Below are 56,330 nucleotides of genomic sequence, written 5' to 3' on the forward strand. Positions count from 1 at the left end.
AAGATTTCCTCAACAACTTCAACCACTTGCGCTTCCGATCACTCGGTAGCGGGAGGCGAATTCTACAGCGTTACACGCTGCTGTCAACACCTCTTTTTCAACTCCTTTCGTGCTTCGATGAACTGAAGCAACCTGCTGCCGAAAACTTCGTAACTCATTGTTTACCAAGGAGTTTTCCGTTTCGACTGCGCCGGAAGTGGGGCGAATTATAGACATATAGAATCTGCCGTCAACTGCTAATTTGGTTTTTCTATCAATAACCCCAAAACAGCCCTTAATCCCAGCTCTCTATATAGAAGAGCAATGCCCCCCCCTTGAACAACCCCTCCTCCATCACTGCCTCAGGTCCTGCGGCCCCGCGCCATCACCGCCATCGATGTTCACCATCGACCCAATGAAATTCTCTTAAAAATCCTGACGCGTAACATTGGCTCCATACCCACCAAGACACCCCGGAGCACACTCTCATGAAACGCCACCTCATCCTCAGCCTTGCTCTCTCCTTACTGGCCGCCAATGCATTCGCCGCCGACCTCGCACAACCCGTCACCGCCATGCAGCAACCAGCCGTGATCGCCGAAGGTGGCTCCGACCGCTTGCAACAAAACCGCGTCGCCGAAGGTGGCTCTGACCGCCTGCAGCAAAACCGCGTCGCCGAAGGTGGCTCCGACCGCCTGCAACAGAACCGCGTCGCCGAAGGTGGCTCTGACCGCCTGCAACAGAACCGCGTCGCCGAAGGTGGCTCTGATCGCCTGACCCAGAACCGTGCATGAATTGCCGGTCGGCAATACTCAACAAAAAGCCCGGCACACTCTGCCGGGCTTTTTTTCGTCTACTTTCTGCACTAGCCCGCGGCTGCGCGCTTCATACACCGCTGATAACGCTCATCGACACGCTTGGCGAACCACGCGGTGGTGAGCTTGCGGGTGATTTTCGGACTCTGTAGCTCGATCCCCGGCAGCACCGCCCTGGGCAACGCCTTGCCTTGCGACTTTTCGGCCAGCGCGAATACCCGCTTGTAGAGTTTGCTGTCTTCGAAAGCCAGGCTGTCTCCCAGCTCCAGTTGATCGCGGATGGTGCTGTTGCGCATATCCAGGCGTTTACCCAGGCTGCGCACTGCAAGCTCAGTCGAGCCCGGCAGCAGCGAACCGTAGCGAATCAAGTCTCCATCCAGGGCCAGGGAGCCGCCGGTCGCGCGATTCAGCGCAGCCTGGAATGCCGCATTGCGGCTGGCGTACCAACCGGCATTGAAATCGGCGAAGCGGTACAGCGGCTGGCTGTAGTTCACCGGGTAGCCAAGCAGATGGGCGATGCCGAAGTACATGCCGCCCCGCCGGGTGAATACCTCGCGACGGATCGAGCCGTCCACCGGGTACGGATAGTTGCGCGCCTGTTTCTCGGCAAACGCAATGCTGACCTGCATCGGCCCACCGGTATGCACCGGGTTGAACCCGCCGAACAGGGTCTTGCCCATAGGCACCCGGCCAATGAAGTCATCGAAGATCGCGCTGAGCTCTTTTTCGCTACGCGCCGCATTCAACCGGTCGCTGTAACTCTTGCCATTGGTCGAGCTGACCTGCAAGGCCCCCCGCACCAGGAGACTGGGGATATGCGCCCTGGCAGCACGGCGGTCGATCTCGTCCCGGGCAATCTTGCCCAGCCCCGGTACTTTCGGGTCAGCCTGAAAGGTCGACTCCTGTTCGGTCACCGCCAGCACCGAGCAGAGGTTCTGCGAGGTGGCAGGAATCTCCTGCGCGGCAAACGCACTATAGATGTCGTTGGCCCAACCTTGCCGGTCCACCGTACTGGCGGGCAGCAAGCGCACGATCTGAGCTTTGACCTGTTCCGGCTTGGGCGCCGCATCGCGGCTACCCTGGCTCGCACACCCGGCCAGCAACAACAGTGTGGCGAGGCTGATGATCAATTGATTGGCTTGCATGGAGTGGCTCAAGGGTCCTTTTGACCGACCGGGCGAGTGACACGCACTACACTCCGGTGTTTTCCTATGGAAAAGCAAGCCGCGTTGCACTTCAATGAACGATTGCTTGCGGGTGCTCTGACACCCGATCACCGACTGGAGTTCGCTGGCATGCTGACAATGGATTTTCTGCTGACCTCACTGATCGTGGTGCTGATACCCGGCACTGGCGTGGTGTTTACCCTCTCCACTGCGCTGGCCGCCGGCAAACGAGCCAGCGTCTACGCGGCGCTGGGCTGCACGGGCGGGATCGTGCCGCACCTGATGGCCTCGATGCTAGGCCTGTCGGCGATCCTGCATACCAGCGCGCTGGCGTTCCAGGGATTGAAGTTTGCCGGAGTCGCCTACCTGCTGTACCTGGCCTACGCCACCTGGCGCGATCGCACGGCCTTTGCTATCAGTGATGCTCCGCTCAACCTGAGTGGCGGCACCATCATGCTGCGCGCTGGCCTGCTCAACCTGCTCAACCCCAAGCTGACGATATTTTTCCTGGCGTTTCTCCCGCAGTTCATCACACCCAACGGGCCGTCGGCCACAGTGCAGATGCTCACCTTAAGCACAGTGTTCATGTTGATGACCTTTGCGGTGTTTGTGATCTATGGCTTACTGGCGAACTTTTTTCGCACAGCCGTCATCGAGTCACCTACCGTCCAGAACTGGCTGCGCCGCGGATTTGCCGCGTCGTTTGCCGCACTGGGCCTGAACCTGGCGTTTGCCCAGCGCTGAGCCTCCCCTTGCATTGGGTGGGGATTTGCCGCCGATTCGGTTCCAGACTTTATTCACGCCCTGACGGCCGCGCGCCATCGTACATTCTAAAAACGTGATCAAGAGATCCACCATGACAAGAGTTTCGTTCGCGAGTTTGCCGCTGCTGGTTGTGCTGCTTACCGGCAGCCCTTCGGTGCTTGCCACCGAAGGCAGCGTCGGCAGGCCGATTACTGGCCAGATCGTCTACTCCAACGCCGGGATTATTCCCCCGGAACCCGGCTGGGTGATGTCGATGACCAGTATCTATTACGACGGCGAACTCAGCAGCAAGAAGGCGGCACCGGTGCGCGGCGAAGTCGGTGCTGGCCTGAAGATGAAAGTCTCCTACACCATGACCAACATCACGCGCATCTGGGACACTGGCAAAGGCCCGTGGAACTTCGCCTCGGCGGTCGGCCTGCCCCTGCAGTACACCGACGCCGAAGCCAAGTTTACCGGCCCCAGGGGCAACTCCGTCGGCGAGACCGACTACGCTACCCAGTTTGCCGATGCCCTGATCACCCCGATCGCCGCCGGCTACCACTTCAGCGCCACCGATCACATTGCCTTATCGTTGCCGATCTATGTACCGACCGGCGCCTACGACAAGGATCGCCTGGCCAACGCCGGGCAAAACACCTATACCTTCATGCCAACCCTGGCCTATACCCACCTGCTGGGTAATGGCGGCGAGTTGAGCCTGCTGGGCGCGTTCGAGTTCTATACCAAAAACGATGCCACGGATTACCAGAACGGCAGTATCGTTCGTCTGGATGGTCTCTGGACCTACGGCCTGGGCAACGGTTGGGCGGCTGGCGTGGTGGGCGGCGTGATCAAGCAGATGACCGACGACGACGGCCCAACGGCCGACCAGTTGAACGGCTTTCGTGGCCACTCGGCCGGGCTCGGCCCGTACCTGGGCTGGAGCGGCAAGTTTGCCGATGCCCAGGCAAGCGTCAATGCCCGCTGGGTGCCCGAGTTCGACTCCGTCAACCGGCCCGAAGGCGATGGCATCAGTGTCAACCTGACGTTGGCGTTCTTCTAGACCTGACGCCTGCGCGGGACTCTCCACCGAGGGTAACGCCATGCACCGCAGCGACGTACTGATCGTAGGCGCCGGCCCCACCGGGCTGGTGTTGGCACTTTGGCTGAGCAAACTGGGGATCCGTGTGCGCCTGCTCGACAAGACCAGCGCCCCCGGCACCACCTCTCGCGCCCTGGCAGTGCAGGCGCGAACCCTGGAACTGTATCGGCAACTGGACCTTGACCAGGCCGTGGTGCAACAGGGTCACCAGGTACCGGCCGTCAATCTGTGGGTCAAGGGCGAACCCACGGTACGCCTGCCATTCGCCGCCATCGGCAAGGACCTGACGCCCTACGCCTTCCTGGAAATCTACCCCCAGGATCAACATGAACGACTGTTGATCGAACGCCTCGAACAATTCGGCGTCGAGGTAGAACGGGACACCGAACTGCTGGGCTTCAGCGAGCATGACGGTGGCATCACCGCACAACTGCGCCTGCCCGACGGCCAGTTGCAGAGCTGTCAGAGCTGCTACCTGGCCGGTTGCGACGGCGCCCGCTCCAGGGTGCGCAAAACCCTCGACATCGGCTTTCCCGGCGGCACCTACCAACAAGTGTTTTATGTGGCCGACGTCGACGGCGCAGGCCCGGCCTTTAATGGCGAACTGCATGTGGACCTGGACGAAGCAGACTTTCTCGCCGTGTTCCCGCTGGCAGGCGCCGGCCGTGCGCGACTGATCGGCACGGTACGGGATGAACGTGCCGAGCAGGCCGAGACCCTGCGGTTTGAAGACGTCAGCAGCCGGGCCATCAGCCACCTGAAAGTCGAGGTCAAGCGCGTCAACTGGTTTTCCACCTACCGGGTTCATCATCGGGTCGCGGACGAGTTTCGCCGTGGCCGTGCATTCCTGCTCGGCGACGCCGCCCACGTACATAGCCCGGCCGGAGGCCAGGGCATGAATACCGGAATTGGCGACGCGATCAACCTGGCCTGGAAACTGGCAGCGGTACTCAACGGCGCCGCCAACCACAGCCTGCTCGACAGCTATGCCATCGAACGCATGGCCTTTGCCCGCAAACTGGTGAGCACCACCGATCGGGTGTTCAGCTTCGTCACAGCCGAAGGCGCCATCGCCGATCTGTTGCGCACCCGCGTGGCGCCGTTGCTGTTACCCAGAATGGCGGCACTGGAGCGGGCTCGCGAGTGGTTGTTTCGCACCGTGTCGCAAATCACCCTGAACTACCGGGCGATGCCGCTCAGTGCGGGGCATGCCGGCACAGTGTTCGGTGGCGATCGCCTGCCGTGGGTGCAGGACGCTGACGGCGACAACTTTGCCAGCCTCGCCCTCCCCGCCTGGCAGGTGCATGTGTACGGCGACACCAGCGGGGAAATGCGCGCCTGGTGCAACGAACATCACCTGGCGCTGCAGGTGTTCGCCTACTTACCCGCCCATGCCAACGCCGGTCTGGCGCGCAATGGGTTCTACCTGTTGCGGCCCGACAGCTACGTGGCGCTCGCTGACCCGGGCGCCGACCCGAAACTCATCGAGCGCTATTTTCACGGCCATGGGATCAAGCCGTTCCTGAGCTGAGCGCGCGCCCGTTGCGGGTCAGATTCCGCTAAGCGCCAGGTCCATGGCGAAATAGGTGAAGATCAGGTCCGCACCGGCACGCTTGATCGCGCCCAGGCTCTCGCGCACCACCCGCTCTTCATCGATCGCCCCGGCGGCCGCGCCGAACTTGATCATCGCGTACTCGCCACTGACCTGATACGCCGCCAGCGGCAACCGCGAGGCTTCGCGGATATCGCGGATGATGTCCAGGTAGGCACCGGCCGGTTTGACCATCAGCGCGTCGGCGCCTTCCTGCTCATCCAGCAATGATTCGCGCACGGCTTCGCGGCGATTCATCGGGTTCATCTGGTAGCTCTTGCGATCGCCCTTGAGCGCACTGCCACCTGCCTCGCGGAACGGGCCGTAGAGGGCCGAGGCAAACTTGGTCGAATAGGCCATGATCGACGTCTGGCTGAAGCCGGCTGCGTCCAGGGCGCGACGAATCGCCTGGACCTGCCCGTCCATGGCCGCCGAGGGGGCAATCACATCCGCCCCGGCACGCGCGGCGGCAACGGCTTGCTGGCCAAGGTTGAACAGGGTCAGGTCATTGTCGACCTCGGCGCCATGCATCACGCCACAGTGACCATGGTCGGTGTACTCGCAGAAGCAGGTGTCGGACATGACGATCATTTCCGGCACCGCGTCCTTGCAGATCCGCGCCATGCGCGACACCAGGCCGTTTTCCCGCCAGGTGTCACTGCCGTTGCCATCCAGGTGGTGCGACACGCCAAAGGTCATCACCGACTGAATACCGGCCCGGGCGTAGCGCTCGATTTCACCGGCCAGTTTCGACTCGGGAATCCGTCGCACTCCCGGCATGCTGGTGATCGGTACGAAATCGTCGATTTCTTCCTCGACGAAGATCGGCAGCACCAGGTCGTTGAGGCTGAACTCGGTTTCCTGGAACAGTTTGCGCAGTTGCGGGGTGCGCCGCAAACGGCGTGGACGGGCTTCGGGGAACTGGCTGGACATGAAATTTCCTGGCAGGAGGCCAATGGCCTGGACAAGACAAAAAGTGCTGGAAGCGCGAGCTTATGCCCCTCGCCCCTGCTGGCACAAATGCAGGTAACGCAAGAGTTTATTGCGAAAACGGTAACAATAGAACCCGAGCCCCGTCACCCCCTGACATTTATTCACCGCTCAACTAATCTGGCTAGCACACCCACCCGGGTGACAAACCCCGAAGGATACGGAGTGAGCCCTGATGTTTGAGATACACAACTACGGCAGTTTTATCGCGGCGATCGTGATTTTCCAACTGATCCCCGGCCCTGGCACATTTGCCATCCTCAATGCCACCGCCCGCAACGGCATCGGCGCCGGTTTTGGCGCGGTGCTGGGAACCCTGCTGGGGGACGCGGCCTACATGATTGCGGCTGCCGCCGGCCTGGCAGCGCTGATGACTGCCAACCCGCTGCTGTTCCAGGGCCTGCAGTGGTTCGGTGCAGCGTATCTGTGCTGGATGGGCGTGCAAATGTTGCGCAGCCCCGTGGCGCACAATGACGCGGGGCTGGAGCCACATCGTTCAGCACGCACCTATCTGCGCAACGCCCTGGTCATCAGCCTGACCAACCCGAAAGTCATGCTGTTTTTCGTGGCGTTCTTCCCGCTGTTCATCAGCCCAGGGTCGTCGAGTATGACCCTGGTGGCGATGATGCTCCACGTGACCGTGATTAGCCTGCTGTACCAGGGCGCCCTGGTGCTGATCGGCAACGCCGCGGCCATCCGCTTGAAGGCCCTGCCCCTGGCCCGAACGGTCGCCACTCGAGTGGCAGCCGTCGCACTGATCGGCTTTGGCCTCAAGCTCGCGGTCAATAACCGCTAGCCCAGCGCCCAGGTAAGCCACTGCGCCAGGCAGTGGCGTGCCGGTTCAGGGCTTGGGAATTTCCAGCCCACGCACTACCGCCGGACGCGCCAGGAAGCGCTCCAGTACCCGCAGCACATTGGGGAAGTTATTGATCCCCACCAGGTCGCCGGCCTCATAAAAACCGATCAGGTTGCGGACCCACGGGAAGATCGCGATATCGGCGATGGTGTAGCGCTCGCCCATGATCCAGTCGCGCCCTTGCAGGCGCTCGTCGAGCACCTTCAACAAGCGGCTACTCTCGGCGACATAACGGTCCCGCGGACGTTTGTCCTCGTACTCCTTGCCGGCGAATCTATTGAAAAAGCCCAACTGGCCGAACATCGGACCGATACCGCCCATCTGGAACATCAGCCACTGAATCGTCTCGTAACGTGCCGCTGATTCCTGGGCCAGCAGTTGCCCGCTCTTGTCGGCGAGATAGATCAGGATCGCGCCGGACTCGAACAGCGCCAACGGCTTGTCGTCAGGGCCGTGAGGGTCGAGGATCGCCGGAATCTTGTTGTTGGGGTTAAGCGAGAGGAACGCCGGGGACATCTGGTCGTTGCTCTCGAAACTCACGCGATGGGCCTCGTACGGCAAGCCGATCTCTTCGAGCATGATCGAGACTTTGACCCCGTTTGGCGTCGGCAAGGAGTAGAGTTGGAGCCACTCGGGGAACTGGGCAGGCCATTTTTCAGTAATCGGGAAGGCTGACAAATCGGTCATAGTGAACATCCAGTGACAATTTAACGGCTGAATTTTGGCCTAACCGGCGGCACACGGCCGGCCTGTACGCGGGCTAGCTTATAGCGAGCCTGCCGACGCCGGCATCTTAAATCGGAAACATTATGTCGCTAACCTTCCGCCACCCTCACCGCTACCCCGGATAAAGTGCGCGCCCGCAGATTCCAATCGAACCAATCGCCCTCAGCGGACTCTGAAGGCAGCGCGCGCGCAAGACGACTCGCCCAACGACATGGAAAACCATCCGAAGCCGGGAGCTTGCGGTGGAAAGGTTTGTCAGCCTTAACCTGAATGTGCTGAAGAACTACTACTTGATGAGAAACCCACTGCAGATCACCCAACGCCTGAAGCAACGCGCCTTCGTGTTCCTCCCTGCACTGCTGACTACCTGCGCCCTGCTCCTGTCGCTGGAGTCGAGCGAAAGTCGCGCCCAGCCGGTTGACGGCACCCAGACCCTGGTGTTTTTGCGCCATGCGGAAAAACCTGCCGGTGGTCTCGGACAACTCAATTGCCAGGGCCTGAACCGCGCCATTGACCTGGCGCAGCTGCTGCCAGAAAAATTCGGCAAGGCCGATTTCGTGTTTGCCGCCAACCCGACCCGCAATGTCGAGGAAGGCGAGCTCGACAACTCCTATAGCTACATCCGCCCCCTGATGACCATCAGCCCGAGCGCAATCAAGCTGGGCCTGCCGGTGAACATCGAGTTTTCCGCCAACGACACCAGTGAACTGGCGGACGAACTGCTCCACGACAAGTACCACAACTCGATCATCTACACCGCCTGGTCCCACGGCTACCTGCCGGAGTTGATCAACAAGGTGGCGCGCGAAGCGGTGGGCAGCAAACAGTCGATCACCGAGGACTGGGAGTCCGGCGACTTCGACTCGATGTACGTCCTGACGCTGACCTGGCACAACGGCAAGGCCACCTTGCAGAGCCAGCATTACAAGCAGGGCCTGGACAACGGCCAGGAGAGCTGCCCGACCTGACAGGGCGGCCGCACCAGTGCTGGGCCCAGGGTGAGGTATGATGCGCGACCTGTCTCCCTGGAACCCCTGTATGTCCAACTTCTTAACCACCCCCAACCGGGGCTGGTCGTTCTGGTGCAAGCCGGCCCTGTTCCTGTTGGTGGCCTGCATTGGCCTCTACTACGTCAAGTGGTCGCCGTACTACTTCAAGGCCTTTACCGCTGCCGACAGCCACAGCATTGGCGCCTCGATTCTCAACGACGCGCAAACCGCGCCCCTGGCCGCCGCATTGACGTACGCCAAGGTGTACTTCCTGGCGATCTGGAAGGCCGCCGTCCTGGCGGTGATCCTCGGTTCACTGTTGCAAGTACTGATCCCTCGGGACTGGTTGCTGCGGCTGTTCGGCCGCGCCGGTTTCGCCTCGACCCTGCGCGGCGGGCTGTTCGCCCTGCCCGGCATGATGTGCAGTTGTTGTGCGGCGCCGGTGGCCGCTGGCATGCGCCGGCAAAACGTGTCGGTGGGTGCGGCGCTGGCATTCTGGATCGGCAACCCGGTGCTGAACCCGGCCACCCTGGTGTTCATGGGCTTTGTCCTGGGTTGGGGCTTTACCGCCCTGCGACTAGTGGCCGGCATCGTGTTGGTGCTGGGGGTTTCGCTGGTGGCCCAGCGCATTTCGCGACCGGAGCAAGTGCCGCAAGCTGCGCTGCAAGCCGTGGCCAACGTCAGCGCCACGGATTCTCAACCCTTCCTCGGCCGCTGGATTCGCACCCTGTGGCAATTGTTCTGGAGCACCATTCCGGTCTATATCCTGGCAGTACTGGTGCTCGGCGCCGCGCGGGTCTGGCTGTTTCCCCACGTTGACGGGGCGATGGCCGACAGCTTGTGGTGGCTGGTACCGCTGGCCATCGTCGGCACCTTGTTCGTGATTCCCACTGCTGCGGAAATCCCCATCGTGCAGACCATGATTGCTCTGGGTATGGGCACCGGCCCAGCGGTTGCGTTGCTGATGACCCTGCCCAGCATCAGCCTGCCGTCGCTGCTGATGCTGCGCAAAGACTTCGACACCCGGGTGCTGGTGACCGTGGCCGTATTGACCATGTTGATTGGCATACTCAGCGGGTTGGTCGGCGCGGCATTACTGTAACGTCACGCTGACCGCTGGCTATCTTGGCGCGTTGCGTTCGCGCAAATACTCGAGCACCGCGCCCTGCTCCCCGGCAAACTCGATGCGCCCGCCTTTCTTCTCCCGTTGAAAGGCGTACATCGGGTCGTAATACTCGCTCAACAACAATTCGATCCAGTGACGAAACCCATCCACCTGGCCCGTGAGCGCCATTTGCGCGAGCGCCTCGTCCATCAGCGTCGCCATACGCTGATGACGTTCGCCCCCCAGGCGCCGGTGAATATTGTTCAGGCTCGATAACAGACGCTCGGAAAACAGGGCGAATCCCGCCTCTGCGTACTCGGTGACGAACTCGGCATGCAAGTCGATCACGTAATCCTGAAGGATGCGCTCGACCCGGTTGTCCATGTTGTCTTCGAGCCACACCATCGGCCATTGCTGCATGCCCTGATATAGCGGCAGCGGCAACGCGCAGCTTCCGACCATACGGCTTTCATCCTCGAGCACGAACTGCTCCATACCCTGGGCACGTTTTTTCAGCACATCCACCGCCAGGCCGTTTTCGAAATCGATGTTGCCGGGCTGTGACGTCGCACGTTTGCCAAAGCTGGAGCCCCGGTGGTTGGCATGCCCCTCCAGGTCCAGGCCATTGTTCAATTGCACCAGCACTTCGGTTTTGCCAGTGCCCGTCATACCGCCCAGCAGGATGAAGTCGCACTGCGTCACCGCCTGTTCAACCGTTTCCAGCAAAAAGGTACGCATCGCCTTGTAGCCGCCACCGACGCGTGGGTAATCGATGCCAGCTTCTTCCTTGAGCCACTGCTGGACGATCTGCGAACGCAAGCCGCCCCGAAAACAGTAGAGCGCGCCATTGGGATGGGCTTGGGCGAACTCGGTCCAGGCGCGAACACGCGCGTCCTTGACTGGACCGGACACCAGTTGTTGACCCAAGGCAATTGCCGCCTGCTGCCCTTGTTGCTTGTAACAGGTACCAATGCGCTGGCGTTCGATGTCGGTCATCAGCGGCAGGTTGACCACCCCGGGAAACGTGCCCTTGGTGAATTCGATCGGCGCCCGCGTGTCCATCATCGGCCGCTCGCTGAGAAAGATGTCGCGGTAATCGGTGATATCGACGGGCATCAAATCACCTCTACCGCGTTAGTCTGTCGCTCGACCAGTTCACCGATAGGCGCCAGGTCCAACCCCAACTCGGCGGCCACCGCCAGAAATTGCTCGTTGCCCTGCGGTGTCACGGCAACCAGCAAGCCGCCACTGGTCTGCGGGTCGCACAACACACGCTTGTGCAGCTCCTGGACGCGCCCGAGCTTACTGGCATAACTGTCGAAATTGCGCAGGGTGCCACCCGGCACACACCCTTGGTCCAGGTAGTACTCGACACCCGGCAGGCGCGGCACGCGGTCGTAGTAGATGCGAGCAGTCAGGGCACTGCCGTCGGCCATTTCCACCAGATGCCCGAGCAGGCCAAATCCGGTGACATCGGTCATGGCGGTCACGCCGTCGAGCTTGCCGAAGCGGCTCCCAGGCTTGTTCAAGGTGCACATCCAGTCGCGAGCCAGGCCCACGTCACTGTCACGCAGCTTGCCCTTCTTCTCTGCGGTGGTGAGGATGCCGATCCCCAACGGCTTGGTCAGGTACAGCAGGCAACCGGCGGTGGCGGTGTCGTTGCGCTTCATGTGGCGCTTTTGCACCAGCCCGGTGACGGCCAGGCCGAAGATCGGCTCCGGGGCATCGATCGAATGACCGCCCGCCAATGGAATACCCGCCTCGTCACACACCGCACGGCCGCCGCGAATCACTTCCCGGGCAATCTCCGGCGCCAGTACATTGACCGGCCAGCCGAGAATGGCAATCGCCATCAACGGATCGCCGCCCATGGCGTAGATATCGCTGATGGCATTGGTCGCGGCGATTCGGCCGAAGTCGTAGGGGTCATCGACAATCGGCATGAAGAAGTCGGTGGTCGAGACCACGCCGCGCTCTTCATCAATTGCATACACCGCCGCATCATCGCGCGAAGCGTTGCCCACCCAGAGTTTCGGGTCGAGGTTCTGGGCGCCGCTGCCGGCCAGGATCACTTCCAGCACCTGGGGTGAAATCTTGCAGCCACAGCCTGCGCCGTGACTGTATTGGGTCAGGCGAATGGGTTCATTCATGGGGGGCAACTCGTCAAGTCAAGTGGCCCGATTCTAGCAGAGCACAACGCGCCCGAGGCCATGGCCCGTTGCGGCTCCCACACGGCGAGCCAAAAAGCCCCCCGGCGGCAGCTCAGAATCCGAGGGTGAAACTGATCGTCATCGCTTGATCCTTGTTATCGTGGGACAACTGGCCGGAGTAACCAATCCCCAATTTGCCAGCCGAACTGAACTGGTAGTCCAGGCCTGCTTCTACCAACGCGCTGTCCTCGGCGATTGGAACGCCCTGGATGGTGAACGGCATGCCACCGTCAATGAAGGTCAGGTCGGCCTCCGGTTGAGTGTCACCATGGGCATGGCGCCAGCCCAGTGCGGCACGCGGGGTGATCTGCGAGCCGTTGCCCAGCGTAATGCGCTTGCCGGCACGCAAGCCGACCGTGGAGAACGTGATGTCCTGACTGGCATCGGCGCTCAAGCGAGCTTCACCGCCCTTCTCCTTGCCCGTGTCGCTGTCGTAATTGACGTAGGCCAGGCCGACGAAAGGTTCCAGGGCGATACCAGCAGTTTCGACGGTGTAACCGACTTCACCGAACACCTGGGCACTGTCCGCGTCGTAATCGGCTTTCAGGCGATCGTTGTAACTGCCGACACTGACATCGCGCTTGGTTTCGATCTTGTGCCAGCTGTACGCCGCCCCCAAACGCACCGCCAGTGCGTCGAACTGAGCGTTGGTGTAGGCCGCCAGGTGCGTGGTGTTGACCGTGGCGTCGGACCGGCGGTGACTGGCACTCAAGTCACTGCGGGTGTAACCCACAGCAGTACCGGCGCGCCATTGACTGTCGAGTTGCCGGTCGGTGCCCAGCATGAAGCCTGAGACGTTGCGATCCAGACTGGCCGTGTTGCTGTCGCCGTCCATCTCACCCCAACTGCCGAGTACCCGTAACCAGCCAACCATTTCCCCCTGGCAACCTTCGCCACTCAAGCTGTTTTCGCTCGGGGCCAGGCTATTGCGTGGGTCGTCCATGCCCAGGCAGGACGGTTGGCGCATTCGGTCGTTGACCGCGTCACGCACGTAGCGCGAGTCTTCAAGTAACGTACTGACGGTACTGGCGTGAATTTCCCCCGACAGACTGTCGAAGGCCGAGCTGGCGGATGCGCGATCCAGATTGAGGATCTGGTTGTGCAAGGCATTCCCTGCATCGTTGTCATCCCCGACGTAGGCATCCAGAGCAGCGGCCACGCTACGCTGGTTGGCGGTCACCGCGACATCGGCAAAGGACGTCTGGTTGCGTTTCAGCGCCAGGCTCACCTGATTGGCGCCATACAACAGTGCGGTGTCAATGAACGCCAGGGCCGGCAGATGGCTGCTGCTGAAGGTACCATTGACGCCACCCCCGGCGGTTATCAGCGAGTAGGTGGTATCACCGGTGTAGGGCGCAAGTTCGCTGACTTGCAAACCACCGCCGAGGGTCGCCGTGCCGTCAACCACCAAAGGCGTGTTGGTGGGTACCATCACACTCAGGTTCAGCGCACCATCGGCGGTGTTGCTGAAGTTGCCCGCGACGCTCAAGGTCCCGGCGCTACCACCAGACTGCACCAATCCGTGGTTGACCAGTGTACCGACGCTGCCGTTACCGCTCAGGCCCGCGCCATTGGCCACGGTGACCGGCCCGGCGAATGTGGTCGGACTGCTGCGATCACCAACTTGCAACTGCCCCTGCTGTACCGACGTGGTGCCGCTGAACGGATGATTGCCGGTGAGCAACACCGTACCGGTGCCCTGTTTGATCAAGTTGCCGATACCGGTCAGCACGCCATTGAACCGGCCATTGCTGGTTTGCATGAAAGCCAGCTGAGCATTGTTGAGGATGTTGCCCTGCAAGCTGGTGGTGTTGCCGGCCAGGGTACCGCCACCTACGGTGGTACCACCACGGTAGGTGTTGGCACCAGTCAGCAACAAGGTACCGGCATCGCGTTTTTCAATGCCGCCGCTGCCAATCAAGGGTGCGTCGATTACGGTCGTGACCCCGGCATTGACCCGCACCACTGGCAACGTTCCGTTGCTGACATGGATCGGGCTCAAGCTACCCCCAGCTCCAGCGACCAGCACGTAGCCCGGGTCGAGGAATTGCAAGCCGGTGAAGCCCTGATTGCCGACCACAGTGACCGTGCCGCCCTGCCCGCCAAACACCGCGAACTTGTTGCTCGATCCTTGGCTTTGAGTACCGCTGGGGTCAGTCCAATTGGTGCCCGTCCCCCAAACACCGCTACCGCCGCTGATAGTGCCGTCAGCATTGGTCTTGCCACCATTCCAGAACTGCACCTGAGCGGATGCCCCCTGCACCAGCAGGTTGACCTGATGGGCCAACGAAGTTTGCAGGATCAGGTCCGCGGCTGATACCGGCAGGCTGCCGAAGGTCAAACCGTTGTCTGCCAGGCTGCCACCATAGCGAAACAGTTGATAGACCCCGGCGCCGAAGCCGCCAGCGTCGGTAACGTTGAGCGTGCCGTCGAGGATCAGGTCTGCGTTGATGTCGACTACGGTGGTGGAGCTGGTGGCCGCGCCCAGGCTGAAGTCCAGATTGGTCCCCGACGATAATGCCAGGGTACCGATCGACAGCGGCGACGCTGCATCGCCACCGAACAGTGTCGCGCCACTGGCCAGTTGCACCGAACCGCCCAGTTGGCCACTACCCCCGATCTGCGCACCATTCGCGACGATGACATTGGCGCTGTTGAGTACACCGTCGACCCGCAAGCCACCGGCCTGGACATTGGTGTTGCCGGTGAACGTGTTGTTGCCCGCCAGCAGCAACTGACCGGTACCGGTCTTGCTCAAGGTGCCAACGCCGGTGAGTTGACCGCTATAGGTGCCGTTGCTGGTCTGCTCGAAGGTCAGCGCCGCGTTGTTGAGTATTGCCCCTTGCAGGCTGCGGGTGTCGCCAGAAGTGCTACCACCGTTCAGTGTGGTGCCGCCTTGGTAAGTGTTGGTACCGCTGAGCACCAGGCTGGCGTTGCCATTTTTTACCAGGCTGGCGCCGCGGGAAATCGTACCGCTGAGGGTCGTAGCCTGGTTGCCCGCCAAGGTCAGTTGCGCATCGAGGTGGATGGGGTTGGCCAATTGCAACGTCGAGGTGCTGTCAAGGGTGCCGCCATCACCTGCCACAAAGAGAATACCGCTGCCGATGGCAGCGTTGCTGCCAAGGATCAGCGTCCCGCCAGACAGATTCGAGGCGCCGTAACTGTTGCTGCCGTTGAGGGTCAGGCTGGCGGCGCCAGTCTTGATCAGGATGCCGTCGCCACTGATCACGCCATTGAGAGTCATGGGGTTGGAACCAGCGAAATACAGTGAACCGTTGAGCAGCATATTGTTATCGAGGCTGACGGCGGTGTTGCTATCCAGCGTGGCACCGTTGGCGGCGGTCAACATGCCAGTGCCAAGGGCCAAGTTGTTGCCCAACACCAGCTTTCCACCGTTGAAAACGGTACCGCCGGTGTAGCCGTTGGCGGCGTTGAGCACCAGGGTACCGAAGTCATACTTACCCAGAGTGCCAGCACCGTTTAGCGCTACACCAAGGGTCGCGGTGGCGTTGGCTTCGACGCGAACCAAGGCGTTACCCAGAGTGCCGTTGATGAGGTTGAGCGAACCCGCCGAGCCGTTCAGCACGCTATAGCCATCGGTGACGAACTGCAGACCGACGATATTTTGCGCGCCGTTGACGGTCACCGTCCCCGCCGCCCCCTGGAACACCGCGAGACCGTTGGCCCAAGTCTGGTTCAGCGTGCCGTCGACACTGGTCCAATTGGTGCTGCCACTGGCCCAGGTGCCGCTGCCGCCATCGATGACGCCGTTACTTACCAGTTGCCCACCGTCCCAGAACTGCACGGGGACGGTCGGTGTGCTGACCAACAGATTGACCTGATTACCGATAGCCGTTTGCAGTTGCAGATCCCCTGGCGTGACGCTGCCGGGTACGCTGCCAATGAGCATGCCGTGATCAGTTAGGCCGCCGGAGTAGTTAATCAGCCGATACACGCCGTTGCCAAAACCGCCGAAACCACTGACGTTGAGGGTGCCATCGAGCGTCAGGTTGCCGTTGACATTCAGCAACGCATTGCCGCCGCCGGCCTCCGGAGTACCTAGGCTCACGTCCAGGTTCGAGTTGGCACCCAATACCACAGAGCCCGTCAGTAAGCCCAAGCCGCTGCCCACGGCCAGGTGGCCGCCATCGAGCACATGCACGCTGCCGGCAATACCACCGACGGTGCCAAAGCCCGTCAGGGTAGCGCCGCTGTTAACGACCACGTTGGCACTGGCCAGCGAGCCGGTCAAATTCAGAGTGCCACTATCGATACGGGTATCGCCGGTTAAGTTGTTGTACCCAGTCAGGGTCAGGGTGCCACTGCCGAGTTTGCGCAGCTCGCCAGTGCCGGTAAGGATACCGTCGAAGGCGCTGCTCTGATTACCGCCACCGACGCTCAAGGTGTTGCCGGCGCTGATCAGCGCGTAGCCACTGCCAGTCAGGCTGGCGACGCTCGCCGAGCTGCCGAGATTGAGCCGACTCCCAGCTGCCAGATTAACGCCTGCGTTGCTGCCAAGTGCCGAACTGCCAAGCGTACTCAGGCTGCCGCCGAGCACATTGAACTGCCCAGTGAAGGTGTTGGCGCCGCTGAGGGTTAGGTCGGCCAGACCCTCCTTGTTCAAAGTCTCAGTACCGGCAACCACGCCAGACAGGGTCAGGTTATTACTCCCGGCCACCGTTAACGCGGCATTGAGGTTGAGGCCATTGGACAGGCTCAGTGCCGAGGTGCTGTCCAGGCTCGAGGTACCCTCGACCGTCAACACACCGGTACCCAAGGCATTGGCACTACCGAGAATCAGGTTGCCCACGTTCAGGGTGGTCCCACCATGGAAGGTGTTGATGCCATCGAGTGTCAGGTCGCCGTTACCGCTCTTGACCAGCGCTCCGGTACCCGCAATCACTCCGGACAGCGTGACACCATTGCCGCCTTGCAGAACGGCGCCATTGATACCCAGGGTGATCGGGTTACTCAGGTTCAGGCCAGGGCTACTGGCCTGCAAAATCCCGCCATTGACAGTCAAGGCACCGCTACCGAACGTTGCGTTGTTGTTGAACAGCGCCACTCCGCCATTCAGCGTCGAACTGCCACTGACCAACGGCCCCTCCAGCGTCCAGGTGCCACTGTCGAGCCGCAGATTATTGAAGTTGATGTAGTTGACGCTGGATGCGGTGCCGACTCCTGAGGCGCCGCCACCGCTCCCGATCGGGTTTTGCAGGATCAAATTGTTGTTGCCACCAGCACCACCGTCGACCTGGCCGGTTGGCGCATAGGTCAGGTTGATTCCGACCGGTGCGCCCAAGCTGAGCCCTGCTCCACCGCCGTTCGAGATGCTCGAGCCCGTGACCGCAGTGAAGGTGTTGGTGCTGTTCGCCCCCATCGAGACACCGCCGCTGATGGTACCTGTGTTGATGAAGGAGTTGCCGCCCACCGAAGATTCGAATGCCACCCGCCCGACAATGGAACCGGCGTTGCTCATGGAAACCTGCGAACCACCATAGACCGCCACCACCGGTGCATCGGATCCGGTCAGGGTCAACCCGAGCAACGCTGAGGAGTCGATGGTGCCACTGTTGCTGATACTCGTGCTGCCACCCGCACCGTTGTTGATGTTCAATGCCATGCCGTCGAGGGAGGTAAGTGCTTGGCCGAGGACACCAGCCGATCCTCGAAAGATACCGCTGCCTGCGTTACTAATATTGACTGTCGAAGCGGTTGCATTACCGACCACTACGCCGTTACTGAGCTGAGTAATCAAACCGGCGAATGCAGGATCGACCGTCCCGGCGTTATTAAGGGTGACGTTGTTGCCGGTCAGGCTCAACGCGGCGCCACCTAGGGTTGCATTGAGCCCGGCGCCACTGGTCACGTTGACGGTCAGGGCATCGACCGAACTGGAGAAGGTATTGAGTAAAAGTGGCAGCGTCGGCACACCGGTACAAGTGACCGTAGCCCCGGCAGAAGGACTGGTGGGTGAGCACGCTGCCGTAGCCTGAGGGCTGGCAAGGCCAAAAAACAGCCCGGCAAGCCCAAGGCGCACGGCCAACGACAACGGGGAAAGATTACAAACGACATACATGCGTTGACGTGCGTTCATGTTCAACTCCTTCTCAGGACAGCACTTCATCCATGAGTACGTGCTTTGCGCTAAACAACTCACTGAATCAACACGCACCAACATCAAGCGTCGGACCGTGGCAACGACCGGTTGATCAGTAACTTAGACGAGGCTGCGCGGAGCACAACCTTCAGCCACGGTAAATAGTATTAATACTTTCGTGGAGATAGTGGTCATCGTCCCTTGATCCAACGTTCATTCAAGGCATCAGGAGCACCTTGTCACCCAGACCGTTCGAGTCCCTCGTTCGACGCCGCAGGGCAATCCAAGTGAATTATTCCGACCGCAGGCGATCACTCTAAAATAACAGGGAGGAATAGCGGCACATGATCAACGCAAAATTGTTCGTCATCGAATACACCCTTCACGGTGTGCCCAAGTCTTTCATCATCCGCCAGGAAAAGATGGACAACGCCGAGGCCTGGCACTGGGCCAGTTGCGACGCTGGGGTTGGGCGCATTGGCCGCTTCGGCCGAGAGAAAGTGAAGAAGACCAGCAAGCCGGCGGCGGAGAAGTTCGGCATCGAAAACGTCACGTGGCGGCCCACCAGCTGAAGCGTGCACGACCTCGCCGCGGGCGCCGAGATGGCGCCCACGGTGAGGTCGTAGCCACTAGCCGTGAGTCCCTTTGGCACATTGGCAACCCGCCGTCGTGCAGGCTTCGCCGTGCTCATGATGCTTGGCGCAGCCCTCGCAACAGTAGTGCTTGCCATGCCGGACAATCGAATGCTCGCCCAGTTTGCACTTGCAGTTGGGACAGGCGCAGGTGTCTGCTTTCATCAGTCTGACTCCATGGGTGTGGTCGTCCAGAAGCGAACCCAATGTCGCCTCTCAAGCACTGACCGCACCCACCGACATGCCCTTGCGGCCCTCGCTCCTGATAGAGGGTAGTCGATAAACCTCAGGCGGCCTGCCGACTACTGCTGCGGTACATCAACACCAGCGCCAGCCCCAGGCAGACCATGGCCAGGAGCCGATTGGTGGACAACTCGATGGGCGGATTACCCAGCCAGCCGAAATTATCGATCAGCATGCCCATGCCCAACTGGCCGACGATCACTGCCACCGTCGCCACCGCCGTTCCGACCCGAGGCACGGCGCCGACCATCACCAGCATATACACCACGCCGAACAGCGCTCCGCTGAGCTGCCACTTCGGCACCTCCAGCAGGCTGACGGCATGGGCCGGCTCGAAGAACAGAATCAGCAAGGCGGTAGTGATGGCTCCCACCACAAAGGTCAACAGGCTACTGCGCAACACACCGACCGCCTGGCCCAGCCGGCCGTTGATCGCTGCCTGCACACTCAATACCGCACCGGCCGCGACGACCACCAGCAACAACCCAAACAGATTCATGTTCAACCCCGCGCAATCAGGACAAGAGCAACAACGATCAGCAGCAAGGCCAACCAGCGCTCCCGGTTGACCGGTTTGCGCGCGGCCCCGAACCAGCCGAAATGGTCGATCAGCACACTCTTGCCAACCTGGCCGGAGAGGATCGCAATCATCGTCATGGCAATCCCGATCACCGGGGTCGCCAAGGTGAGCACCACCACGTACATCGGCCCGAGCAATCCGCCGATCAACTGCCAGCGCGGCAAGCTGCAAAGTGCCGGCCCCGGTTGCGGACCGCTGAACAGCAACAACAGAAACAGGATGGCCGAGCCGACCCCGAAAATGCTCAGGGTCGCCCACAAATGCCCCACCTGGACGCCCAGCGGCCCCAGCAAACCCGCCTCCACCGACAGGCCCATGCCCGCGAGGATCACCAGCGGTAGCAGCAACAGGCGGGTGAGTGGGTTAGGCCGCGGGGTGACAGCGGCCCCGGAGGCCTCACTGATAGAACCTGAAGACATGACAACTCCTGCAAAGGGTGAAAAGAATGACGGGCATTATCAATTGCCCGACCTTTGCGATAAATGCGACTCTGTCGACAACACTTTTGCGCAACTCGCACAGCAGGCTGCTACATGCAAGGTCTCAACGAACTCAGTTTCAAGGCGCTACGGCTGTTCGTCGCGGTTCTCGATCACGGCAGTTTTTCCGAGGTCGCGCGCCGCGAAGGCCTGGCGCCTTCATCGATCTCGCGGCAGATCCAGTTGATGGAGCAGGCCCTCAGCCAGCAATTGCTTTACCGCCATACCCGGGCTGTGACCCCGACCGAAGCCGGGCGCCTGCTCCGCCAGCATGCCCGCGTGGTGCTGGTGCAACTGGAAGAAGCCGAACAAGCCTTGCAGGAACAGGCCAGCGAACCCAGTGGCCTGGTGCGTATCAACGCGCCAGTGGTGTTCGCCCAGTTGCACCTGTCGCCCTGGATCGCCGAGTTGTGCCAGCGATATCCCCGGCTGCAACTGGATATCCAGCAAACCGACCGCTACGTCGATCCGCTGCAGGAAGGCTGCGACCTGCTGTTTCGCATCGGCGCCCTGCACGACTCCAGCATGCAGGGCCGTGTGGTCGCGCCGCAGCGCTATCACGTCGCCGCCAGCCCAGCGTACCTGGCACGCCATGGCACCCCTCGGCATCCCGCGGAACTGGTGCGGCACCAATGCCTGGCCTACAAGGGTGACTCCGGTCTGCAACGCTGGTTCTTCCGCCAGGACCAGGGCGACTGGACCCCCTATTCGGTCAGGGGTCCACTTACCGGCAACCACGCCGACACCCTGACCCAGGCTGCCGAACAGGGTATGGGCCTGGTGATGTTTCCTTCCTGGCTGATCGGCGAGGCCCTGGGCCGGGGCAAGCTGGTGCAGGTGCTCGGTGACTTCCAGGCATCCAACAGCCTCGAACCCCAGCAGATCGCCATTCTCTGGCCTGGCAGTCGACGCTTGTCGGTGAAAGTGCGCGCGGTGATCGATTTTTTCGTCGAGCGTTTTGGCACGGTGCCCTACTGGGACCAGTAAGGCGCAGCGGGTTTATCGCAGCAGTTGCACGATCAGCCAACTGTTCGCCGCGCTGATCACCACAAACAACCCCCAGACCAACACTCGGGTCGGCAGTCGCCGCTGCCAGCTTGATCGCATCCCGCTTGCTGGCCAGGTCCTTGCCGACCAGCCGCGTCTGCACGATCGAGGTGTGCACAACGGTGATGTTGCAGCTTAGAGGCTTCAGGCGCCAGGGCGAAGCCTTGTATGCTGTGTGCCCCGCCATCGAACAAGGAACGCTCCGTGCTGCTGTTGAAACTCGTGCTGATCCCCGGTTTTCTCCTGCTGATTTCCCTGGCCGGCAAGCGCTGGGGACCGAGCGTCGCGGGATGGCTATCGGGGTTGCCGGTCGTGGTCGGGCCGATCCTGTTTTTCCTCGCGGTCGAGCAAGGTCCGGCATTTGCGACCCAGTCGGCGATTGCGGCGCTGTCGGCCATGGCGGCGATGATTACCTTCTGCGTGGTCTACGCCCAGGCCGCGCAACGCTGCAACTGGCCGGCGGCGCTGCTGATTGCCCTGTTGAGCTGGAGCCTGGTGGCGGCAGTGCTGTCAGTGCTGCCCGCGTCGCTGCTGTTGTCGACGATCGCTGCGGCCACCGCCTTGCTCGCGGCACCCCACCTGTTCCCCACCGTACAGCCCTTGCTCGCAGGCCCCGCGCCGAAGTCCGACAAACTGTTGCTGCGCATGCTGGCCGGGGCGTTGCTGACCCTGGCGGTGACCTGGTTCGCCAGCACCCTGGGTGAGCGCTGGAGCGGTTTGCTCGCGGTATTCCCGGTGCTTGGCAGCGTAATGGCGGTGTTCTCCCAGCAAACCCGGGGGCCGGCATTCACCGCCGCGCTGCTCCGCGCCACCGCTACCGGCATGTACGCCTTCGCGGCCTTTTGCCTGACCCTGGCCTTGACCTTGCCGCGCTGGGGCGGCTGGGCCTTTGTGCTCGCAGTGGCGGTGGCGCTGGTGATGCTACTGCTAACCAAGCGGCGGGCCGCGCCCTCACACCTGCGCAGCGGAACGGCGCCGTCGGTCAAACCCTGAGAACCGAGCCGCCGGCAAGTTCGTGCTGGAGTGAGTGAGGGACCCCGTGGGATGATCGTCACCTCGCGCGATCACACCCGGAGACTCGCATGTCGCTGCTGAAAAAAATTATCGTCAGTAAAGCCGCTGTTCTGTTGCTGACAGCGCTCACCACCTTCGGCGCCGCCAGCGTCTACGCCGCCAGCCAGCCGACGACCAAGACTGCAACCGCGGAAAAAGTCGCGGTGCTGGGCAACAAATTCACCTTCAGCCTGCCCAAGGGTTTTATTGCCAACCCATTGCCCGGAGGTGATGCGTCCAATGGCACGTCCGGCGCCAAGGGCACCATGTACACCAATCAGCAAAGCAAAACCGTGCTGATCATCGCCGAAAACACCCTGCCCGAAGGCCTCAGCGTCAAGGACAACGACGCGGTATTTCTCGACGAGTCCATCTCCGGTTTCGCCAGCCAGCAACGCGAAGCCCTGGCCGGTTTCAATAAACAAAGCGAAAAAAGCCTGACCATTAAAGGCCTCGGCCTGCGCCAGATCGACTTCACCGCCACCCAGGGCGGCGGCCCGACCCTCAACACCAGCCTGCTGGCCGGCTCCGGCACGCAGATGATGCTGATTCAGATCATCTCCCGCGCCGACGACCAAGCCGGACACGCGGCCCTGGTGAAGAGCATCCTCGGCGAAAAATAACCCGGCGAGTTACTGATTAAGTCGTAACAGCCAGGCGTTGAGGTCCTCGATCTCCCGCTCGCTGATACTGTGCCCGAGCCCCGGATACGCATGGAACTCGGGCACCAGGCCCAGCCCCGACAACAGGCTGTTGGCGTCACTGCCATCGGTGAAGGGCAAGCGCTGGTCATCCGTACCGTGTCCGATGAAAATCGCCAGCGAGGCCTGCGCCGGGTCGGCCTTGAGCTGACTGCGCAGCACCGGCAGCACCTTGCCACTCAACGCCGCTATCCCACGCACCGCCGTGGGATGACGCAGCGCGACCTCGTAAGACATGATCGCGCCCTGACTGAAGCCCACCAGGAATACCCGATCGGCCGTGGTGTGATACTTGTTCGCCGCCTTCGTGACAAAGTCCGCCAGCAACGCGGCACTGCGCTGCAAGTCATCGCTGTCGCCGTCGTACGCCCCGTCCCCCTTCTTGTGAAACCACTGATAACTGCCCTGCTCCAGCACCTGCGGCGCACGTACTGCCAAATAGGTATAGGACGCCGGCAATCCCTCCTTGAGACTAAACAGATCCGCCTCGTTGCTGCCGTAGCCATGAAGAAAAATCACCAGCGGCTGATTGGCCGAGCCGGGGGGCGATTGTTCGAGGTACTGCAGCGGCAGATCGTCGTGCAGCACCGATTGGGCCTGGACGACCGGGGATACCAGCAACAGAAATACGGCAAACAACTTGAGCATGGACCTTCCTTTAATCGGGCGGGTTCGCGGGGCAGCGTAGCATGCGAGCGGAAGTGGGGAATGGATGGAGGCCGGAGTGCGGCGACCTTGGTCAAGGGCGGCGAGGACTGCGTCCTCGAACGCAGCCTCGACAGCTGCTACGGGGGATGGGGGTATTGCCGAGATCTGTGGTTTTTGCTGGGCCGGCACTCCGGCGCTTGTAAAAAAGTGGCAACCGCGTCAATGGTGGCCACCTTTTCCAACGGTGAAATTACTCGCCGTAAACGTCGAAATTGAAGTACTTGTCCTGTACTTGCTTGTACTTGCCATTGGCGCGGATTTCAGTGATAGCGGTGTTGAACTTGTCCGCCAGCTCCTTATCGCCCTTGCGCACGGCAATGCCCGCACCGCCGCCGAAGTACTTCGCGTCTTCATAGGTCGGGCCAACAAACGCAAAACCTTTACCGGCGTCGGTTTTCAGGAAACCGTCGTCCAGGGTGACCGAGTCGGCCAGCATCGCGTCGAGGCGGCCGGAGACCATGTCCAAATTGACTTCCTGCTGTGAGCCGTAGCGCACCAGGACGATACCGGCCGGCTGCAGCACTTCGGTGGCGAAACGGTCGTGGGTACTGGCACGCAGAACCCCGACTTTCTTACCTTTGAGCTCGGTCAGCGGGTCCTTGATGTCGGATCCAGCCTTCATCACGAAACGTGCCGGGGTGTGGTAGTACTTGATGCTGAAGTCGACGTTCTTCTTGCGGTCGTCAGTGATGGTCATGGACGACAGGATCGCGTCGATTTTCTTGACCTTGAGCGCGGGAATCAGGCCGTCGAATTCCTGCTCGACCCAGGTGCACTTGACTTGCATCTGCGCGCACAGCGCGTCGCCGATGTCCACGTCGAAACCGGTCAGCTTGCCGTCAGGGGTTTTCATCGAGAACGGCGGGTAACCGGCTTCGATACCGATACGGATCGGCTTGGCGTCTGCGGCTACAGCCGAGAGGGACAACACGGACAGTGCCAGAGCACCGAACATCACTAGCTTCTTCATTTATAACTCCTGTGTGCGGAGACTCTTATTGGCAACTTCGACGGTAGCTTGTGGCTGGTATTTATCGAAGTGGCCGGCAGTCTAGAGCTGCACCCAGCGAGCAAATTGTGTATATGCGACAAATAGTTATAGAAAAGTGGCGAAGGTAGAGCGTAAATGCCCCCCTGCGCCGACGCGCTGAAATGGCCTACAGACGCGCGACGCTTTGCGTCATGATGCCTGCGCAGTCCGACATTCACCTGCGACGGTTTCCAGCCCATGTCCGCACCTTCAAATACATTGCAGTTGATTCAGCACCACCCTGCCGAAGGCCCGGGAGCCATTGCCACCTGGGCGCAATCCCGGGGCCTGACCCTGGAGATATTCCGCGCTGACCTCGGGCACCTGCCTGCAGCGAGTGCGACGCCGGTGATTATCCTGGGCGGGCCTTACGAATCCAACGCCGGTCCCGCGTGGCTGGCGCAAGAACGCCAGTGGCTGGCTGCCAGCTTGGCGCAGGGGGCGCCGGTGTTCGCCATCTGCCTGGGGGCGCAATTGCTGGCCCTGAGCCTGGGCGGCCAGGTGCGGCGCATGGCCACGACTGAAACCGGCTGGACCGCCGTCAACTTTGCCGATGGCGCGGCATTAAAGGTCCTTGAGTGGCACGAAGACGCGATTGACCTGCCGCCCGATGCCCGGCTGTTGGCCAGCAGCGCGATATGTGCAGAGCAAATGTATGACGTCGGCCCGACCCGTGTCGGCTTGCAGTTCCACCCGGAATGGAATGCCGAGTCGGTTGCCGAGCTCAACGTCCATTTCGCCGACGAATCGCCCCTGCCCCGCAACCAGGACCACAGCGCGGCGTACCGCCAGGTGTACGACTGGCTGCAAGTGACGCTGGATCAGTGGCACCTCGCCGCAACCGCGGCCTCCCGGTAACGCACGCTCAACACTCGCAGCCAATCGCCACCTCGGCCCGCGCTGCGCCTGTGTCACTCAACTCGAATCCTTCATCCAGCCACCCGGTCACACCGCCGATCATTTCCTTGACCGGGTACTCCAGCGCCGCCAGTTTCACCGCGGCCTTGTTGGCGCCGTTGCAATGGGGGCCGGCGCAATACACCACGAACAAAGTGTCCTTGGGGTAGCCCGCCAACAATCCGGCCGTGATCAGGCGGCCGGGAATGTTGATCGCCCCCGGTAGATGTCCGCGCTGGTAAGCCAAAGGCCCACGCACATCCACCAGAACAAAATCCACTGCACCCGCCTCCTGGCTGCTGAAGACGTCGGAACAATCGGTTTCAAAGGTCAGGCGGTTGCTGAAATGCATCAGCGCAACGGCGCAAGGGGCGGCAGGAATGGCGCGAACCAGGCTGGTCATGGGTGTTCTCCAAAGCAAGTGTGGGCTTGCCAGCACTGTATCGAATCGACCTGAAGCGCTACAGTGGCGCACAAGACACTCACTGGGAACTTTCCGCCAAATGCACCGCACCCCCGGTTCTGTAGCGATCCTGGCCTACGACGGCCTCTGCACTTTTGAGTTTGGCATTGCGGTGGAGATCTTCGGCCTGGCACGGCCCGAGTTCGACTTCCCCTGGTACCAGCACCAGATCGTCGCCGTCGACCAGGGTCCGATGCGGGCTACCGGCGGCATTCAGGTATTGGCCGATGGCGGCATGGAACTGCTGGAAACCGCCCGCACCATCATTATTCCCGGCTGGCGCAGCCGCAGCGAGCCGGTGCCCGCCGCCCTGTTGGCGGCATTGTGCCGGGCCCACGGGCGCGGGGCGCGCCTGGTGTCGATCTGTTCCGGGGTATTTGTCCTGGCGGCCAGCGGTCTGCTCGACGGCTTGCGCGCCACGACCCACTGGCGCTACACCGACGAATTGGGCGCGCGCTACCCCAACATCCTGGTGGACCCGGACGTGCTGTACGTGGACTCGGGCCAGTTGATCACCTCGGCCGGCAGTGCCGCCGGCATCGATGCCTGCCTGCACCTGGTGGCGCGAGATTTTGGCACCCAGGTGGCCAACTCGGTGGCGCGCCGCTTGGTGATGTCACCGCAACGCACCGGCGGCCAGGCGCAGTTCATCCCCGCCCCCGTCAGTCGCACACCCCGCAGCGACCTGTCACGGGTGATGCAATGGGCTCGCGAGCGTTTACATGAACCGCTGGAAGTGCGCGACCTGGCCAGCCAGGCAGCAATGAGCGAGCGTACTTTCCTGCGCCGTTTCAGCGAAGCCACCGGGGCCTCGCCCAAGTCCTGGCTGCAACAGCAACGCCTGGCCCGCGCCCGCGAACTGCTGGAAAGCAGCCGGCACACCACGGAGCAGATCGCGCAGCAGTGCGGCTATCGCAGTGTGGAAAGTTTTCGTGTGGCATTTCGCACGGTGGTCGGGCTGGCGCCGTCGGTGTATCGCGAGCGTTTTGGTCGCGGCGAGCAGGCGCTGCCGGCCTAGGACAGAAACGCCAGCACCCGCCCACACCATAGGCGCGGGCGGGTGCCAGGAGGGGCGTGGTTTACTGGCCGCTACGGAGCATTTCCTTGGGCACATACTTGCCGATTTCGAACTTGCCGATCGCCGCACGGTGCACTTCGTCCGGGCCATCGGCCAGGCGCAAGGTGCGTTGCATGGCGTACATGTAGGCCAGCGGGAAATCGTTGGACACCCCGGCACCGCCATGGATCTGGATCGCCCGGTCGATGACGCGCAAGGCCACGTTCGGGGCGACCACCTTGATCTGGGCGATTTCGCTTTTCGCCACTTTGTTACCCACGGTGTCCATCATGTAGGCAGCCTTGAGGGTCAGCAGGCGTGCCATGTCGATTTCCATCCGCGAGTCGGCAATCTTGTCGATGTTCCCGCCCAGGCGTGCCAGCGGTTTGCCGAAGGCGGTGCGATTGACCGAGCGCTTGCACATCAGCTCCAGCGCGCGCTCGGCCATCCCGATCGAACGCATGCAGTGGTGAATGCGGCCTGGGCCGAGGCGACCCTGAGCAATCTCGAATCCACGACCTTCGCCCAACAGCACGTTTTCATAGGGCACACGGACGTTTTCGAACAGCACCTCGGCGTGACCGTGAGGTGCATCGTCGTAGCCGAACACCGGCAGCGGACGCAGGATTTTTACCCCGGGGGTGTCCACCGGCACCAGGATCATCGAGTGCTGTGCATGGCGCGGCGCATCCGGGTTGCTCAGACCCATGAAGATCAGAATCTTGCAGCGCGGGTCGCAGGCCCCGGAGGTCCACCATTTTTTGCCATTGATTACCCACTGGTTGCCATCGCGCTCGGCGCGGGCCGCCATGTTGGTGGCATCGGATGAAGCTACGTCTGGCTCGGTCATGGCGAACGCCGAACGAATCTCGCCGCGCAGCAGCGGTTCGAGCCAACGCTGTTTCTGCTCTTCGTTGGCGTAGCGCACCAGCACTTCCATATTGCCGGTGTCCGGCGCCGAGCAGTTGAAGGGTTCCGGCCCCAGCAGGGAGCGCCCCATGATCTCCGCCAACGGTGCGTATTCGAGGTTGCTCAGGCCGGCGCCCAGTTCCGATTCCGGCAGGAACAGGTTCCACAGGCCTTCGGCCTTGGCCTTGCTTTTCAGTTCTTCCATGATCGCGGTGGGCTGCCAACGATCGCCTTCGGCGACCTGGCGCTCAAACACGGCTTCGGCTGGATAAACGTAAGCATCCATGAACGCAGTCACGCGTTCACGCAATTCCTGAACCTTGGGCGAATAAGCGAAATCCATGGGCAGCTACCTTTTTTGACGAGGTGATGAAGTCGTGTTTGAGGGCATGAATTGATGCTAGATCAGCGTTGATAATTTACCTAGCCTATTCTCGGCGTGTATTAACATTCATCACCGATATATGATCGACTTATCGAGCCCACCTAAAACAAGAGCGTAGTGACATGAATCTGAGCAAGGTCGACCTCAACCTTTTCATCGTCTTCGATGCCATCTACACCGAAGCCAACCTGACCCGTGCCGGGCAGATCGTCGGCATTACCCAACCCGCAGTGTCCAACGCTCTGGCCCGCCTGCGCGAGACCTTCAACGACCCGCTGTTCGTACGCACGGCCCAGGGCATGGTGCCGACACCCATGGCGCAGAACATCATCGGCCCGGTGCGCAACGCGCTCTCGCTGTTGCGGGTATCGGTCCAGGAAAGTCGGATCTTCAACCCGTTGCAGGCGGTCAAGACTTACCGCATCAGCATGACCGACCTCACGGAAGCGGTGATCCTGCCGCCGTTGTTCCAGCGCCTGCGCCGCCTGGCCCCGGGCGTGATCATCGAGAGTTTCCTGTCCAAGCGCCGCGAAACCACCAAGGAACTGGCCGCTGGCCGCCTGGACTTCGCCGTCGATGCGCCGCTCAACACCGACCCGCAAGTGCGCCACGTCAAACTCATGGAAGACCGCTACGTCTGCGCCATGCGCAAGGGCCACCCCATGGCCGGCAAGGAAAAATTCAGTCTCGACGATTACCTGTCCCTGACCCACATCCATATTTCCAGCCGCCGCAGCGGCCTGGGCCATGTCGACCTGGCACTGGGCAAGATGGGCATCCAGCGCAAGATCGCCCTGCGGTCGCAGCATTACCTGATGGCCTCCCAGGTCCTGCAGCAAACCGACATGGTGATGACCGTGCCGGAGCGTTTTGCCCGCCGCCATGAACTGCAATCATTCTTGCTGCCGGTCAACGATGTGCCCCCGGTGGCAACGCACCTGTACTGGCACGAAAGCACCGACCAGGACCCGGCCAACCGCTGGATGCGCGAGCAGATGATCGAGTTGTGCCAGCAGGTCACCGCGCACGAGAAGAAGCTGGACAAGCAGCAAGCTTGAGGGCGGGTATCGGACAATCAGGGCTGGCGCAGTGCTTGCAGCTTGACGTTTACGTCAAGCTGACATTAGCTTAGCGCCAAGCCCCTTTTTCGAGCGCGCCATGAGCAGCCAGACCTACAGCATTTCCGACCTCGCCCGCGAGCTCGACATCACCACCCGCGCCATTCGCTTTTATGAAGAACAAGGACTGCTGAGTCCCGAGCGGCGCGGGCAGGAGCGGATCTACTCGCCTCGGGACAAGGTCAGCCTGAAGCTGATCCTGCGGGGCAAGCGCATTGGCTTTTCCCTGGCCGAATGCCGCGAACTGATCGAACTCTACGACCCCACCAGCGGTAACACCAAGCAGTTGAACAGCATGCTGGCAAAAATCAGCGAGCGCCGTGAACAGCTCGAACAGCAATTGCTCGACATCGAACAGATGAAGCTGGAACTCGACACCGCCGAAGAGCGCTGCGTCCAGGCGCTGGAACAGACCCTCAAGAGCCAGCAGGCCGCGCCTTCACACTCCTAACCACAGGTGAACCTGATATGTCCCTCCCCTCCCATGTACGCCTGATCGAAGTCGGCCCGCGCGATGGCCTGCAAAACGAAGCCCAGCCGATCAGCGTCGCCGACAAGGTGCGGCTGGTCGACGCGTTGACGGCCGCAGGCCTCGATTACATCGAAGTCGGCAGCTTCGTTTCGCCCAAGTGGGTCCCGCAGATGGCCGGCTCCGCCGAGGTGTTCGCGCAAATCCAGCGCAAGCCCGGGGTCACCTACGGCGCGCTGGCGCCCAACCTGCGGGGGTTCGAAGACGCCATGGCCGCCGGGGTCAAGGAAGTCGCGGTGTTCGCCGCCGCCTCCGAAGCCTTCTCGCAACGCAACATCAATTGCTCGATCAGCGAAAGCCTGGAGCGATTTGTGCCGATCATGGACGCCGCCCGCCAACACGGCGTCAGCGTGCGCGGTTACGTGTCCTGTGTGCTGGGCTGTCCGTACGAAGGTGACGTGGCCCCGGAGCAGGTGGCCCTGGTCGCCCGCGAGCTGTATGCCATGGGCTGCTATGAGGTGTCCCTGGGTGACACCATCGGCACCGGTACCGCCGGCGCTACCCGACGGATGTTCGAGGTAGTGGGCGCGCAGGTGCCACGGGACAAGCTGGCCGGCCACTTCCATGACACCTACGGCCAGGCCATGGCCAACGTCTATGCCAGCCTGCTGGAAGGCATCGCGGTGTTCGACAGCTCCATCGCCGGCCTGGGCGGTTGCCCGTACGCCAAGGGCGCCAGCGGTAACGTGGCCACCGAAGACGTGCTGTACCTGCTCAACGGCCTGGGGATCGAGACGGGGGTGGATATGCAGCAGTTGCTGGTGGCCGGCCAGCAGATCTGCGACGTCCTGGGGCGAGTAACGGGTTCGCGCGTGGCCAAGGCCCGCAGCGCCCAGTAAATGTGTCGCGGGGTGTTACCGCCCCGCAACAAAACGAGTAACACGGAAACAACCTGAAGGATTTTTGCGTCAGGTTTTTTTCGACAAAATACTAAATCATTGATTTTAAAGGGATTTTAAAAGTTGGCACGGGTTCTGCTATCTCTATGGCATAACAAGAACAAAAAAAGCGGCAAACCTAATAAAAATAAGACGTAACGACTCTGACATAACAAAAACAACACGGCAGAGACGCAGCTAACAGATTTTTTTGGAGAAGGTGTGCTTTTCAGGGTGCTGCTTGCAGTGACCCGCAACCGGGCAGAGAACAATAAAACTACCTTCAGGTAGCTCCCGAACTGGTTGGATCGCTTGGCGAGAAAGCAAATCAGCGCTCAAAAAAATACGTTTGCTCTTGACCCCGCATGGGGGTCGCACAAAACAGCGGTAAAGGGCCACGGTTGCCAAAAACAACAATAGACCGCCCCTTAATAATAAAAAAAGAGCACGCAACGACAAATTAAAGGGGAGCTTCGGCTCCCCTTTGTGCTGTCTGGGGTTTGGGTGTGCCCACCGTGTGAGCGGGCCTGCTCGCGATAGCGGCGATGCATTCAACACCCATGCTGGATGTACGATCGCCTTCGCGAGCAAGCTCGCTCCTACAGTGGTTTTGGGCGCCCGCTTGCGGTGCCTGCTTGCGCCCCGCCCCCACCGTCAGCCCTTGGTCTTGCGCTGTTCCTCGATAGAGATCTCGCGCATCTTGAACTTCTGGATCTTGCCGGTCACGGTCATCGGGAACTCCTCGACGAACTTGAAGTGACGTGGCGTCTTGAAGTGGGCAATGCGCTCCTTGCACCAGGTTTGCAGTTCAAGCTCGTTGGCGCTGTGGCCGGGGTGGAACTTGATCCAGGCGACAATCTCCTCGCCATACTTCTCGCACGGAATGCCAATTACCTGCACGTCCGCCACCGCCGGGTGGGTGAAGAAGAACTCTTCCAGCTCGCGCGGGTAAATATTCTCACCGCCACGAATGATCATGTCCTTGTTACGCCCGGCAATGCACACGTAGCCCTCTTCGTTCATGGTCGCCAGGTCGCCGGTGTGCATCCAGCCCGCCTGGTCGATGGCTTCAGCGGTGCCTTCGGGGTTGTTCCAGTAGCCGAGCATCACGCTGTAGCCGCGGGTGCACAGTTCACCAATGGTGCCGCGTGGCACGAGGTTGCCGGCCTCATCGATGATCTTGCTTTCCAATTGCGGCTGGGTGCGGCCGACGGTGGTCACCCGCAGCTCCAGATTGTCCGCAGGACCGGTCTGCAACGACACCGGACTGGTTTCCGTCATGCCGTAGGCAATCTGCACTTCGTTCATGTGCATTTCACTGATGACCCGGCGCATCACTTCGATCGGGCAGGTCGCCCCGGCCATGATGCCGGTGCGCAGGGACGACAGATCAAATTCCTTGCGCCGCGGGTGATCGAGCATGGCGATGAACATGGTCGGCACGCCATACAAGCCAGTGGCCTGTTCCTGGGCTACGGTTTCCAGGGTCAGCAAGGGGTCGAAAGCGTCGTTGGGGTAGATCATGGTGGTGCCATGGGTGATGCACCCCAGATTGCCCATCACCATGCCGAAGCAGTGATACAGCGGCACCGGGATCACCAGGCGATCGTCTGCCGTCAGCCCGAGGCTTTCGCCGACCATGTAGCCATTGTTGAGGATGTTGTAGTGACTGAGGGTGGCTCCCTTGGGGAAACCGGTGGTGCCGGAGGTGTACTGAATGTTCACGGCCTGGTCGAAATGCAGGCTGTTCTGCCGCGCCTTGAGCTGTTCGGGCGGCACCCCAGCCCCCAGCTCCGTCAGTTGCGACCAGGGCAGGAAGCCTGCGGGTGGCTGCGGGTCGAGGCTGATGACACCGCGCAGTTGCGGCAAGCGCTCGCACTGCAATTGGCCGACCGGGTGTTGCGCCAGCTCCGGCGCCAGGCCTTGCAGCATGGCGTGGTAATCGGAGGTCTTGAAGGAGCCGGCACATACCAGCCACTGGCAACCGGACTGCTTGAGCACGTACTCCAGCTCCGAGCTGCGATAGGCCGGGTTGATGTTGACCAGGATCACCCCGATCTTCGCACTGGCGAACTGGCTGATGCACCACTGGGCACAATTGGGCGCCCAGACACCGAGGCGGTCCCCGGCCTGCAGGCCTAGCGCCAGCAGCGCCCTGGCGTGCAGCTCCACCGCCTCGGCCAGTTGCGTCCAGCTGTAGCGCAACTGCTGGTGGCGGACCACCAACGCTTCGCCCTGCGGGTTGCGGGCGACCGTGTTGTCGAATGCCTGGCCAATGGTCATCGCCAGCAAGGCTTTGTCCTGTGAGCCACGGGTGTAGCTGTGCTGTGGGTGAGCACTGTGTTGATCCATGACGACCCCTATTGTCTTTATTAGCGGGTGTGTGGAAGTCCGGCATCATGCAGCCGGACCCGACCTGAACTGCCTCTACTCTCGCTCAAGTTGACGTTAACGTAAAGGGCGATTGACAGCCATTCGTCTCAGGTTTACGTTAACGTAAAGGTGACAGTCGACTCGGCGCGCATCGCAGGCCGATTCTCCATTGATAAAAACAAGTTTAAAGGTGCCCCATGAGCTATCCGTCTCTGAACTTTGCCCTCGGCGAAACTATCGACATGCTGCGTGATCAGGTCCGCGCATTCGTCAGCAAAGAGATCGCGCCCCGCGCCGCCCAGATCGACATCGACAACCTGTTCCCCGCGGACCTGTGGCGCAAGTTCGGCGACATGGGGCTGCTGGGCATCACGGTCGCGGAAGAGTACGGCGGTGCCGGCCTGGGTTACCTGGCCCACGTGGTCGCGATGGAGGAAATCAGCCGCGGTTCGGCGTCGGTCGCCCTGTCCTACGGCGCCCACTCCAACCTGTGCGTCAACCAGATCAACCGTAACGGCAACCACGAGCAGAAAACCAAGTACCTGCCCAAGCTGATCAGCGGCGAACACATCGGCGCGCTGGCCATGAGCGAGCCGAATGCCGGTTCCGACGTGGTATCGATGAAGCTGCGTGCCGATAAACGCGGCGACCACTATGTGCTCAACGGCAGCAAGACCTGGATCACCAACGGTCCGGACGCCAATACCTATGTGATCTACGCCAAGACCGACCTGGAAAAGGGTCCGCACGGGATCACCGCGTTCATCGTCGAGCGTGACTGGAAAGGCTTCAGCCGCAGCAACAAATTCGACAAGCTGGGCATGCGTGGCTCCAACACCTGCGAGCTGTTCTTCGACGACGTCGAAGTCCCGCAAGAGAACATCCTCGGCGTGCTCAACGGTGGCGTCAAAGTCCTGATGAGCGGCCTGGACTATGAGCGCGTGGTCCTGTCCGGCGGCCCGACCGGGATCATGCAAGCCTGCATGGACCTGATCGTGCCCTACATCCACGACCGCAAGCAGTTCGGCCAGAGCATCGGCGAATTCCAGCTGATCCAGGGCAAGGTCGCCGACATGTACACCCAGCTCAACGCCAGCCGCGCCTACCTGTATGCGGTGGCCCAGGCGTGCGAGCGTGGCGAAACCACCCGCAAGGACGCCGCCGGGGTAATCCTCTACAGTGCCGAACGCGCCACCCAGATGGCCCTCGACGCGATCCAGATCCTGGGGGGCAACGGCTATATCAACGAATTCCCGGCCGGCCGCCTGCTGCGCGACGCCAAGCTGTACGAAATCGGTGCCGGCACCAGTGAGATCCGTCGCATGCTGATCGGTCGCGAACTGTTTAACGAAACGAAATAAATTTCGTCAGCTGCAAGCGGCAAGCTTCAAGCGACAAGTAGAAGCCGTCCTCTTGCAGCTTGAAGCTTGTCGCTTAAAGCTGCTTACGGAGTAAGCCATGATTTTGCACACCCAGCTCAACCCCCGTTCGGCGGAATTCGCCACTAACAGTGCGGCGATGCTTGCCCAGGTCGACGCGCTGCACACCCTGCTCGCCCAGGTCCAGCAAGGCGGCGGCGCCAAGGCCCAGGAGCGGCATACCTCACGGGGTAAACTGCTGCCCCGCGAGCGGATCAACCGCTTGCTCGACCCCGGCTCACCCTTCCTGGAAATCAGCCAGTTGGCGGCGTACCAGGTGTATGGCGAAGACGTGCCGGCAGCGGGTGTGATTGCCGGCATCGGCCGGGTCGAAGGCGTTGAATGCATGATCGTTGCCAACGATGCCACGGTCAAAGGCGGCTCCTACTACCCACTGACGGTGAAAAAACACCTGCGGGCGCAGACCATTGCCCAGCAGAATCGCCTGCCGTGCATCTACCTGGTGGACTCCGGCGGAGCCAACCTGCCACGCCAGGATGAGGTGTTCCCGGACCGTGAGCACTTCGGCCGGATCTTCTTCAACCAGGCCAACATGAGCGCCATGGGCATTCCCCAGATCGCCGTGGTCATGGGTTCCTGCACCGCCGGTGGGGCTTATGTGCCGGCCATGGCCGACGAAGCCATCATGGTGCGTGAGCAGGCGACGATTTTCCTCGCCGGGCCACCGCTGGTGAAAGCCGCGACCGGTGAAGTGGTGAGTGCCGAAGACCTCGGCGGGGCCGATGTGCACTGCAAGATTTCCGGGGTTGCCGACCACTACGCCGACAGCGACGAACACGCCCTGGCCCTGGCCCGGCGCAGCGTCGCCAACCTCAACTGGCGCAAGCTGGGCGAGCTGCAGCAGCGCACGCCGATTGCCCCGCTGTTTGCCAGCGACGAGCTGTACGGCGTGGTTCCGGCTGACGCCAAGCAACCGTTTGATGTGCGTGAAGTGATCGCGCGCCTGGTCGACGGCTCGGTATTCGATGAGTTCAAGGCGCTGTTCGGCACCACCCTGGTGTGCGGTTTTGCCCATCTGCACGGTTATCCGATCGCAATCCTCGCCAACAACGGCATCCTCTTCGCCGAAGCCGCGCAGAAAGGCGCGCACTTCATCGAACTGGCCTGCCAGCGCGGGATTCCCCTGTTGTTCCTGCAAAACATCACCGGTTTCATGGTCGGCCAGAAATACGAAGCCGGCGGCATCGCCAAGCACGGCGCCAAACTGGTGACCGCGGTGGCCTGTGCCAAGGTGCCGAAGTTCACGGTGATCATTGGCGGCAGTTTCGGCGCCGGCAACTACGGCATGTGCGGGCGCGCCTACGATCCACGGTTCCTGTGGATGTGGCCCAACGCGCGCATCGGCGTGATGGGGGCCGAGCAGGCCGCAGGCGTGCTGGTGCAGGTCAAGCGCGAGCAGGCCGAACGCAGCGGCCAGGACTTCAGCGCAGCCCAGGAAGCCGAGATCAAGCAACCGATCCTCGATCAGTACGAAGAACAGGGCCACCCCTACTACTCCAGTGCGCGTTTGTGGGACGACGGGGTCATTGACCCGGCGCAAACCCGTGACGTGCTGGCGCTGGCGTTGTCCGCTTCGCTGAACGCAGCGGTCGAACCGACCCGCTTTGGCGTGTTCCGGATGTGATCCCGCAGGCGCCAGGCTACCCGCGAAAAGAGCGCTTGAGATAAGCGCAATGACGTTCGCCGGCAAGCCCGACGCCTGCATCGAAGAGTTGTGCAGAGGTTACACATGAGCGACTTCAATACCCTGGAACTGCTGACCGATCCCCGTGGTTTCGCCACGCTCTGGCTCAGCCGCGAAGCCAAGAACAACGCGTTCAACGCCGAGATGATTCGTGAACTGATCCTGGCGCTGGACAAGGTCCAGGCCGATCCAAGCCTGCGTTTCCTGCTGGTGCGCGGCCGCGGCAAGCACTTCAGTGCCGGCGCCGACCTGGCCTGGATGCAGCAATCGGCCGAGCTCGACTACCACACCAACCTGGACGATGCCCGCGAGCTCGCCGAGTTGATGTACAACCTGGCCAAGCTGAAGCTGCCGACCCTGGCCGTGGTCCAGGGCGCGGCCTTTGGCGGCGCGGTGGGCCTGGTCAGTTGCTGCGACCTGGCGATCGGCACCGACGACGCGCAGTTCTGCCTGTCGGAAGTGCGCATCGGCCTGGCGCCAGCGGTGATCAGCCCCTTCGTCGTGCAAGCCATCGGTGAGCGTGCAGCCCGTCGTTATGCGCTGACAGCCGAGCGCTTCAGTGGCCAGCGGGCCCGGGAACTGGGCCTGCTCAGCGAAAGCTATCCGGCCAGCGAGCTGGAGTCACAGGTCGAAAGCTGGATCAGCAACCTGCTGCTCAACAGCCCGCAAGCCATGCGCTCGAGCAAAGAATTGCTGCGTGAAGTCGGCAGCGGCGCACTGAACCCAGCCCTGCGCCGCTACTGCGAAAACGCCATTGCCCGGATCCGCGTCAGCCCCGAAGGCCAGGAAGGCTTGCGCGCCTTCCTGCACAAACGTCCGCCGAGCTGGCAGACAGCATCCACCACCAAGGAGCCGCGTTGATGAGCGCACCTGTACTCACCACCCTGCTGGTGGCCAACCGCGGCGAAATCGCTTGCCGGGTCATGCGCACCGCCAAGGCCCTGGGCCTGACCACCGTGGCCGTGCACAGCGCCACTGACCGTGACGCACGCCACAGCCGCGAAGCGGATATCCGCGTGGACCTGGGCGGCAGCAAAGCGGCCGACAGCTACCTGCAGATCGACAAATTGCTGGCCGCGGCCAAGGCCAGTGGCGCCCAGGCGATTCACCCCGGCTACGGCTTCCTTTCGGAGAACGCCGGCTTTGCCCGCGCCATCGAAAACGCCGGGCTGATTTTCCTCGGCCCACCGGCCTCGGCCATCGACGCCATGGGCAGCAAGTCTGCCGCCAAGGCCTTGATGGAAACCGCCGGCGTGCCGCTGGTCCCGGGGTATCACGGGCAAGCCCAGGACCTGGAAACCTTCCGCGTTGCCGCCGAGCGTATCGGCTACCCGGTGCTGCTCAAGGCCACGGCCGGTGGCGGCGGCAAGGGCATGAAAGTGGTCGAGGACACCAGCCAACTGGCCGAAGCCCTGGCCTCGGCCCAGCGTGAAGCGCTGTCATCGTTCGGCGACTCGCGGATGCTGGTGGAAAAGTACCTGCTCAAGCCGCGCCACGTGGAAATCCAGGTGTTCGCCGACCAACACGGCAACTGCCTGTACCTCAACGAACGGGACTGCTCGATTCAGCGTCGCCACCAGAAGGTGGTGGAAGAAGCCCCGGCCCCCGGCCTCAGCGCCGAGCTGCGTAAAGCCATGGGCGAAGCGGCGGTACGGGCTGCCCAGGCCATCGGTTATGTCGGTGCCGGCACCGTGGAGTTCCTGCTGGACTCGCGTGGCGAGTTCTTCTTCATGGAAATGAACACCCGCCTGCAGGTTGAACACCCGGTTACCGAAGCCATCACCGGCCTGGACCTGGTGGCCTGGCAGATTCGCGTCGCCCAGGGCGAGCCACTGCCGATGACCCAGGCGCAGGTGCCGCTGATCGGCCATGCGATCGAAGTGCGTCTGTACGCCGAAGACCCGAGCAACGACTTCCTGCCGGCTACCGGGCACCTAGCGCTGTACCGCGAATCAGCCCCGGGCCCGGGACGTCGAGTGGACAGTGGCGTCGAGGAAGGCGACGTGGTTTCGCCGTACTATGACCCGATGCTCGGCAAGCTGATTGCCTGGGGCGAGGACCGCGAACAGGCACGCCTGCGCTTGCTGAGCATGCTCGATGAGTTCGCCATTGGCGGCTTGAAGACCAACATCAGCTTCTTGCGCAGAATCGTCGCACATCCGGCATTCGCCGCAGCCGAACTGGACACCGGATTTATCCCACGCTACCAGGAACAATTGCTGCCGGCGCCCCAGGCACTCAGCGATGAGTTCTGGCACGCTGCCGCCCAGGCCTTCGCCCAAAGCCGGCGCCCCAACGTGCGCGGCGACGACCCGAGCTCACCCTGGGCCAACGGCAATGGCTTTCGTGCCGGCTTGCCGGCTGAAACCACCCTGCACCTGTGCTGTGAAGGCCAGGACCGGGCCATTACCCTGGCGCCGACCAACGCCCACACCGCCGAGCTCAAGGATGAGCAGTTGCGTGTCGAGCATCAGGGGCTGCGCCGCCAGTTGCGGGCGATTCGCCAGGACCAGCATCTGTACCTGCAGTGGGCAGGCGAGTTGCGTTGCATCAGCGAGTACGATCCGATTGCCGCGGTTGAAGCGAGCCACAGCCATCAAGGCGGCCTGACCGCCCCGATGAACGGCAGCATTGTCCGGGTGTTGGTCGAACCTGGGCAGACTGTGGAAGCCGGTGCGCCGCTGGTGGTGCTCGAAGCGATGAAGATGGAGCACAGCATTCGGGCGCCCCAGGATGGCGTGATCAAGGCCTTGTATTGCCAGGAAGGCGAGATGGTCACCGAGGGCAGCGCGCTGGTCGAGCTGGAGTAACCGCGAGTCACCGGCAGGTCCTGTGAGCCAGGACCTGCCGGTTTAAAACCGCGCGGTGGCCTGTACCACCACGCCGATGATCCGACACTGCTCGGTAAACAGGGCTTTGGGGTAGGTCGGATTCAAGGGCACCAGATAACGTTGCCCGCTCTCCTCGATCAACTTGCGAAAGGTCGCTTCGGCGCTGTCGGCCCATTGCGCGATCACCAGTTTGCCCGGTACCGCTTCCACCGCCGGGTCGACCAGGATCAGCATGTCCTGGGCAATGCTGATGCCTGTGGGTGCGGTCATCGCATCCCCCACCACCACCAACCAGAAAGCTGCGCCCTGGGCATGGTAATCCGTCATCTCGGAGCGCCCGTTGCCGTAGGCCGGCACCTGGGCCTCGCGCACCTGCGACAGGACCCGCCAATCGCTCACCGGGTAACGAAAGTATGGGTTGTACTTTTGCGCCAGCGATCCCGGTTCTGCACCCTCGTCCTGCGCCTGCTCGACCTCCCTGAGCACCATGGCCACCTCGAGAAAACCCAATCCGAGTTCCTGCAACACCCGGTTCATGTCATCGAGGCTGGGCTGCCGGCGCTTGTTCAGCCAATGCCCGACGCCACCCTGTGACATGGCGAGACGCTCTGCGAGTTTTTCCTGAGTGATCCGTAGTTCACTCATCTTGGCCTTGACCAATTCAATCCATTTATCCATGGGCGGAACAATACTTCGCGCTGGCTGACCCTCAACACACACATTGTAGTATTTAATTTTTGGTCATGAATACAGTTAGTACTATTCTCTACCAACACCAACGGCCCCACCCTCGGAATAGGTACTCACCATGGATCTCACCGATAACACGCTGCCCACGCCGGAAACCACCAGCGACTTCAGTTCACTCAATAACTGCGCCGCCGCCCAACGCGCGCTGGACTATTACTTGAAACCCGCTGTTTCAGATCCCCAAGTCATCGAACGCTTCTTCGATGTCAGCCCTCACGTCAGTCGCGAGGAGGCCCTGGCGCATGCCTCGGACCTGTTGCGCTGTGCGGCCGCCTCCGCCCATGAGTCAGCGGACAACCTGCAGGGCCCACGCCGCGACCTGGCGTTTTCGGTGGTGCACATGATCGACATGGCAAAAGCCATGGTGGACAGGTCACTGGACGCAGAGCGGATCTACTGAGATTACGCGGTTGAAACCGAGGTAAAACGTCGGAACCTGAGGCAGGTCGCGGCGTCTGGCAAAACGACAGGAAAGATATTTCCTATGAGGCGGGTAAAAATAGTTGACTTGCAAATGATAATGATTATTATTGCATGCAGCTGGTCGCGAGATCAGTCGATAGACCAAGGGACCTTAGGTCGGACTCTTGGAATATCTCCTCATCAGGCTAATCACGGTTTTTGACCCGGCTTTTTGCCGGGTCTTTTTTTTGCCAGTTATTCTGGCTTTGGCTTCAGGCTAATGAAGACTGGTACTGCTAAATTCGATGGCGCGCATGATATCAAAAGACCACCTTTTTGCAACACAACTCACAAAAACCCGAATTAAACACTGACAAATAGCACTTGAGAATCAATCGCATAGCCACTAAGCTGCTGCAGCGTCAAGGACGACGCCCCCCTCCTTTCCCGGTAAATTGCCCTCGGCTTTACCCCTCGCCCGTGTAAAGTAGCGCCATAAAAATCATATCCAGGATGAGATTATGACCGTGGCTCAACGCTCCTTTGATATCACTGCCAACTTCGACAGCGGCAACATCGAAGTGCTGGACCTCAGCAATCCGCTACAGGCCTTGCTGGCCATCAAGCCCGACACCCGCAGCCCGCATTTCCAGTGGTTCCACTTCAAGGCCAGCGGCCTGCATGTGGGCGAAGAACACTGGTTTCGCCTGAGCAACGCCAGTAAGTCCTCCTACAACAAGGCCTGGGACGGTTACCAGGCGGTGGCCTCCTACGACCACGTCAACTGGTTCCGGGTGCCGACCATTTTCGAAGGCGACTGCTTGCGCTTCAGCCTGGAAGCCCGCGAGACTCACGCCTGGTTCGCCTACTTCGAGCCCTACAGCCGCGGCCGCCATGACTGGCTGATCGAGCAGGCGCTGAGCAAGGCCGGTACCGAGTTACTGGCCACCGGCAAGAGCGTCGAGGGCCGTGACATTCAACTGTTGCGCAAAGGCAGTGGCGCCGAAGGCCAGCGCAAGGTTTGGATCATCGCCCAGCAACACCCCGGCGAACACATGGCCGAATGGTTCATGGAGGGAGTGATCGAACGCCTGCAACAGCACAATGACCCAGAGCTCAACAGCCTGCTGGCCAGTGCCGACCTGTACCTGGTGCCGAACATGAACCCGGACGGGGCGTTCCACGGCCACCTGCGCACCAACGCCATGGGCCAGGACCTCAACCGTGCCTGGCAGAGCGCAAGCCAGGAAAGCAGTCCGGAAGTGTGGTTCGTGCAGCAGCACATGGACCAATACGGCGTTGACCTGTTCCTGGATATCCATGGCGATGAAGAAATCCCCTACGTGTTCACGGCCGGCTGCGAAGGCAACCCTGGCTACACGCCACGCCTGGCTGCGCTTGAGGAGCACTTTCGCAGCCATCTGAAACACCAGACCCGTGACTTCCAGACCACCCACGGCTACACCCGCGACCTACCGGGGAAAGCCAACATGACCCTGGCCTGCAACAGCGTCGGACAGAAATTCGACTGCCTGTCACTGACCCTGGAGATGCCGTTCAAGGACCACAACGACGCCCCGAACCCCCACACCGGCTGGTCCGGCAAGCGCTCGATGCAATTGGGCAAGGATGTGTTGTCGACCGTCGCCGCACTGGTGAAAACCCTGCGCTGATCGCTCAACGGGCCGCATGCCACAGCGCATGCGGCCCTCAGGCCTCGCCAGCAGCGCCCTGCCCGATCAGTGATCCTTGCCGGACAGCATGCTCTGCAATACGCCGTCACGCCGGATCCAGCCGTGGAACAGCGCTGCGGCCAGGTGCAGCAATACCGTGAGGAACAGCAGGTAGGCCAGGTACCCATGGGCCCTGCGCAGGAAGGCGAACAGCGCGGCATTGGCCGGCACGATTGCTGGCAATTGCACGCCAATGCCCAGCGTGACCGGATCACCCGCTGCCGAAATCATCGCCCAGCCGAGCACTGGCAAGGTCAGCATCAGGGCATACAGCAGCCCATGGGACGCCTTGGCCGCGAGCACCTGCCAATCGGGCAGGTCCGCCGGCAAGGGCGGTTGACGCGTCGAGAAGCGCACGAACAGGCGCACGATCACCAGCAACAGGATCGCCACGCCCAACGGCTTGTGCAGGTGGATCAGCCATTCATGGCGCTCGGACACCGAGGCGACCATGCCGGCGCCAATGAACAGCATGGCGATCACCAGCAATGCCATCAGCCAGTGCAGCAGCCGCGCCAGGGGCGCGAAGTGGTTCGGTTGCGCGCTCATTGGGCGGCCTCCTGTTTAGCGTCAGGCAACTGACCGACTTCGCTGGTCCGGCGCAGATAGGAGCTGGCGTAGGCGGCCGAGCGCGCGGCCAGCAACGGGTCTTTCGAGGGCTCGATGCCACTGGGCAGGATCAGCGGGTCGTAGTTGATATCCCGGCACTCGCCACTGTTTTGCGCCTGGCTGCTTTGCAGTACCAGCGTCCCGGCGTTCAGCACCTTGCGTTCGGCCGGCCAGGCTTGACTGGCATCGTCAGTGGGGTCCGTCGGATCGGCCAGGGTGATCAGCAACTGCCAGCGCAACGGCCCGGCCTGCAGGCGCTCGCGCAAGTCCTGTTCGAGAACATCAGCGCCTTGTGCGGCGCTGGTGGTTGCGCCGTCCCGGGCCTGCGGGACGACCCCCCAACGCACGGCCTGGCGTTGACCCGCCGGATTCACCAGATAAAACGCATTGATGCCGTTATAGGTCTCGGTGGCGTAGCTGGCCGAGGGTTTGGCGCTCTTGATCCAGCGCAGGAACGGCGCGGTTTCCGGGTGCGCGGCAAAAAATGCCGGGGCGGCCGCTGGGTCCGGTTTGCCCGTTGCAGGGTCTGGGCTCTGCGCCTGCTGTAACTGATAAAACGCCTGGGGTGTACCCACCGGGAACACCGGCATGCTGTTCATGCCCGTGCGCCATTGTTGCCCATCGGCCTGAGTGAAGCGCAGCGCCAGGCTACGGATCGGCACGCTGGTATCTGGTGCGTAAGGATTGCCGCTGGGCAAGGCAAACCGCCCGACCACCGGGGTTCGTGCAGCGTTGAACACCTGCGCGGTGGAATAGGCACGCGCCTCGTTGCTGCTCTCGAAATAGCCGATCACGCACACCCCCTTGGCGTGGTTGCGGCGAAATCCTGGGTGAACGCCGTTGTTGGTTTCAAGCACGCTGACCAGTGCCTTGGGAGTCAAGCGCTGTGGGTCGAGAGAACCGTTGACGTAGGCAAAGGCCACGGCCATGGCGCCAACCACCAGGCCAATCGCTGCCAGGCGCAGGGCCAGGCTGACGGGACTTAAAGGAAGCCTGTCGGGGGGTGGGGAACGATCTACCATGTAACACTCCAGGGCCGGGAACGGCGTGTGGCAAGGATCAGGCAGACGTTGCCCTTCGACGTTTATTCCATGGCCCGATGTTTATTTCTGCGCCACGGGAATAACCTCCACTGCCAAGCGTCTCTCTGGTCCCAAGCGTAGTGACTGGCCCACCCACCATGAACCCTCTCGACGAACAGTTACGTGAACTGATCCCCAGGCTGCGTCGCTTTGCGGTCTCGCTGACCCGCAATTCCAGCAGCGCCGACGATCTGGTGCAGTCGTGCCTGGAGCGCGCGCTGTCGAGTTGGGGCAGCAAACACCCGGAGGGCGATCTGCGGGCCTGGCTGTTTGCGATTCTGTACCGGCAGTTTCTCGACGCCCATCGCCGCTCCCGGCGTTATGCGCGGATGCTTGAGTTTTTCACCGGCCGCGACGAGCCGCAGCCTTCGCTGGAGCGCACAGTGATTGCGCAGACCACCCTGGAAGCCTTCGACCGGTTATCCACCGAGCAGCGGGCGCTGTTGCTCTGGGTTGCGGTGGAGGGCTTGAGTTATAAAGAGGTCGCCGAGATCCTCGGGGTCCCGACCGGCACCGTGATGTCTCGTCTGTCCCGGGCGCGCCAGGCTTTGCGTCAGCTCAGCGACGGTGAAATCAGTAGCCCTTCCCTGCGGAGACTCAAATGATCAGCATGCCGCCCAGCGTCAATGACCTGCACGCCTACGTCGACCATCAGCTCAACGATGCCGACCGGCGCCTGGTGGAGACGTACCTGGCGGCCAATCCGCAGATGGCCGGGCAGGTACGCGCCTGGCAGCAGGACGCCCAGCGACTGCGGGCAGCCCTGGGCGGCGCCTTGCAACAACCGGACAACCCCGACCTCGACCCGGGGCTGATTCGCCAACGCCGCAAGCGCCAGTCCCGGCGCCAACTGGCCAGTGCCGCCCTGCTGCTGATCGCAGTCAGTGTCGGCGGCCTGGGTGGCTGGCAAGCACGGCAAATGACGCTCAGCGGTGGCACCCTGCCGATGACTGACGCGATGCAGGCGTACCGGATGTTCGCCCAGCAAGGCCTGCTGCCGGCCGACTATCGGGTCAGCGATGACGGCGACATGCAGGGCTGGCTCGATCATTATTTTGCCCACGCCAACCGCCTGCCGGACCTCGCCAACGCGGGTTTCCAGCCGGTCAGCGCACGTTTGCTGAGCACCGACCAGGGCCCGGCGGCCATGGTGATGTATGAAGACCAAGGCGGGCGCAAGATCAGCTTCTACATCCGCCCGCCCGGCCCGCGGAACTACCTGCTCCCCAAAGGCAGTCGCAGCGACGGAGAATTGCAGGCGCAGTACTGGTCCGGGGCCGGCTACAACTATGCGATGGTCAGCGAAGCCCGCGACCCGGCTACCCAGGTCATCCAGCAAACGCTGAAGTTCTAGCCGCCAGACCCGGACGTTTACCGTTATCATTCCAACGTTTGCAGGCTCGACGCCGCCCTCTCTTCCATTGACTGGATGTGTTCATGCATACCCTTGCACAACTGCGATCCGGCGAGTTGGCCGGGATCAAACGACTGGACCTGTCGTGCGGCCTGGAGGAGTTTCCCGAGGAAATTTACAGCCTGGCGGACTCGCTCGAAGTGCTCAACCTCAGCGGCAACGCCTTGCGCCAATTGCCGGACGACCTGCACCGACTGCGCCACTTGCGGGTGCTGTTCTGCTCGAACAATCTCTTGCGCGAACTGCCGGCCAGCCTGGGTCAATGCCAGCAACTGAGCATGATCGGCTGCAAGAGCAATCACCTGCAGCGGGTCCCGGCCACGGCCCTGCCGCCACAGTTGCGCTGGTTGATCCTGACCGACAATGAACTGGAGCAATTGCCCAGCGAACTGGGGCAACGCCCCCTGCTGCAAAAACTCATGCTCGCCGGCAACCGGTTGCGCAGCCTGCCCGCCAGCCTGGGCCAGTGCCATCGGCTGGAATTGATCCGCATTGCCGAAAACCAACTCAGCGAACTGCCCCAGTGGTTGCTGACCTTGCCGTCCCTGGCCTGGCTGGCGTATGCCGGAAATCCGCTGGAAACCGAGGCCGATGCCAGCGCGCTGGCCGCCACCGCACACATCCCCTGGGCGCAATTGCAGCTGCAGCAGCGCCTGGGCGAAGGCGCTTCGGGGGTGATTCATCAGGCACGGTGGCAGCCGTCATCACTGCCGGAGCGCCAGGTCGCGGTGAAACTCTACAAAGGCTCGATGACCAGCGACGGTTCGCCCCTGCATGAAATGAACGCCTGCCTCAGCGCCGGCACTCATCCGCAGCTGATCAGCGTGCTGGGGCGCATCGTCGACCATCCACAGCAACAGGCCGGCCTGGTGATGGGGTTGATCGACCGCAGTTATCGCAACCTGGCTGCCTTGCCCAGCCTGGATTCCTGCAGCCGCGACGTGTATGAGCCCGACACGCGCTTTAGCGCCGAAGTGGCATTGAACATCGCCCGCGGCATCGCCTCGGCCGCTGCGCACCTGCATCGACAGGGCATCACCCACGGCGACCTGTATGGCCACAACACTTTGTATAACGATCAGGGCGACTGCCTGCTGGGGGACTTCGGCGCAGCGTCCTTCCATGCCCGCGCCGAGACCCTGGAAACCCGCGCACTGCAACGCATCGAAGTGCGCGCCTTCGGGATTCTGCTGGGGGAGTTACTGGCGCGGATCGACTCCGGCCTGAGTGCCGCACGACGCGAGGTACTGGAGAGGTTGCAGCGCCAGTGCTGTCAGCCCCAAGTGCTGGCACGGCCCGGGTTCAACGAAGTCGTGGAGCAATTGGAAAGTCTGTGACCGCTGCGCGGTCAATAGCGAGCAGGCTCGCTCCCACAGTTGACCGAGTTGCCTGGTCGGGCGCGATCTAATGTGGGAGCGAGCCTGCTCGCGATGACGGTGTCACTGGCGAATCAGATCAACCCGCCAACCCGACAAACATGTCCTGCACGTCATCGTGGTTGTCCAGGCCTTCAAGGAACGCTTCGACTTCTTCCATCTGCGCGTCAGTCAAGCCGCTGACCGGGTTCTTCGGCTTGTAGCCCAGTTTTGCCGACAACACGGTGAAACCCTGCTCCGGCAAGGCTTTCTGCACCGAATCGAGGTCGGTGGCTTCGGTGATGAACAGGGTCGCGCCGTCTTCGGCGGGTTCGAAATCCTGGGCACCGGCTTCGATTGCAGCCATCTCCGGATCGGCGTCCGGAGTGTCCGGCGCTGCCTCGATCATGCCCACGTGGTCGAAGTCCCAGGCCACGGAACCGGAAGCCCCCAACTGACCCTTGCGGAACGCCACGCGGATTTCCGCCACGGTGCGGTTGATATTGTCGGTCACGCACTCAACGATCAGCGGTACCTGGTGCGGGGCAAACCCTTCGTAGGTCACACGGTGGTACTGCACGGTCTCACCCAGTTGACCCGAACCCTTCTTGATCGCCCGTTCCAGGGTTTCACGGGGCATCGAGGCCTTCTTGGCCTGTTCCACCACCAGGCGCAAATGCGCGTTGGTTGCGGTATCGGCACCGTTACGCGCAGCAATGGTGATTTCCTTCACCAGCTTGCCGAAGATTTTCCCCTTGGCGTTGGCTGCCGCTTCTTTGTGTTTAACCTTCCACTGTGCGCCCATAACTCACTCTCTTGATCTGTGGCGCCGAGACATCTATTGGCCGACGCTTTGCGCAAGTTTATACGGCAAAAAGTTGGCAATCGACCAAAAACTGCAGTGGATGAGCGACATCACCACAAGCGCTTGTAGGGGCTTTCTGAAATGCGCTTAGGGGCTGACTATTAACCCTCAGTGTTTCGTACCCTCGATGTCCCGAACTTCAAGGCACAAGGGTGTGTGATGCACAACGACATGGAAAGCCCCCCGGGCCTGAGCCCAACCCTGACCCTCCCCGAGCTCGCCTTGAGTTTTGCGGTGCGTCAGTTCAAAGGGCACGAAGCCCTCAACCAGCTGTACCAACTGGAGATCGAATTGCTCGGCCCCGCTCCGGCGATTCGGCTTGAGCAGTGGCTGCACCAGCCGGCCTACCTCAGCCTGGGTGCGGATTGCGGTCGCCACGGGATCGTCCAGTGCGCCGCTCTGATCGAGGCAAGCGCACGGCAGATCACTTATCGTCTGACCCTGGCACCTCGCCTGGTAGCCCTGGAGCAAACGCCACGACGGCGTGTGCGGCGTGAGTTGAGCGTGCCACAACTGCTGCACCAGCTGCTCGAAGAGCACAACCTGCCCGCCGACAGTTACCGCTTCGAGCTGCACCATGGCGAGTACCCACCGCGGGCGCTGTGCATCCAGTACGACGAAACCGACCTGCACCTGCTGCATCGGCTGTGTGAAGAGGAAGGCATCCACTTTCACTTTGAACACCAGCACGACCGACATGTACTGGTGTTCGCCGAGGACAGCGCCAGCTTCACCCAGCACCCGCTAGAGACCGCCTTTGCGCCCAGTGCCGACCAGCCGGTGATCAGCCAGTTGTTTCAATGTCACAGCCGGCTCGACTCCGCGCCGCGCCACAGCGTTCAGCCACGGGGCGAACCACAGGAGTCGAGCCCCGCGCCGGCAGACGCCGCCAATCAAATCGCTCAGGCCACAACCCAGCAGCACCAGCTCCAGTTGAGCCGGCGCGAGCTCGAACGGCTGCGGTGCCTGCACCGGCAAGTCCAGGGGCACAGTACCCAGCCGGGTCTGTGCAGTGGCGGCATCCTGCAAGTCAGCGGCCATCCTGTCGCAGTGTTCAATGACCAGTGGTTGCTCTGCGAGGTCGAGCACCAAGGCTCAGCGAACCTCTACCGCAATCAATTCACCGCCATTCCCTGGTCCAGCGAATTCCGCCCGGCGCTCAAGCACCCCAAGCCGCGCATCCACGGTCAGCAAATCGGTCGGGTAGTAGAGCCGGCAGTGCTCGACGCACTGGGTCGGGTGGAGGTCCGGTTGTGGCCTGAGCAGGACGTGGGTGATGCGCCCTCGGGGCTCTGGTTGCCCAGGGTCCAGGTGGCCGCTGCCGCCACGCAGGTGCCCGCAGGCGGTAGCGAAGTCCAGGTCAGCTTCCTTGATGGTGATCCCGATCGACCGGTGTTGTATGACACCGACCTCGGCGTGGTGCGCAATGGCCCGGCACGGCACGCTGAAGAACACCCCATCAGCCTCACAGCCAATGGCAACGTGCTGCACTTGACTGCAGACAGCATCACCTTGGTCGGCCCACTGTTCAGCCCCACACCCACCCCTGGCGTGGACCCCCTCGAACAATCCAGGCTACCTCAGCCCCAGCACAGCGGCTGGAGCGGTGAGATCTCGCTGTTCGAACGCCCGCCCGCGACCACCGACCGCCTGGCCCACGCCAACTGGTACATCGTGCGTATGCCACGCCCCGGCCTCAAGGAGTTGAGCGGCCTGGATCGCAGCGACGTGGTCATGCAGGGCACCAGCCTGGCGTCGGGTAACCTGGCGCTTTCACCCGCGCAGAAAAAACAGCTGGCCTGCGAGTTCGCCCGCACCCCGGACCAACTGTGCCTGCTGTATCCGGGGCAATGCGTGGCGCTGGCCGAGTACTTCCAGCAACACTGGAACAGCGAGCAACGCCTGAGCTTCATTGAGAGTGCCAGGCCCACCAGCCCGTCTGCACGCACGGGGCACAACCAACTGTTGTTCGACTGGTTGCTGCCCCACGCCGGCAAGGCGCCCCGGTCAGGCTAAGAGCGGCGGCAGGGAGCAATCAGCTGTGCAGTGGCTAAATCGTTACCGGCACCGTCGGCACAAGCGCACGGTTAGGTTGCAGCCCTGCCGGGCGGCTGTTCCAGTGGGGGATCAGCACCAGGGCAGAAAACAACGCGCAACCGGCAAACACGATGAACACCGTGACCGTGTCGAAGTAGCCCGGCAGCAGGCCGCCGAGGATCGCCCCGACCGAACCGCAGCCGTTGACGAAACCAGCGGCGGTGGCGCCGGCCTTGGCGGTGCCGAAGTCAATCGCGGCCGCACCGCTGATCATCGAGTCCGGTCCATACAGGGTCAGGCCCATGACAAACAACAAGGCCACTACCAGCAACACGCTACCGGTCTGCAAGGCGCCCATGAACAGCGCCAGCGAGACAGTCAGGGCCAGCAGGCTCAAGACACAGGCCGGCAAGCGCCGCGCACCGAACAGTTTGTCCGAGGCCAGGCCAATCATGATCGGCCCCAGCAACCCCGCCAGCTCGAACGCGGTGGGGATGATCGCTGCCCCCACCTTGCCCACGGAGGGCATTTGCTCGAAGACGATCACTGGTCCCCACAACAGAATCGCGTAACGCGCTGGCTTGAGCATGAAGTACGCCAGGCCCAGGGTCAGCACCGTGCGGTTGCGCAGGATTTCGCGCAGCGGCGCCCACATACTGATCCGGCTTTGCGCATCTGCCTCGGCAGCTGTCAGTTGCGGCTGCGGCTCCACCGCCGGCAAGCCGACGTCTTCAGGCTGGTTGCGCTGAAAGATAAAAAACAGCAGCGCCACCACTGCCACCACCGCGGCACTGGAAATGAACGCCGCATGCCAACTGCCCACCAGGGTATAGGCCCACCAGCCGACAAAAGGCGAAGCCACCAGGCCGCCAAAGGCGTAGCACGAACTCCACAGGCCCAGCACCCGGCCGCGTTGTTCGGCGGGGTAGAAACTGCCGAGATTCTTGCACAGACCGGACCACCCGGTGGCCTGCGCCAGGCCCTGGATGACCATGCAGGTAGCGAAGATCGGCAAGGTGGCAAAGGTGCCCATCACCAACGCCGCCAAGGCTGAGATCAACAATCCGCCGAACACCACCACCCGCGGCCCATAGCGATCGGCGAGGATGCCCCAGGTGAACTGGCCGACGGCATAGGCTGCCAGGTAGAGCCCGTCGAGGTTGGCCATGGCCATTTTGTCGAGGTGAAAGGTAGGGTCTTCACCGATCCCCAGCTTGGCCACGGAGAACGCTTTGCGAGTGAAGTAGAAGGCCGCGTAGGCGAGCCAGGTAATGGCGAAGATTTGCACGCGCCAACGCTTGAGGGTGCCGATGTGCTTTTGCATGGTGGATCTGACCTCAGGGTGTGAGTGTGCCGGCAGATTCCGAAAGCCAAACGCCTGTATTTTTATTGTTCAGCACTGCGCCAGGGCCCCTTGGAGGGCGGGCGTTACCGGTCAGATGAGTCCTGCTCCATCGCTGTCTCGAGATGTTCCATGCGCGCCAGGATCATGGCCACCGCCGTGGGTCGACTGACCGACCTGCGGGGCTAGGTACGATAAAAACAGTTACTGTTGAATAAGAGAAATCGATTTATCGTATTTCAAATATACGCTCAGCCTGTAAGAGGTCACGCGATGTCGGTATCCCACGCCCAGCTCAAAGCTTTCCATGCCGTGGCCAAACACGGCAGCTTCACCAAAGCCGCCGAACGCTTGTTCCTGACTCAGCCGGCAATCTCCGACCAGGTGCGCAAACTCGAAGAGCGTTTTGGTGTGTTGTTGTTTCATCGCAACAAGCGCTCAGTGCGCCTGACCGACCTGGGTGAGCGCCTGTTGAGCATCACACAACGCCTGTTCGTGATCGAAGCCGAGGCCCAGGAACTGCTGCACGACTCCCAGGCACTGCAGACCGGCAGCCTGATCCTGGCGGTGGATGCCCCGGTCCACGTGTTGCCGCAAATCGCCCGGTTCTGCGAGCGCTATCCCGGCATCAGCGTGAAGATCGAAACCGGCAACACCGACGAATCACTGTTTCGCCTGTTCAACTATCAGGCTGACCTGGCCTTGCTCGGACGGGACGTCAGCGATGCACGCCTGCTGACACTGCCGCTGCGCAACGACCCGATGGTGGCATTCGTTTCCCGCAGCCACCCCTGGGCCGACCGCGAATCGATCTGCCTGGCGGACCTGGACGACACTCCGCTGGTATTACGCGAAATCGGTTCGGTGACCCGCCAGACCCTGGAAGAAGAAATGGCCCGGGCCGGCCTGCGCATTCGCCCGGCGATCCAGGTGGAGGGCCGTGAGGCCGCACGGGAAGCCGTAGTGGTCGGGATTGGCGTGGGCGTGGTCTCGGCCGCCGAGTTCGGCGCCGACTCCCGGGTTTGCGCTCTACCGATTATCGATTGCACCCGGCGCCTGACCGAAACCCTGGTGTGCCTGCGCGAACAGAGTTCACGGCGCGTAGTGGCGACGTTTTTGCAGATGGTGCGTGAGAGCCTGGAGTAGGCAGGTCCGGCCCCATCGCGGGCAAGCCCGCTCCCACAGTGGTTCTGGGTGTTCGCAGATTTGGGGGGCATCCACTCAGCCTGTGGGAGCTGGCGCCCGCTTGCGGCGCCCGCTTGCGGCTTGCCAGCGATAGCGGTATGTCAGGCACCATCGATGTTGAATGGACCGGCCCCATCGCGGGCAAGCCCGCTCCCACAGTGGTTCTGGGTGTTCGCAGATTTGGGGGGCATCCACTCAACCTGTGGGAGCTGGCTTGCCAGCGATAGCGGTATGTCTGGCACCATCGATGTTGAATGGACCGGCCCCATCGCGGGCAAGCCCGCTCCCACAGTGGCTCTGGGTGTTCGCAGATTTGGGGGACATCCACTCAGCTCCATCAATGTGAGCCTGCTAGCGATAGACGCGCCACATTCCATCAGGCGGGCGCCAGGGCAAAAAACGCCTGAATCAGGCGCAGGTCCCGGCGCCGCTGCATGCAGCCGATCAAGTGCCGATTGACCAGCCCCTCACCGATGATCGGCACCGCGCGCACCCGCGGGTCGTGACTGACCTCGACCGACGACACCACCCCGACCCCAAGTTCCGCCGCCACCGCCTCGGTCACCGCTTCGCGGCTGTCCAGTTCCAGCAGCACCCGAGGGGTGATCCGCGCCTGGCTGCAGGCCTCATCGAAGGTACGGCGGGTGATCGAACTCGGCTCCCGCAGGACCATGATCACCTGGTCCAGCGCCTCAAGGCTGATGCCCTGGTCCAGGCTCGACCAGGGGTGACCGGCGGGCACCAGCGCGCAGATGCGCGACTCGCTCAGGGCTTGCAGGTGCAGGCCCTTGCGCGGCTCGACTTCGGTCAGGACCGCCACGTCGGCGTGCTCGGACAGCAGCGCCGCGAGGGTTTCCTGGGCGTTGCCCAAGCGCAGGTTGACCGTGATGCCCGGGTAGCGCGCCCGCAGGCTGGCGAGCATCGGCATGACCATGTGCGGCCCGTCCGCCGCGACTTCCAGGCGCCCGGTCAGCAACTGCCGGTTGGCCTCGAGCATCACCTGGGCTTCTTCGGCCAGGCCGAACATCGCCCGGGTGATCGCCGCCAGCTTGGTGCCCTCCTCCGTCAGTTCGACCCGCCGTGCGGTGCGCCGCAGCAGCGTGATCTGGTAGTGCTCCTCCAGCGCCTTGATGTGCCCGGTGACTGCCGGCTGGCTGATGAACAGACGGGCAGCGGCCCGGGTAAAGCTGCCCTCACGGGCCACCGCATCGAATGCGCGCAGCTGGAACAGGTTCATGAATAAGCCTTACTGATGATTGGCATAACAACAAACAATTTGATTGATGGCGCGGCAAATTGCAATTTATCTCCCGTAGCTTCATCCCATCGATAACGAGGACACGCGAATGAGCACTGCCGAACCCATCCTGCTCACCCCCGGCCCACTGACGACTTCGGCCCGCACCCGCCAGGCAATGATGGTCGACTGGGGTTCATGGGATGACCGCTTCAACCAACTGACCGCCAGCCTCTGCGAACAACTGCTGAGCATCGTCAACGGCGCCGACAGCCACCACTGCGTGCCCCTGCAAGGCAGCGGGACCTTCGCCGTCGAAGCGGCGATCGGTACCCTGGTGCCCCGCGACGGTAAAGTGCTGGTGCTGATCAACGGCGCGTACGGCAAGCGCCTGGCGAAAATCTGTGAATACCTGGGCCGCTCGTTCAGCACCTTCGAAACCGCTGAAGACGAGCCGACCACCGCCGCCGACGTCGACCGCCTGCTGCGGGCCGACACCAGCATCACCCACGTTGCGCTGATCCACTGCGAAACCAGCACCGGGATTCTCAACCCGCTGGCAGAGATTGCTCAGGTCATCGCCGAGCACGGCAAACGCCTGATCATCGACGCCATGAGTTCGTTCGGTGCGCTACCGATCGACGCCCGGCAAGTGCCCTTCGACGCGCTGATCGCCGCCAGCGGCAAGTGCCTGGAAGGCGTGCCCGGCATGGGTTTTGTCTTCGCCAACAAGGACGCCCTGGCCAATGCGGCCGGCAACTCCCATTCGCTGGCCATGGACCTGTTCGACCAGCACAGCTACATGGCCAAGACCGGCCAGTGGCGCTTCACTCCGCCGACCCACGTGGTCGCGGCGCTCCACGAAGCCCTGCTGCAATACCACGAAGAAGGCGGCTTGGCGGTTCGCCACCAACGCTACGCCGACAACTGCCAGGTGCTGCTCGAAGAAATGGCCAGGCTTGGCTTGCGCAGCTTCCTGCCGACGGCCATCCAGGCGCCGATCATCGTCACCTTTCACGCCCCGCAGGACCCACGCTATCAATTCAAGGAGTTCTACGAACGGGTCAAGGCCAAGGGTTTCATCCTCTACCCGGGCAAGTTGACCCAGGTCGAAACCTTCCGCGTCGGCTGCATCGGTCACGTCAACCAGGCCGAGATGCGCGCCGCAGTGGCCGCCGTGGCCGAGGTCTTGCGCGAGATGGAAGTGCTCGACATCTGACTGTTCAGTGCTCAGCCGGACGCAGGCTACGCCAGCTGCTGCAGGGTTCACTATTTCCCAAATACAGGATTCGCAAACCATGAACTACAACAACCCAACTCAACTGCAAGCCGCCATCCTCGACTGGGCCGGCACCGTAGTCGACTTCGGCTCGTTCGCGCCGACCCAGATCTTTGTCGAGGCGTTCGCCGAATTCGACGTGCAGGTCTCCATCGAAGAAGCCCGTGGCCCGATGGGCATGGGCAAGTGGGACCACATCCGCACCCTGTGTGACCAGCCACAAGTGGCCGAGCGTTATCGCAAGGTGTTTGGCCGCACCCCGACCGACGATGACGTGACCGCCATCTATCAACGTTTCATGCCGCTGCAGATCGAAAAGATCGCCGAGCACTCGGCGCTGATCCCTGGCGCCCTGGAGACCATTGCCAACCTGCGCCAGCAAGGCATCAAGATCGGTTCCTGCTCCGGCTATCCGAAACAGGTGATGGACAAGGTGGTCGAGCTGGCAGCCACCAACGGCTACATCGCCGATCACGTGGTCGCCACCGACGAAGTGCCCAACGGTCGCCCATGGCCGGCCCAGGCCCTGGCCAACGTCATCGCCCTGGGCATCAACGACGTCGCCGCCTGCGTGAAGATCGATGACACCGTACCCGGGATCCTCGAAGGCCGAAGCGCCGGGATGTGGACTGTCGCCCTGATCTGCTCCGGCAACGCGCTGGGCCTGACGTACGAGGGCTATCGCGCCCTGGGCAGCGACACCCTGGCTATCGAGCGCGAGCGCATTCATCGCCTGTTCGAAGGTTCGCGCCCGCACTACATGATCGACACCATCACCGACCTGCCGCAGGTGATCGCCGACATCAACAAACGCCTGGCCCAGGGTGAGATGCCACAAAGCAGCTGATCACCCTCGCGCCCGACAAAGCGCCAGCCCTTGACCGGGGCTGGCGCTTTTTTTTGGGTAAAGCCCTGTGACAGAGCGCTATACGTAGGACAAAAGCCTGACCTGGCTCAGGCAATTCCTTCCTAACAGGATTACAGTGAAGGCACTCCGTCGCACAAGAATGGAGATTTGTGACCTGAACAGTGAGGAAAAAACCCTATGCCCTGGAAGAACTCTGTCTCACGCTACAGCAGCGTATCGATCGCACTGCACTGGTTGATGCTGGTGCTGCTGGCCGTGGTGTACGCCACCATCGAACTGCGGGGGATTTTTCCCAAAGGCAGTGGCGGACGGACCCTGATCAAGGAAGCGCACTTCATGCTCGGCCTGACCGTGTTCGTCCTGGTCTGGTTGCGCCTGTTCGCCCGCAGCCTGGGGGTGGCACCGAAAATCGTACCCACTCCACCGCGCTGGCAAAGCCTGCTGGCGACCCTGATGCACGTCGCGCTGTATGTATTCATGATCGGCATGCCGATCCTCGGTTGGCTGATCACCAGTGCCGCCGGCCATCAAGTGATGTTCTATGGCATCGACCTGCCAATGCTGATCGGCGAAGACAAGGAGCTGGCCAAGCAGATCGAAGGCTGGCACGTGCTGGGGGGCACCATCGGTTACTGGCTGATCGGCCTGCATGCCGTGGCCGGACTGGCGCACCATTATTTCTACCGCGACAACACCCTGCTACGGATGATGCCCAAGCGCGGTTAACCACCTGCCTGGGAGGTAAATCCCCGGCGGCCCT

The 56,330-nt window shown here is 62.0% G+C and carries 50 protein-coding genes and 1 pseudogene (1 of these 51 running past the window's edge); 30 read left to right on the top strand and 21 right to left on the bottom strand.

Annotated features, from left to right (window positions below; translation table 11 throughout):
* The first annotated feature begins 467 nt into the window (after window positions 1-467).
* Window positions 468-773, top strand: coding sequence for a hypothetical protein (locus tag ACIOVD_RS05745; protein ID WP_401126583.1), 306 nt, complete (start codon window positions 468-470; stop codon window positions 771-773).
* Between the two features lie 71 nt (window positions 774-844).
* On the opposite strand, the gene ACIOVD_RS05750 is transcribed toward ACIOVD_RS05745, so the two are convergent.
* Entirely contained in the window at window positions 845-1,939 is a 1,095-nt protein-coding gene (locus tag ACIOVD_RS05750) for a DUF1615 domain-containing protein (RefSeq protein ID WP_159994667.1), read from the bottom strand.
* Between the two features lie 150 nt (window positions 1,940-2,089).
* Here ACIOVD_RS05750 and ACIOVD_RS05755 point away from each other — a divergent pair, with 150 nt between their 5' ends.
* The 3 genes from ACIOVD_RS05755 to ACIOVD_RS05765 all read left to right on the top strand — a co-directional run bounded on the left by ACIOVD_RS05755 (window position 2,090) and on the right by ACIOVD_RS05765 (window position 5,340).
* Window positions 2,090-2,704, top strand: a complete 615-nt coding sequence (locus tag ACIOVD_RS05755; RefSeq protein WP_401126775.1) for a LysE family translocator — start codon at window positions 2,090-2,092, stop codon at window positions 2,702-2,704.
* A 112-nt stretch (window positions 2,705-2,816) separates the two neighbouring features.
* Window positions 2,817-3,770 (top strand): transporter, encoded by a 954-nt coding sequence (locus tag ACIOVD_RS05760; protein WP_401126585.1) that lies wholly within the window; start codon window positions 2,817-2,819, stop codon window positions 3,768-3,770.
* A gap of 40 nt (window positions 3,771-3,810) precedes the next feature.
* On the top strand, window positions 3,811-5,340 hold the full coding sequence (locus tag ACIOVD_RS05765; RefSeq protein ID WP_401126587.1) for an FAD-dependent oxidoreductase: 1,530 nt from the start codon (window positions 3,811-3,813) through the stop codon (window positions 5,338-5,340).
* Window positions 5,341-5,358: 18 nt separating this feature from the next.
* Here the strand turns inward: ACIOVD_RS05765 and hemB are convergent, their stop codons facing one another.
* Window positions 5,359-6,333 (bottom strand): porphobilinogen synthase, encoded by a 975-nt coding sequence (hemB, locus tag ACIOVD_RS05770; protein WP_095167889.1) that lies wholly within the window; start codon window positions 6,331-6,333, stop codon window positions 5,359-5,361.
* Between the two features lie 232 nt (window positions 6,334-6,565).
* Here hemB and ACIOVD_RS05775 point away from each other — a divergent pair, with 232 nt between their 5' ends.
* On the top strand, window positions 6,566-7,186 hold the full coding sequence (locus ACIOVD_RS05775) for a LysE family translocator (protein ID WP_095167887.1): 621 nt from the start codon (window positions 6,566-6,568) through the stop codon (window positions 7,184-7,186).
* Between the two features lie 45 nt (window positions 7,187-7,231).
* Here ACIOVD_RS05775 and ACIOVD_RS05780 read toward each other — a convergent pair whose 3' ends face one another.
* On the bottom strand, window positions 7,232-7,933 hold the full coding sequence (locus tag ACIOVD_RS05780) for a glutathione binding-like protein (RefSeq protein ID WP_159994659.1): 702 nt from the start codon (window positions 7,931-7,933) through the stop codon (window positions 7,232-7,234).
* A 332-nt stretch (window positions 7,934-8,265) separates the two neighbouring features.
* On the opposite strand from ACIOVD_RS05780, the gene ACIOVD_RS05785 reads away from it, so the two are divergent.
* Window positions 8,266-8,940, top strand: coding sequence for a histidine phosphatase family protein (locus tag ACIOVD_RS05785; protein ID WP_095167910.1), 675 nt, complete (start codon window positions 8,266-8,268; stop codon window positions 8,938-8,940).
* 70 nt (window positions 8,941-9,010) lie between these two features.
* Complete coding sequence (locus ACIOVD_RS05790) at window positions 9,011-10,063, top strand: permease (protein WP_401126590.1); 1,053 nt, start codon at window positions 9,011-9,013, stop codon at window positions 10,061-10,063.
* 18 nt (window positions 10,064-10,081) lie between these two features.
* On the opposite strand, the gene mnmH is transcribed toward ACIOVD_RS05790, so the two are convergent.
* The 3 genes and pseudogenes from mnmH to ACIOVD_RS05805 form a co-directional block, all read right to left on the bottom strand.
* Window positions 10,082-11,182 (bottom strand): tRNA 2-selenouridine(34) synthase MnmH, encoded by a 1,101-nt coding sequence (gene mnmH, locus ACIOVD_RS05795; protein ID WP_401126592.1) that lies wholly within the window; start codon window positions 11,180-11,182, stop codon window positions 10,082-10,084.
* A complete protein-coding gene (gene selD / locus ACIOVD_RS05800; protein WP_095167879.1) occupies window positions 11,182-12,216 on the bottom strand; it encodes a selenide, water dikinase SelD in 1,035 nt (344 codons plus the stop codon). The genes mnmH and selD overlap by 1 nt, the downstream gene beginning before the upstream one ends.
* Before the next feature lie 112 nt (window positions 12,217-12,328).
* Window positions 12,329-17,617 (bottom strand): annotated as a pseudogene (locus tag ACIOVD_RS05805) (autotransporter domain-containing protein); the annotation flags it as partial.
* A 1,103-nt stretch (window positions 17,618-18,720) separates the two neighbouring features.
* Here ACIOVD_RS05805 and ACIOVD_RS05810 point away from each other — a divergent pair.
* Entirely contained in the window at window positions 18,721-18,948 is a 228-nt protein-coding gene (locus ACIOVD_RS05810) for a DUF6555 family protein (RefSeq protein ID WP_095167875.1), read from the top strand.
* A gap of 57 nt (window positions 18,949-19,005) precedes the next feature.
* Here ACIOVD_RS05810 and ACIOVD_RS05815 read toward each other — a convergent pair whose 3' ends face one another.
* The 3 genes from ACIOVD_RS05815 to ACIOVD_RS05825 all read right to left on the bottom strand — a co-directional run bounded on the left by ACIOVD_RS05815 (window position 19,006) and on the right by ACIOVD_RS05825 (window position 20,250).
* The gene (locus ACIOVD_RS05815) at window positions 19,006-19,173 is read right to left on the bottom strand and encodes a metallothionein (protein ID WP_095167873.1); all 168 of its coding nucleotides are present in this window, start codon (window positions 19,171-19,173) and stop codon (window positions 19,006-19,008) included.
* Between the two features lie 121 nt (window positions 19,174-19,294).
* Window positions 19,295-19,750, bottom strand: a complete 456-nt coding sequence (locus tag ACIOVD_RS05820; protein ID WP_159994651.1) for a DMT family transporter — start codon at window positions 19,748-19,750, stop codon at window positions 19,295-19,297.
* A 2-nt stretch (window positions 19,751-19,752) separates the two neighbouring features.
* A complete protein-coding gene (locus ACIOVD_RS05825; RefSeq protein WP_401126597.1) occupies window positions 19,753-20,250 on the bottom strand; it encodes a DMT family transporter in 498 nt (165 codons plus the stop codon).
* A gap of 114 nt (window positions 20,251-20,364) precedes the next feature.
* On the opposite strand from ACIOVD_RS05825, the gene ACIOVD_RS05830 reads away from it, so the two are divergent.
* The 3 genes from ACIOVD_RS05830 to ACIOVD_RS05840 all read left to right on the top strand — a co-directional run bounded on the left by ACIOVD_RS05830 (window position 20,365) and on the right by ACIOVD_RS05840 (window position 23,033).
* Window positions 20,365-21,297, top strand: a complete 933-nt coding sequence (locus ACIOVD_RS05830; protein ID WP_401126599.1) for a LysR family transcriptional regulator — start codon at window positions 20,365-20,367, stop codon at window positions 21,295-21,297.
* Window positions 21,298-21,561: 264 nt separating this feature from the next.
* Complete coding sequence (locus tag ACIOVD_RS05835; RefSeq protein WP_401126601.1) at window positions 21,562-22,350, top strand: hypothetical protein; 789 nt, start codon at window positions 21,562-21,564, stop codon at window positions 22,348-22,350.
* An 89-nt stretch (window positions 22,351-22,439) separates the two neighbouring features.
* Complete coding sequence (locus ACIOVD_RS05840; RefSeq protein WP_095167865.1) at window positions 22,440-23,033, top strand: hypothetical protein; 594 nt, start codon at window positions 22,440-22,442, stop codon at window positions 23,031-23,033.
* A 9-nt stretch (window positions 23,034-23,042) separates the two neighbouring features.
* On the opposite strand, the gene ACIOVD_RS05845 is transcribed toward ACIOVD_RS05840, so the two are convergent.
* Together ACIOVD_RS05845 and ACIOVD_RS05850 are read right to left on the bottom strand one after the other, a co-directional pair.
* Window positions 23,043-23,759, bottom strand: a complete 717-nt coding sequence (locus ACIOVD_RS05845) for an alpha/beta hydrolase (RefSeq protein WP_401126603.1) — start codon at window positions 23,757-23,759, stop codon at window positions 23,043-23,045.
* A 250-nt stretch (window positions 23,760-24,009) separates the two neighbouring features.
* The gene (locus ACIOVD_RS05850; RefSeq protein ID WP_095167862.1) at window positions 24,010-24,789 is read right to left on the bottom strand and encodes an ABC transporter substrate-binding protein; all 780 of its coding nucleotides are present in this window, start codon (window positions 24,787-24,789) and stop codon (window positions 24,010-24,012) included.
* A 258-nt stretch (window positions 24,790-25,047) separates the two neighbouring features.
* On the opposite strand from ACIOVD_RS05850, the gene ACIOVD_RS05855 reads away from it, so the two are divergent.
* Window positions 25,048-25,707 (top strand): type 1 glutamine amidotransferase, encoded by a 660-nt coding sequence (locus ACIOVD_RS05855; protein ID WP_159994644.1) that lies wholly within the window; start codon window positions 25,048-25,050, stop codon window positions 25,705-25,707.
* 7 nt (window positions 25,708-25,714) lie between these two features.
* Here the strand turns inward: ACIOVD_RS05855 and ACIOVD_RS05860 are convergent, their stop codons facing one another.
* On the bottom strand, window positions 25,715-26,149 hold the full coding sequence (locus ACIOVD_RS05860) for a rhodanese-like domain-containing protein (protein WP_159994642.1): 435 nt from the start codon (window positions 26,147-26,149) through the stop codon (window positions 25,715-25,717).
* A gap of 100 nt (window positions 26,150-26,249) precedes the next feature.
* Between ACIOVD_RS05860 and ftrA the strand changes: the two genes are divergently transcribed.
* Entirely contained in the window at window positions 26,250-27,227 is a 978-nt protein-coding gene (gene ftrA, locus ACIOVD_RS05865; protein WP_159994640.1) for a transcriptional regulator FtrA, read from the top strand.
* A gap of 61 nt (window positions 27,228-27,288) precedes the next feature.
* On the opposite strand, the gene ACIOVD_RS05870 is transcribed toward ftrA, so the two are convergent.
* Window positions 27,289-28,518, bottom strand: a complete 1,230-nt coding sequence (locus ACIOVD_RS05870) for an acyl-CoA dehydrogenase (RefSeq protein ID WP_095167855.1) — start codon at window positions 28,516-28,518, stop codon at window positions 27,289-27,291.
* A gap of 164 nt (window positions 28,519-28,682) precedes the next feature.
* Between ACIOVD_RS05870 and ACIOVD_RS05875 the strand changes: the two genes are divergently transcribed.
* From ACIOVD_RS05875 to ACIOVD_RS05885, 3 genes are all read left to right on the top strand, one after another.
* Window positions 28,683-29,618, top strand: coding sequence for a LysR family transcriptional regulator (locus ACIOVD_RS05875; RefSeq protein WP_095167854.1), 936 nt, complete (start codon window positions 28,683-28,685; stop codon window positions 29,616-29,618).
* 100 nt (window positions 29,619-29,718) lie between these two features.
* Window positions 29,719-30,129, top strand: coding sequence for a MerR family DNA-binding transcriptional regulator (locus tag ACIOVD_RS05880; protein WP_095167852.1), 411 nt, complete (start codon window positions 29,719-29,721; stop codon window positions 30,127-30,129).
* 17 nt (window positions 30,130-30,146) lie between these two features.
* Window positions 30,147-31,046 (top strand): hydroxymethylglutaryl-CoA lyase, encoded by a 900-nt coding sequence (locus tag ACIOVD_RS05885; RefSeq protein WP_159994634.1) that lies wholly within the window; start codon window positions 30,147-30,149, stop codon window positions 31,044-31,046.
* Window positions 31,047-31,739: 693 nt separating this feature from the next.
* On the opposite strand, the gene ACIOVD_RS05890 is transcribed toward ACIOVD_RS05885, so the two are convergent.
* Window positions 31,740-33,437 (bottom strand): AMP-binding protein, encoded by a 1,698-nt coding sequence (locus ACIOVD_RS05890; protein WP_095167849.1) that lies wholly within the window; start codon window positions 33,435-33,437, stop codon window positions 31,740-31,742.
* A gap of 218 nt (window positions 33,438-33,655) precedes the next feature.
* On the opposite strand from ACIOVD_RS05890, the gene ACIOVD_RS05895 reads away from it, so the two are divergent.
* The 4 genes from ACIOVD_RS05895 to ACIOVD_RS05910 all read left to right on the top strand — a co-directional run bounded on the left by ACIOVD_RS05895 (window position 33,656) and on the right by ACIOVD_RS05910 (window position 39,391).
* Window positions 33,656-34,819 (top strand): isovaleryl-CoA dehydrogenase, encoded by a 1,164-nt coding sequence (locus ACIOVD_RS05895; RefSeq protein WP_401126608.1) that lies wholly within the window; start codon window positions 33,656-33,658, stop codon window positions 34,817-34,819.
* A 97-nt stretch (window positions 34,820-34,916) separates the two neighbouring features.
* A complete protein-coding gene (locus tag ACIOVD_RS05900; RefSeq protein WP_401126610.1) occupies window positions 34,917-36,521 on the top strand; it encodes a carboxyl transferase domain-containing protein in 1,605 nt (534 codons plus the stop codon).
* A 105-nt stretch (window positions 36,522-36,626) separates the two neighbouring features.
* Complete coding sequence (locus ACIOVD_RS05905; RefSeq protein WP_095167844.1) at window positions 36,627-37,442, top strand: gamma-carboxygeranoyl-CoA hydratase; 816 nt, start codon at window positions 36,627-36,629, stop codon at window positions 37,440-37,442.
* The gene (locus tag ACIOVD_RS05910; RefSeq protein WP_095167842.1) at window positions 37,442-39,391 is read left to right on the top strand and encodes an acetyl/propionyl/methylcrotonyl-CoA carboxylase subunit alpha; all 1,950 of its coding nucleotides are present in this window, start codon (window positions 37,442-37,444) and stop codon (window positions 39,389-39,391) included. Before ACIOVD_RS05905 ends, ACIOVD_RS05910 begins: the two co-directional genes overlap by 1 nt.
* A 42-nt stretch (window positions 39,392-39,433) precedes the next feature.
* Here ACIOVD_RS05910 and ACIOVD_RS05915 read toward each other — a convergent pair whose 3' ends face one another.
* Entirely contained in the window at window positions 39,434-40,090 is a 657-nt protein-coding gene (locus tag ACIOVD_RS05915; RefSeq protein ID WP_401126612.1) for a LexA family transcriptional regulator, read from the bottom strand.
* A gap of 130 nt (window positions 40,091-40,220) precedes the next feature.
* Between ACIOVD_RS05915 and ACIOVD_RS05920 the strand changes: the two genes are divergently transcribed.
* A complete protein-coding gene (locus ACIOVD_RS05920) occupies window positions 40,221-40,562 on the top strand; it encodes a DUF6124 family protein (protein ID WP_401126614.1) in 342 nt (113 codons plus the stop codon).
* 523 nt (window positions 40,563-41,085) lie between these two features.
* Window positions 41,086-42,237, top strand: a complete 1,152-nt coding sequence (locus ACIOVD_RS05925) for a M14-type cytosolic carboxypeptidase (protein ID WP_159994622.1) — start codon at window positions 41,086-41,088, stop codon at window positions 42,235-42,237.
* A 66-nt stretch (window positions 42,238-42,303) separates the two neighbouring features.
* Here ACIOVD_RS05925 and ACIOVD_RS05930 read toward each other — a convergent pair whose 3' ends face one another.
* Together ACIOVD_RS05930 and ACIOVD_RS05935 are read right to left on the bottom strand one after the other, a co-directional pair.
* The gene (locus ACIOVD_RS05930) at window positions 42,304-42,846 is read right to left on the bottom strand and encodes a cytochrome b (protein ID WP_159994620.1); all 543 of its coding nucleotides are present in this window, start codon (window positions 42,844-42,846) and stop codon (window positions 42,304-42,306) included.
* On the bottom strand, window positions 42,843-43,928 hold the full coding sequence (locus ACIOVD_RS05935; RefSeq protein ID WP_401126616.1) for a catalase family peroxidase: 1,086 nt from the start codon (window positions 43,926-43,928) through the stop codon (window positions 42,843-42,845). The genes ACIOVD_RS05930 and ACIOVD_RS05935 overlap by 4 nt, the downstream gene beginning before the upstream one ends.
* Window positions 43,929-44,086: 158 nt before the next feature.
* Here ACIOVD_RS05935 and ACIOVD_RS05940 point away from each other — a divergent pair, with 158 nt between their 5' ends.
* The 3 genes from ACIOVD_RS05940 (at window position 44,087) to ACIOVD_RS05950 (ending at window position 46,739) form a co-directional block, all read left to right on the top strand.
* Window positions 44,087-44,593, top strand: a complete 507-nt coding sequence (locus tag ACIOVD_RS05940; RefSeq protein ID WP_401126618.1) for a sigma-70 family RNA polymerase sigma factor — start codon at window positions 44,087-44,089, stop codon at window positions 44,591-44,593.
* Complete coding sequence (locus tag ACIOVD_RS05945) at window positions 44,590-45,342, top strand: anti-sigma factor (RefSeq protein WP_095167832.1); 753 nt, start codon at window positions 44,590-44,592, stop codon at window positions 45,340-45,342. Before ACIOVD_RS05940 ends, ACIOVD_RS05945 begins: the two co-directional genes overlap by 4 nt.
* An 83-nt stretch (window positions 45,343-45,425) precedes the next feature.
* Complete coding sequence (locus ACIOVD_RS05950) at window positions 45,426-46,739, top strand: leucine-rich repeat-containing protein kinase family protein (protein WP_401126620.1); 1,314 nt, start codon at window positions 45,426-45,428, stop codon at window positions 46,737-46,739.
* Window positions 46,740-46,857: 118 nt separating this feature from the next.
* Here ACIOVD_RS05950 and ACIOVD_RS05955 read toward each other — a convergent pair whose 3' ends face one another.
* The gene (locus tag ACIOVD_RS05955) at window positions 46,858-47,562 is read right to left on the bottom strand and encodes a YebC/PmpR family DNA-binding transcriptional regulator (RefSeq protein WP_401126622.1); all 705 of its coding nucleotides are present in this window, start codon (window positions 47,560-47,562) and stop codon (window positions 46,858-46,860) included.
* 231 nt (window positions 47,563-47,793) lie between these two features.
* Here ACIOVD_RS05955 and ACIOVD_RS05960 point away from each other — a divergent pair, with 231 nt between their 5' ends.
* On the top strand, window positions 47,794-49,638 hold the full coding sequence (locus ACIOVD_RS05960) for a type VI secretion system Vgr family protein (RefSeq protein ID WP_401126624.1): 1,845 nt from the start codon (window positions 47,794-47,796) through the stop codon (window positions 49,636-49,638).
* Window positions 49,639-49,672: 34 nt separating this feature from the next.
* On the opposite strand, the gene ACIOVD_RS05965 is transcribed toward ACIOVD_RS05960, so the two are convergent.
* On the bottom strand, window positions 49,673-50,983 hold the full coding sequence (locus tag ACIOVD_RS05965; RefSeq protein ID WP_095167824.1) for an MFS transporter: 1,311 nt from the start codon (window positions 50,981-50,983) through the stop codon (window positions 49,673-49,675).
* 291 nt (window positions 50,984-51,274) lie between these two features.
* Between ACIOVD_RS05965 and ACIOVD_RS05970 the strand changes: the two genes are divergently transcribed.
* A complete protein-coding gene (locus tag ACIOVD_RS05970; RefSeq protein ID WP_095167822.1) occupies window positions 51,275-52,147 on the top strand; it encodes a LysR family transcriptional regulator in 873 nt (290 codons plus the stop codon).
* Window positions 52,148-52,562: 415 nt separating this feature from the next.
* Here the strand turns inward: ACIOVD_RS05970 and ACIOVD_RS05975 are convergent, their stop codons facing one another.
* Window positions 52,563-53,423, bottom strand: a complete 861-nt coding sequence (locus ACIOVD_RS05975; RefSeq protein ID WP_095167820.1) for a LysR substrate-binding domain-containing protein — start codon at window positions 53,421-53,423, stop codon at window positions 52,563-52,565.
* Window positions 53,424-53,532: 109 nt separating this feature from the next.
* On the opposite strand from ACIOVD_RS05975, the gene ACIOVD_RS05980 reads away from it, so the two are divergent.
* From ACIOVD_RS05980 to ACIOVD_RS05990, 3 genes are all read left to right on the top strand, one after another.
* The gene (locus tag ACIOVD_RS05980; RefSeq protein WP_401126627.1) at window positions 53,533-54,642 is read left to right on the top strand and encodes a 2-aminoethylphosphonate--pyruvate transaminase; all 1,110 of its coding nucleotides are present in this window, start codon (window positions 53,533-53,535) and stop codon (window positions 54,640-54,642) included.
* A gap of 79 nt (window positions 54,643-54,721) precedes the next feature.
* The gene (gene phnX / locus ACIOVD_RS05985) at window positions 54,722-55,549 is read left to right on the top strand and encodes a phosphonoacetaldehyde hydrolase (protein ID WP_095167817.1); all 828 of its coding nucleotides are present in this window, start codon (window positions 54,722-54,724) and stop codon (window positions 55,547-55,549) included.
* 198 nt (window positions 55,550-55,747) lie between these two features.
* Complete coding sequence (locus tag ACIOVD_RS05990; RefSeq protein WP_159994605.1) at window positions 55,748-56,296, top strand: cytochrome b; 549 nt, start codon at window positions 55,748-55,750, stop codon at window positions 56,294-56,296.
* On the opposite strand, the gene ACIOVD_RS05995 is transcribed toward ACIOVD_RS05990, so the two are convergent.
* Window positions 56,293-56,330, bottom strand: partial view of a 1-aminocyclopropane-1-carboxylate deaminase/D-cysteine desulfhydrase gene (locus ACIOVD_RS05995; protein ID WP_401126629.1) — the final stretch only. The gene runs 895 nt beyond the window's last position; only the last 38 of its 933 coding nucleotides appear in the window; its start codon lies beyond the right edge, outside the window; the stop codon is at window positions 56,293-56,295. The two genes, ACIOVD_RS05990 and ACIOVD_RS05995, sit on opposite strands and share 4 nt — an antisense overlap.

The organism is Pseudomonas sp. NPDC087626 (assembly GCF_044743405.1).
GTDB lineage: Bacteria > Pseudomonadota > Gammaproteobacteria > Pseudomonadales > Pseudomonadaceae > Aquipseudomonas.

Coding starts and splice junctions, on each gene's coding strand:
- ACIOVD_RS05935 (WP_401126616.1), bottom strand. CDS start 43,928: ATGGTAGATCGTTCCCCACCCCCCGACAGGCTTCCTTTAAGTCCCGTC.
- mnmH (WP_401126592.1), bottom strand. CDS start 11,182: ATGCCCGTCGATATCACCGATTACCGCGACATCTTTCTCAGCGAGCGG.
- ACIOVD_RS05990 (WP_159994605.1), top strand. CDS start 55,748: ATGCCCTGGAAGAACTCTGTCTCACGCTACAGCAGCGTATCGATCGCA.
- ACIOVD_RS05850 (WP_095167862.1), bottom strand. CDS start 24,789: ATGAAGAAGCTAGTGATGTTCGGTGCTCTGGCACTGTCCGTGTTGTCC.
- ACIOVD_RS05765 (WP_401126587.1), top strand. CDS start 3,811: ATGCACCGCAGCGACGTACTGATCGTAGGCGCCGGCCCCACCGGGCTG.
- ACIOVD_RS05875 (WP_095167854.1), top strand. CDS start 28,683: ATGAATCTGAGCAAGGTCGACCTCAACCTTTTCATCGTCTTCGATGCC.
- ACIOVD_RS05750 (WP_159994667.1), bottom strand. CDS start 1,939: ATGCAAGCCAATCAATTGATCATCAGCCTCGCCACACTGTTGTTGCTG.
- ACIOVD_RS05745 (WP_401126583.1), top strand. CDS start 468: ATGAAACGCCACCTCATCCTCAGCCTTGCTCTCTCCTTACTGGCCGCC.
- ACIOVD_RS05970 (WP_095167822.1), top strand. CDS start 51,275: ATGTCGGTATCCCACGCCCAGCTCAAAGCTTTCCATGCCGTGGCCAAA.
- ACIOVD_RS05760 (WP_401126585.1), top strand. CDS start 2,817: ATGACAAGAGTTTCGTTCGCGAGTTTGCCGCTGCTGGTTGTGCTGCTT.
- ACIOVD_RS05845 (WP_401126603.1), bottom strand. CDS start 23,759: ATGCTCAAGTTGTTTGCCGTATTTCTGTTGCTGGTATCCCCGGTCGTC.
- ACIOVD_RS05930 (WP_159994620.1), bottom strand. CDS start 42,846: ATGAGCGCGCAACCGAACCACTTCGCGCCCCTGGCGCGGCTGCTGCAC.
- ACIOVD_RS05785 (WP_095167910.1), top strand. CDS start 8,266: ATGAGAAACCCACTGCAGATCACCCAACGCCTGAAGCAACGCGCCTTC.
- ACIOVD_RS05860 (WP_159994642.1), bottom strand. CDS start 26,149: ATGACCAGCCTGGTTCGCGCCATTCCTGCCGCCCCTTGCGCCGTTGCG.
- ACIOVD_RS05825 (WP_401126597.1), bottom strand. CDS start 20,250: ATGTCTTCAGGTTCTATCAGTGAGGCCTCCGGGGCCGCTGTCACCCCG.
- ACIOVD_RS05910 (WP_095167842.1), top strand. CDS start 37,442: ATGAGCGCACCTGTACTCACCACCCTGCTGGTGGCCAACCGCGGCGAA.
- ACIOVD_RS05965 (WP_095167824.1), bottom strand. CDS start 50,983: ATGCAAAAGCACATCGGCACCCTCAAGCGTTGGCGCGTGCAAATCTTC.
- ACIOVD_RS05920 (WP_401126614.1), top strand. CDS start 40,221: ATGGATCTCACCGATAACACGCTGCCCACGCCGGAAACCACCAGCGAC.
- ACIOVD_RS05885 (WP_159994634.1), top strand. CDS start 30,147: ATGTCCCTCCCCTCCCATGTACGCCTGATCGAAGTCGGCCCGCGCGAT.
- selD (WP_095167879.1), bottom strand. CDS start 12,216: ATGAATGAACCCATTCGCCTGACCCAATACAGTCACGGCGCAGGCTGT.
- ACIOVD_RS05890 (WP_095167849.1), bottom strand. CDS start 33,437: ATGGATCAACACAGTGCTCACCCACAGCACAGCTACACCCGTGGCTCA.
- ACIOVD_RS05870 (WP_095167855.1), bottom strand. CDS start 28,518: ATGGATTTCGCTTATTCGCCCAAGGTTCAGGAATTGCGTGAACGCGTG.
- ACIOVD_RS05880 (WP_095167852.1), top strand. CDS start 29,719: ATGAGCAGCCAGACCTACAGCATTTCCGACCTCGCCCGCGAGCTCGAC.
- ACIOVD_RS05780 (WP_159994659.1), bottom strand. CDS start 7,933: ATGACCGATTTGTCAGCCTTCCCGATTACTGAAAAATGGCCTGCCCAG.
- ACIOVD_RS05855 (WP_159994644.1), top strand. CDS start 25,048: ATGTCCGCACCTTCAAATACATTGCAGTTGATTCAGCACCACCCTGCC.
- ACIOVD_RS05975 (WP_095167820.1), bottom strand. CDS start 53,423: ATGAACCTGTTCCAGCTGCGCGCATTCGATGCGGTGGCCCGTGAGGGC.
- ACIOVD_RS05815 (WP_095167873.1), bottom strand. CDS start 19,173: ATGAAAGCAGACACCTGCGCCTGTCCCAACTGCAAGTGCAAACTGGGC.
- ACIOVD_RS05775 (WP_095167887.1), top strand. CDS start 6,566: ATGTTTGAGATACACAACTACGGCAGTTTTATCGCGGCGATCGTGATT.
- ACIOVD_RS05940 (WP_401126618.1), top strand. CDS start 44,087: ATGAACCCTCTCGACGAACAGTTACGTGAACTGATCCCCAGGCTGCGT.
- ACIOVD_RS05945 (WP_095167832.1), top strand. CDS start 44,590: ATGATCAGCATGCCGCCCAGCGTCAATGACCTGCACGCCTACGTCGAC.
- ACIOVD_RS05955 (WP_401126622.1), bottom strand. CDS start 47,562: ATGGGCGCACAGTGGAAGGTTAAACACAAAGAAGCGGCAGCCAACGCC.
- ACIOVD_RS05840 (WP_095167865.1), top strand. CDS start 22,440: ATGTCGCTGCTGAAAAAAATTATCGTCAGTAAAGCCGCTGTTCTGTTG.
- ACIOVD_RS05810 (WP_095167875.1), top strand. CDS start 18,721: ATGATCAACGCAAAATTGTTCGTCATCGAATACACCCTTCACGGTGTG.
- ACIOVD_RS05905 (WP_095167844.1), top strand. CDS start 36,627: ATGAGCGACTTCAATACCCTGGAACTGCTGACCGATCCCCGTGGTTTC.
- ACIOVD_RS05960 (WP_401126624.1), top strand. CDS start 47,794: ATGGAAAGCCCCCCGGGCCTGAGCCCAACCCTGACCCTCCCCGAGCTC.
- ACIOVD_RS05900 (WP_401126610.1), top strand. CDS start 34,917: ATGATTTTGCACACCCAGCTCAACCCCCGTTCGGCGGAATTCGCCACT.
- ACIOVD_RS05950 (WP_401126620.1), top strand. CDS start 45,426: ATGCATACCCTTGCACAACTGCGATCCGGCGAGTTGGCCGGGATCAAA.
- hemB (WP_095167889.1), bottom strand. CDS start 6,333: ATGTCCAGCCAGTTCCCCGAAGCCCGTCCACGCCGTTTGCGGCGCACC.
- ACIOVD_RS05820 (WP_159994651.1), bottom strand. CDS start 19,750: ATGAATCTGTTTGGGTTGTTGCTGGTGGTCGTCGCGGCCGGTGCGGTA.
- phnX (WP_095167817.1), top strand. CDS start 54,722: ATGAACTACAACAACCCAACTCAACTGCAAGCCGCCATCCTCGACTGG.
- ACIOVD_RS05830 (WP_401126599.1), top strand. CDS start 20,365: ATGCAAGGTCTCAACGAACTCAGTTTCAAGGCGCTACGGCTGTTCGTC.
- ACIOVD_RS05755 (WP_401126775.1), top strand. CDS start 2,090: ATGCTGACAATGGATTTTCTGCTGACCTCACTGATCGTGGTGCTGATA.
- ACIOVD_RS05790 (WP_401126590.1), top strand. CDS start 9,011: ATGTCCAACTTCTTAACCACCCCCAACCGGGGCTGGTCGTTCTGGTGC.
- ACIOVD_RS05925 (WP_159994622.1), top strand. CDS start 41,086: ATGACCGTGGCTCAACGCTCCTTTGATATCACTGCCAACTTCGACAGC.
- ACIOVD_RS05895 (WP_401126608.1), top strand. CDS start 33,656: ATGAGCTATCCGTCTCTGAACTTTGCCCTCGGCGAAACTATCGACATG.
- ACIOVD_RS05980 (WP_401126627.1), top strand. CDS start 53,533: ATGAGCACTGCCGAACCCATCCTGCTCACCCCCGGCCCACTGACGACT.
- ACIOVD_RS05915 (WP_401126612.1), bottom strand. CDS start 40,090: ATGGATAAATGGATTGAATTGGTCAAGGCCAAGATGAGTGAACTACGG.
- ftrA (WP_159994640.1), top strand. CDS start 26,250: ATGCACCGCACCCCCGGTTCTGTAGCGATCCTGGCCTACGACGGCCTC.